49 protein-coding genes (2 of these 49 cut by a window edge) are annotated in these 57671 nt (G+C 51.6%); 25 read left to right on the top strand and 24 right to left on the bottom strand.

Annotated features, from left to right (window positions below):
* From tolQ to ACFODX_RS01720, 10 genes are all read right to left on the bottom strand, one after another.
* Positions 1–3 carry the beginning of a protein TolQ gene (tolQ, locus tag ACFODX_RS01765; protein ID WP_324258136.1) on the bottom strand. The gene continues 684 nt to the left of window position 1, outside the view, so 3 of the gene's 687 nt are visible here — the first part of the coding sequence; its start codon is at positions 1–3; its stop codon lies beyond the left edge, outside the window.
* A gap of 92 nt (positions 4–95) precedes the next feature.
* Positions 96–1121 (bottom strand): Holliday junction branch migration DNA helicase RuvB, encoded by a 1026-nt coding sequence (ruvB, locus tag ACFODX_RS01760; RefSeq protein ID WP_378115443.1) that lies wholly within the window; start codon positions 1119–1121, stop codon positions 96–98.
* A 57-nt stretch (positions 1122–1178) separates the two neighbouring features.
* Positions 1179–1793, bottom strand: a complete 615-nt coding sequence (gene ruvA, locus ACFODX_RS01755; protein ID WP_378115441.1) for a Holliday junction branch migration protein RuvA — start codon at positions 1791–1793, stop codon at positions 1179–1181.
* Positions 1794–1828: 35 nt separating this feature from the next.
* The gene (ruvC, locus tag ACFODX_RS01750) at positions 1829–2350 is read right to left on the bottom strand and encodes a crossover junction endodeoxyribonuclease RuvC (protein ID WP_378115439.1); all 522 of its coding nucleotides are present in this window, start codon (positions 2348–2350) and stop codon (positions 1829–1831) included.
* Positions 2351–2413: 63 nt separating this feature from the next.
* Positions 2414–3157, bottom strand: coding sequence for a YebC/PmpR family DNA-binding transcriptional regulator (locus tag ACFODX_RS01745; protein ID WP_378115437.1), 744 nt, complete (start codon positions 3155–3157; stop codon positions 2414–2416).
* Between the two features lie 87 nt (positions 3158–3244).
* On the bottom strand, positions 3245–5050 hold the full coding sequence (gene aspS / locus ACFODX_RS01740) for an aspartate--tRNA ligase (RefSeq protein WP_378115435.1): 1806 nt from the start codon (positions 5048–5050) through the stop codon (positions 3245–3247).
* Between the two features lie 87 nt (positions 5051–5137).
* Positions 5138–5386: an FmdB family zinc ribbon protein gene (locus ACFODX_RS01735; RefSeq protein ID WP_378115433.1), complete on the bottom strand. Its 249-nt coding sequence runs from the start codon at positions 5384–5386 to the stop codon at positions 5138–5140.
* 160 nt (positions 5387–5546) lie between these two features.
* Positions 5547–6239 (bottom strand): monofunctional biosynthetic peptidoglycan transglycosylase, encoded by a 693-nt coding sequence (gene mtgA / locus ACFODX_RS01730; protein WP_378115431.1) that lies wholly within the window; start codon positions 6237–6239, stop codon positions 5547–5549.
* A 6-nt stretch (positions 6240–6245) separates the two neighbouring features.
* A complete protein-coding gene (locus ACFODX_RS01725; protein ID WP_378115429.1) occupies positions 6246–6725 on the bottom strand; it encodes a DUF4124 domain-containing protein in 480 nt (159 codons plus the stop codon).
* 75 nt (positions 6726–6800) lie between these two features.
* Positions 6801–7115, bottom strand: coding sequence for a Rieske (2Fe-2S) protein (locus ACFODX_RS01720; protein ID WP_378115426.1), 315 nt, complete (start codon positions 7113–7115; stop codon positions 6801–6803).
* Between the two features lie 228 nt (positions 7116–7343).
* Here ACFODX_RS01720 and ACFODX_RS01715 point away from each other — a divergent pair, with 228 nt between their 5' ends.
* Positions 7344–8678 carry a flavohemoglobin expression-modulating QEGLA motif protein gene (locus ACFODX_RS01715; protein WP_378115424.1) on the top strand — a complete coding sequence of 445 codons (1335 nt, stop codon included), beginning with the start codon at positions 7344–7346 and terminating at the stop codon, positions 8676–8678.
* Between the two features lie 16 nt (positions 8679–8694).
* Entirely contained in the window at positions 8695–9087 is a 393-nt protein-coding gene (locus ACFODX_RS01710; RefSeq protein WP_378115422.1) for a hypothetical protein, read from the top strand.
* A 4-nt stretch (positions 9088–9091) separates the two neighbouring features.
* Here the strand turns inward: ACFODX_RS01710 and ACFODX_RS01705 are convergent, their stop codons facing one another.
* Entirely contained in the window at positions 9092–9469 is a 378-nt protein-coding gene (locus tag ACFODX_RS01705; RefSeq protein ID WP_378115420.1) for a hypothetical protein, read from the bottom strand.
* Between the two features lie 551 nt (positions 9470–10020).
* On the opposite strand from ACFODX_RS01705, the gene ACFODX_RS01700 reads away from it, so the two are divergent.
* Together ACFODX_RS01700 and ACFODX_RS01695 are read left to right on the top strand one after the other, a co-directional pair.
* Positions 10021–11835, top strand: a complete 1815-nt coding sequence (locus ACFODX_RS01700; protein WP_378115418.1) for a di-heme-cytochrome C peroxidase — start codon at positions 10021–10023, stop codon at positions 11833–11835.
* 266 nt (positions 11836–12101) lie between these two features.
* Positions 12102–14423, top strand: coding sequence for an FG-GAP repeat protein (locus ACFODX_RS01695; protein WP_378115416.1), 2322 nt, complete (start codon positions 12102–12104; stop codon positions 14421–14423).
* 125 nt (positions 14424–14548) lie between these two features.
* Here ACFODX_RS01695 and tilS read toward each other — a convergent pair whose 3' ends face one another.
* On the bottom strand, positions 14549–15874 hold the full coding sequence (tilS, locus tag ACFODX_RS01690; protein ID WP_378115414.1) for a tRNA lysidine(34) synthetase TilS: 1326 nt from the start codon (positions 15872–15874) through the stop codon (positions 14549–14551).
* A 226-nt stretch (positions 15875–16100) separates the two neighbouring features.
* On the opposite strand from tilS, the gene ACFODX_RS01685 reads away from it, so the two are divergent.
* From ACFODX_RS01685 to ACFODX_RS01640, 10 genes are all read left to right on the top strand, one after another.
* On the top strand, positions 16101–17981 hold the full coding sequence (locus ACFODX_RS01685; RefSeq protein WP_378115412.1) for a S9 family peptidase: 1881 nt from the start codon (positions 16101–16103) through the stop codon (positions 17979–17981).
* Between the two features lie 16 nt (positions 17982–17997).
* Positions 17998–18510, top strand: a complete 513-nt coding sequence (gene greB / locus ACFODX_RS01680; protein WP_378115409.1) for a transcription elongation factor GreB — start codon at positions 17998–18000, stop codon at positions 18508–18510.
* 114 nt (positions 18511–18624) lie between these two features.
* Positions 18625–20661 (top strand): methionine--tRNA ligase, encoded by a 2037-nt coding sequence (gene metG / locus ACFODX_RS01675; protein WP_378115407.1) that lies wholly within the window; start codon positions 18625–18627, stop codon positions 20659–20661.
* Between the two features lie 272 nt (positions 20662–20933).
* Entirely contained in the window at positions 20934–21524 is a 591-nt protein-coding gene (gene rsxA, locus ACFODX_RS01670; protein ID WP_378115405.1) for an electron transport complex subunit RsxA, read from the top strand.
* An 18-nt stretch (positions 21525–21542) separates the two neighbouring features.
* Complete coding sequence (gene rsxB / locus ACFODX_RS01665; protein ID WP_378115514.1) at positions 21543–22253, top strand: electron transport complex subunit RsxB; 711 nt, start codon at positions 21543–21545, stop codon at positions 22251–22253.
* Between the two features lie 31 nt (positions 22254–22284).
* Positions 22285–24648 (top strand): electron transport complex subunit RsxC, encoded by a 2364-nt coding sequence (gene rsxC, locus ACFODX_RS01660; RefSeq protein ID WP_378115403.1) that lies wholly within the window; start codon positions 22285–22287, stop codon positions 24646–24648.
* 37 nt (positions 24649–24685) lie between these two features.
* Positions 24686–25774: an electron transport complex subunit RsxD gene (gene rsxD, locus ACFODX_RS01655; protein ID WP_378115401.1), complete on the top strand. Its 1089-nt coding sequence runs from the start codon at positions 24686–24688 to the stop codon at positions 25772–25774.
* A complete protein-coding gene (rsxG, locus tag ACFODX_RS01650) occupies positions 25774–26427 on the top strand; it encodes an electron transport complex subunit RsxG (protein WP_378115399.1) in 654 nt (217 codons plus the stop codon). Before rsxD ends, rsxG begins: the two co-directional genes overlap by 1 nt.
* Positions 26420–27139 (top strand): electron transport complex subunit E, encoded by a 720-nt coding sequence (locus tag ACFODX_RS01645; RefSeq protein WP_378115397.1) that lies wholly within the window; start codon positions 26420–26422, stop codon positions 27137–27139. The genes rsxG and ACFODX_RS01645 overlap by 8 nt, the downstream gene beginning before the upstream one ends.
* Before the next feature lie 49 nt (positions 27140–27188).
* Positions 27189–28001 (top strand): mechanosensitive ion channel family protein, encoded by an 813-nt coding sequence (locus ACFODX_RS01640; protein ID WP_378115395.1) that lies wholly within the window; start codon positions 27189–27191, stop codon positions 27999–28001.
* A gap of 133 nt (positions 28002–28134) precedes the next feature.
* Here the strand turns inward: ACFODX_RS01640 and ACFODX_RS01635 are convergent, their stop codons facing one another.
* Positions 28135–29583: a DUF945 family protein gene (locus ACFODX_RS01635; RefSeq protein WP_378115393.1), complete on the bottom strand. Its 1449-nt coding sequence runs from the start codon at positions 29581–29583 to the stop codon at positions 28135–28137.
* Positions 29584–29822: 239 nt separating this feature from the next.
* Here ACFODX_RS01635 and ACFODX_RS01630 point away from each other — a divergent pair, with 239 nt between their 5' ends.
* From ACFODX_RS01630 to ACFODX_RS01590, 9 genes are all read left to right on the top strand, one after another.
* Positions 29823–30551 carry a peptidase gene (locus ACFODX_RS01630; protein ID WP_378115391.1) on the top strand — a complete coding sequence of 243 codons (729 nt, stop codon included), beginning with the start codon at positions 29823–29825 and terminating at the stop codon, positions 30549–30551.
* Between the two features lie 232 nt (positions 30552–30783).
* A complete protein-coding gene (locus ACFODX_RS01625) occupies positions 30784–34194 on the top strand; it encodes a transglutaminase family protein (RefSeq protein WP_378115389.1) in 3411 nt (1136 codons plus the stop codon).
* A gap of 55 nt (positions 34195–34249) precedes the next feature.
* Positions 34250–36814 carry a circularly permuted type 2 ATP-grasp protein gene (locus ACFODX_RS01620; RefSeq protein ID WP_378115387.1) on the top strand — a complete coding sequence of 855 codons (2565 nt, stop codon included), beginning with the start codon at positions 34250–34252 and terminating at the stop codon, positions 36812–36814.
* Positions 36815–36821: 7 nt separating this feature from the next.
* Positions 36822–37727 carry a transglutaminase family protein gene (locus ACFODX_RS01615; RefSeq protein WP_378115385.1) on the top strand — a complete coding sequence of 302 codons (906 nt, stop codon included), beginning with the start codon at positions 36822–36824 and terminating at the stop codon, positions 37725–37727.
* A 91-nt stretch (positions 37728–37818) separates the two neighbouring features.
* A complete protein-coding gene (locus tag ACFODX_RS01610; RefSeq protein ID WP_378115383.1) occupies positions 37819–38136 on the top strand; it encodes a helix-turn-helix domain-containing protein in 318 nt (105 codons plus the stop codon).
* Positions 38133–39368, top strand: coding sequence for a type II toxin-antitoxin system HipA family toxin (locus ACFODX_RS01605; protein WP_378115381.1), 1236 nt, complete (start codon positions 38133–38135; stop codon positions 39366–39368). Before ACFODX_RS01610 ends, ACFODX_RS01605 begins: the two co-directional genes overlap by 4 nt.
* 165 nt (positions 39369–39533) lie before the next feature.
* Positions 39534–40379 carry a hypothetical protein gene (locus ACFODX_RS01600; RefSeq protein ID WP_378115379.1) on the top strand — a complete coding sequence of 282 codons (846 nt, stop codon included), beginning with the start codon at positions 39534–39536 and terminating at the stop codon, positions 40377–40379.
* A gap of 111 nt (positions 40380–40490) precedes the next feature.
* The gene (locus ACFODX_RS01595) at positions 40491–40997 is read left to right on the top strand and encodes a DUF3087 domain-containing protein (protein WP_378115377.1); all 507 of its coding nucleotides are present in this window, start codon (positions 40491–40493) and stop codon (positions 40995–40997) included.
* Positions 40998–41107: 110 nt separating this feature from the next.
* Positions 41108–41665, top strand: a complete 558-nt coding sequence (locus tag ACFODX_RS01590) for a hypothetical protein (protein WP_378115375.1) — start codon at positions 41108–41110, stop codon at positions 41663–41665.
* 55 nt (positions 41666–41720) lie between these two features.
* On the opposite strand, the gene ACFODX_RS01585 is transcribed toward ACFODX_RS01590, so the two are convergent.
* The 6 genes from ACFODX_RS01585 to ACFODX_RS01560 all read right to left on the bottom strand — a co-directional run bounded on the left by ACFODX_RS01585 (position 41721) and on the right by ACFODX_RS01560 (position 49555).
* Positions 41721–42077, bottom strand: coding sequence for an HVO_A0114 family putative DNA-binding protein (locus ACFODX_RS01585; RefSeq protein ID WP_378115373.1), 357 nt, complete (start codon positions 42075–42077; stop codon positions 41721–41723).
* On the bottom strand, positions 42074–42202 hold the full coding sequence (locus ACFODX_RS01580; protein ID WP_378115371.1) for a hypothetical protein: 129 nt from the start codon (positions 42200–42202) through the stop codon (positions 42074–42076). The genes ACFODX_RS01585 and ACFODX_RS01580 overlap by 4 nt, the downstream gene beginning before the upstream one ends.
* 156 nt (positions 42203–42358) lie before the next feature.
* Positions 42359–45772 carry a cellulose-binding domain-containing protein gene (locus ACFODX_RS01575; RefSeq protein ID WP_378115369.1) on the bottom strand — a complete coding sequence of 1138 codons (3414 nt, stop codon included), beginning with the start codon at positions 45770–45772 and terminating at the stop codon, positions 42359–42361.
* 542 nt (positions 45773–46314) lie between these two features.
* The gene (locus tag ACFODX_RS01570; RefSeq protein ID WP_378115367.1) at positions 46315–47292 is read right to left on the bottom strand and encodes an alpha-E domain-containing protein; all 978 of its coding nucleotides are present in this window, start codon (positions 47290–47292) and stop codon (positions 46315–46317) included.
* Between the two features lie 3 nt (positions 47293–47295).
* A complete protein-coding gene (locus ACFODX_RS01565) occupies positions 47296–48741 on the bottom strand; it encodes a circularly permuted type 2 ATP-grasp protein (RefSeq protein ID WP_378115512.1) in 1446 nt (481 codons plus the stop codon).
* A gap of 178 nt (positions 48742–48919) precedes the next feature.
* On the bottom strand, positions 48920–49555 hold the full coding sequence (locus tag ACFODX_RS01560; RefSeq protein ID WP_378115365.1) for a 2OG-Fe(II) oxygenase: 636 nt from the start codon (positions 49553–49555) through the stop codon (positions 48920–48922).
* Positions 49556–49701: 146 nt separating this feature from the next.
* On the opposite strand from ACFODX_RS01560, the gene hemN reads away from it, so the two are divergent.
* Positions 49702–51105 (top strand): oxygen-independent coproporphyrinogen III oxidase, encoded by a 1404-nt coding sequence (gene hemN, locus ACFODX_RS01555; RefSeq protein ID WP_378115363.1) that lies wholly within the window; start codon positions 49702–49704, stop codon positions 51103–51105.
* A gap of 190 nt (positions 51106–51295) precedes the next feature.
* Here hemN and ACFODX_RS01550 read toward each other — a convergent pair whose 3' ends face one another.
* The 3 genes from ACFODX_RS01550 to ACFODX_RS01540 form a co-directional block, all read right to left on the bottom strand.
* Positions 51296–52222, bottom strand: coding sequence for an ROK family protein (locus ACFODX_RS01550; RefSeq protein ID WP_378115361.1), 927 nt, complete (start codon positions 52220–52222; stop codon positions 51296–51298).
* 197 nt (positions 52223–52419) lie between these two features.
* Positions 52420–53388 (bottom strand): hypothetical protein, encoded by a 969-nt coding sequence (locus ACFODX_RS01545; RefSeq protein ID WP_378115359.1) that lies wholly within the window; start codon positions 53386–53388, stop codon positions 52420–52422.
* Positions 53389–53444: 56 nt separating this feature from the next.
* Positions 53445–54662, bottom strand: a complete 1218-nt coding sequence (locus ACFODX_RS01540) for an ROK family transcriptional regulator (protein WP_378115357.1) — start codon at positions 54660–54662, stop codon at positions 53445–53447.
* A gap of 280 nt (positions 54663–54942) precedes the next feature.
* Between ACFODX_RS01540 and ACFODX_RS01535 the strand changes: the two genes are divergently transcribed.
* Complete coding sequence (locus tag ACFODX_RS01535) at positions 54943–56175, top strand: MFS transporter (RefSeq protein WP_378115355.1); 1233 nt, start codon at positions 54943–54945, stop codon at positions 56173–56175.
* Here ACFODX_RS01535 and ACFODX_RS01530 read toward each other — a convergent pair.
* Both ACFODX_RS01530 and ACFODX_RS01525 read right to left on the bottom strand, forming a co-directional pair.
* A complete protein-coding gene (locus ACFODX_RS01530) occupies positions 56172–56999 on the bottom strand; it encodes a class I SAM-dependent methyltransferase (protein WP_378115353.1) in 828 nt (275 codons plus the stop codon). The genes ACFODX_RS01535 and ACFODX_RS01530 overlap by 4 nt on opposite strands.
* Positions 57000–57080: 81 nt before the next feature.
* A protein-coding gene (locus tag ACFODX_RS01525; protein WP_378115351.1) for an energy transducer TonB crosses the window boundary here: on the bottom strand, positions 57081–57671 show its 3' portion. The gene runs 51 nt beyond the window's last position; only the last 591 of its 642 coding nucleotides appear in the window; its start codon lies off the right edge, out of view — the gene reads right to left on this strand; it ends in the stop codon at positions 57081–57083.

The following is a 57671-nucleotide window of genomic DNA, read 5'->3' as shown; positions in this document are numbered from 1 at the left end:
CATAGGTAGAGTTAACTCTCGCTGGTTGAACTAGGAAAAAGGGGCGCACATCATAGCCTAAAGTGCGCCGAAATACTCAGTGCTCTAGGAGTCTGTCACTCTGCTATATCCTGCATCCGCTTGGGAACGGGCATACCGAAATAGAGATAAGCATTAGTGGTGAGGATGCGTCCACGAGGAGTACGCGCCATAAAGCCCTGTTGAATCAGATAAGGTTCTATTACATCTTCGATAGTTCCCTTATCTTCACTGATTGCCGCGGCCAAACTCTCCACGCCGACTGGTCCGCCATCAAAATTATGCATCATCGCTGTAAGTAACCGGCGATCCATATGGTCAAAACCACGCTCATCAACATTGAGCATATTGAGCGCACTGTCTGCCATTTTTGCAGTGACCACACCATCCCCTTTTATCTCGGCAAAATCGCGAACCCGACGCAAGAGTCGATTGGCGATTCGCGGGGTGCCACGCGAACGCTTGGCCACTTCCGCTGCCCCCTCTATATCCATCGGAACACCTAGTAGCGCGGACGACCGCGCCACTATATGAGTGAGATCGACGACATTATAAAACTCCAATCGCTGAACAATACCAAAACGATCGCGCAGCGGAGAGGTTAACAAACCTGCCCGAGTAGTAGCGCCAACCAGTGTAAATTGTGGTAAATCCAGCTTAATGGAACGCGCTGCAGGCCCCTCTCCGATCATGATATCCAGCTGGAAATCCTCCATCGCCGGATAAAGGATCTCTTCAACCACCGGACTCAAACGATGAATTTCATCGATAAATAAAACATCGCCCGGCTCAAGGTTGGTGAGCAGTGCGGCCAAATCACCCGCTTTTTCCAGTACAGGTCCAGAGGTACTCTTTAGTGAGACATTCATTTCATTAGCAATGATATTGGCCAACGTGGTTTTACCTAAACCCGGCGGGCCAAACACCAAGGTATGATCCAAAGCTTCTCCACGTTTTTTAGCTGCTCCAATAAAAATCTCCATCTGCTCACGTACTGCCGGCTGCCCGACATAATCAGCGAGAGATTTGGGACGCACCGTGCGATCAAGGTGATCCTCACGCTCTTTGGCAGCAGGAGCAATCAGACGATCTGTTTCAATCATTGTTAACAAGCCTGATTAATAAATGATGACTGGTTTTCGATTCGAAGAATAATCGACTTATCCGGCGATGGCGCGCAACGCCATACGAATTAACTCTTCGCTTTTGGCATCCGGTTTTTGCTTGGCAGCCAAGGACACCATTTTGGCGGCATCTACCGGTTTATAGCCCAGCGCAATCAGTGCACTTTCTGCTTCGGCAAACACTTCGTTGTCAGTAGCGATAGTTTGGATCTCGCTGTGCGCCAGCAGATCATTTTGCGGCATATCCCAATTTTTCAGGCGATCCCGCAACTCAATCACTAAACGCTCTGCGGTTTTTTTGCCTATGCCCGGCACTTTGGTTAAGGCGGTGATATTGTCATCGCGCACGCAGCGGGCGATGTCATCCGCTTCCATGCCCGAGAGAATCGCAATCGCCAACTTGGGACCAACACCATTCACTTTAATCAAGGTGCGAAACAAGGAGCGGTCGCGCTGGTCGGCAAAGCCAAATAACTGGTGCAAATTTTCAGTAATAGATAAATGTGTATGCAACACCATTTCCTGACCTATGCCTGGCAGACGATAAAAAGTCGTCATGGGTGCCTGTACTTCATAGGCGACGCCTTGCACATCTAACAATAAATAGGGTGGTTGTTTTTCCAACAAGACACCGCGTAAACGTCCAATCATAGTCGTCTCTTTGGATAGGTTGTAGATGAAAAGGCTTAAACAATTCGGCCGCGACGGAAGCTGGAGGAGCCGGCCATGCGAATCAAATGATCACGACTATTAGCATGACAAAGCGCCACCGCCAAAGCATCGGCAGCATCCTCCTGCGGTGCAGCAGGCAAACGCAGTAAGGTTTTCACCATATGCTGCACTTGGAATTTATCGGCAGCACCATTGCCCACAACTGACTGCTTTACCTTGCGCGCTTCATATTCCGACACTGGCACATTTTGCGCTGTAGCCGCGACTATAGCCGCCCCCCGCGCCTGCCCCAACTTCAATGCTGAGGATGCATTTTTTGCCATAAACACCTGCTCGATTGCCATCTCTTGCGGGCAATATTGCTCGATGATTTGAGTCAAGGAATCAAAAATAACTTTAAGGCGAGCAGGCAAATCATCCGCATCTTTCATGCGAATCACGCCGCTGGTGACATACTCATGCTTACTGCCAATGGCATTAATAATGCCAAAACCAGTCTTGCGGGAGCCGGGGTCTATACCGAGAATAAGCGCCATAGGTTGTATCTATATACAGTGGTTATGGCGCAGTGTTGCATGACCGGCGGCGCGAGGCAAGCCTTAGCCGACTTGCTCCATAATCTCTTCACTGATGTCCGCATTGGTGTAGACGTTTTGTACATCGTCCAAATCTTCCAAAGCATCAATCAGCTCGAGGATTTTTTCGGCCGCGTCTTTATCGAGGCTCACGGTTAAGGATGGGATTAGGGCGATCTCTGCCGAGGCGGGATTGAAACCAGCGCTGGTGAGTAGATCTTTTACGCGGAAAAAATCTTCAAACGCAGTCATTACATCGGCGGAGCCATCGTCATTGATGAGCACATCATCAGCGCCCGCTTCGAGGGCGGCCTCCATCAGCGCATCTTCATTCACACCCGGTTCGAAACTGATTTGACCTTTGCGTGCAAATAAATAGGAAACGGAACCGCTGGTACCCAGGTTGCCGCCCTTTTTATCGAAGGCATGGCGCACATCGCCAGCGGTGCGGTTACGATTATCGGTCATACATTCCACGATAAACGCCACACCGTTAACACCGTAACCTTCGTAGGTTAGCTCTTCGTAAGCATCGGACTCGTTAGTGCCGGCACCACGGGCGATCGCACGCTCTACTACATCTTTTTTCAGGTTGTTGAGGTAGGCCTTATCAACCGCAGCGCGCAGGCGCGGGTTGTCAGCAGGGTTGGCTCCGCCTTTGGCGGCGACCGTTAATTCGCGAATAATTTTGGTGAAAATTTTGGTGCGCTTGGCGTCTTGTCGCGCCTTGCGGTGTTTCATGTTTGCCCATTTGGAATGTCCGGCCATTTAACAACTCCAACTGTTTTTTTAACTTCACAATATTTTGAAATAAAAAAGGTGGGCAAAAGCCCACCTTCTCAATGCTACAAAAGATTACATACCGTATTCCGGTGCATCTTCTGCAACAGCGGCTTTTTCTTTCTTGCGCAGACGGATATGCAAGTCGCGCAATTGCAATTCATCCACAGTACCCGGCGCATCGGTCATCACACAGGCCGCGCTTTGGGTTTTGGGGAAGGCGATAACGTCACGGATGGAGCTTGCGCCCACCATCAGCATAATCAAGCGATCCAAACCAAAGGCCAAACCACCGTGTGGTGGCGCGCCGTAGGCGAGTGCATCCAGCAGGAAGCCGAACTTCTCGCGCTGTTCTTCCGGTGAAATACCGAGGATTTTAAATACCGCTTGCTGCATAGCAGATGAGTGGATACGCACTGAACCACCACCCAACTCAGTACCGTTCAATACCAGGTCATACGCGCGAGACAGGGCCGCGCCGGGATTGGCAATCAATTCTTCCGGTGTGCAGCTTGGCGAGGTGAATGGGTGATGGATTGAGGTCCAGCCACCTTTGTCGTCCTCTTCAAACATCGGGAAATCCACAACCCAGAGCGGAGCCCATTGGGTAGTGTACAGCTCAAGGTCTGCACCCAATTTGCAGCGCAACGCTCCCAAAGCTTCGGTGACGATTTTGTGTTTGTCGGCGCCGAAGAAAATCAGGTCGCCGTTCTCAGCACCCACACGCTCCAAAATGGCGGCGCGCACTGGCACTGGCAGGTTTTTAACAATCGGTGATTGCAAACCTTCTTCCAGATCGGACTTGTCGTTGACTTTGATGTAGGCCAAACCTTTTGCGCCGTAGATACCAACGAACTTGGTGTAGTCGTCGATTTGTTTGCGGGTCAGCTTTTCATTTCCACCTGGGACTTTCAACGCGGTAACGCGGGATTTTGGATCGTTAGCCGGGCCAGCGAAGACTTTGAAATCCACTTCAGTAACCAGGTCTTTGATATCAACCAATTCAAGTGGGATACGCATGTCCGGTTTGTCTGAACCATATTTAGCAATCGCTTCCGAGAACGGCATGTGATTGATTTCAGCAAACTCAACACCGAGCAAATCCTTGAACAATTCGCGGAACATACCCTCGGTAATTTCCATGATTTGTTCTTGCGACATAAATGAAGTTTCTATGTCGATCTGGGTGAATTCTGGCTGACGATCAGCGCGCAGGTCTTCGTCGCGGAAGCATTTGGCGATTTGGTAATAGCGGTCGTAACCGGCCACCATTAACAGTTGTTTGAACAATTGCGGTGATTGTGGCAGTGCAAAAAATTTACCGTCGTGGGTACGTGATGGCACCAGATAATCGCGCGCACCTTCTGGCGTAGCACGGGTCAGGATGGGGGTTTCAACATCGAGGAAACCATTGCGATCCAGATAGTTGCGGATCACGCTGGTGACTTTGCTGCGGAAGCGCAGGTTTTTCTGCATTTCGGTGCGACGCAAATCCAGGAAGCGATACTTCAAGCGGGTTTCTTCGCCCACATTGGAGTAAGCATCCAAGGGGAAAGGCATGGTTTCCGCTTCGTTCAGAATGGTCAGCGCGGTACCGTAAACTTCGATCTCACCAGTCGCCATATTCGGGTTGACGGTTGATGGCGCACGCGCGCGCACTTTACCGGTCACTTGCAATACATATTCGCCGCGCACCTTGTCGGCCAACGCAAAATTCTCTTTGGCATCCGGATCAAACACCACTTGCACAATACCTTCGCGGTCGCGCAGGTCGATAAAGATCACACCACCGTGATCGCGACGACGATCCACCCATCCGCAGAGGGTGACTTCTTGATCGATAAACGAGGCATTTAAAGCGCCACAATATTGGCTGCGCATAGCGAGTTCCTGATTTGGTAGAAATTATTTATAAATGCGAAATTATGGGTAACTACGGGGGCTGGCGATTAGCCACCCCCCACGGTCTCAAGCACTGGCTGGCGTGCTGGATGAACCGGAACTACCGGCCTCGCCAGCAAGATTCTTTTTCTTGCCCGACTTGAAATCCGTTTCATACCAGCCACCACCGGACAACCGAAAACCGGCGGCTGAAATTTGTTTTTTAAGGCTGGGTTTGCCACAGGCAGGACAATCTACCAGCGGCGCATCACTTAACTTTTGCAACGCCTCTAACGCGTGACTACAGGATTCACATTGATATTCGTAAATAGGCATCTAAAGCACCTCAGTTCAACAGATTAACTACTACAGGATACTGAGACCCTAAAAGGGTCGCGATTGTAGCCTAAAAGCCATGGCGCGAGAACCACGCCGGCAGGATATGGTCATCGCTGCAAAAATTTAAAGCGATCCCGTTAAAAATCTGAGCGGCAACTCAGGGGATTTGCGAGTTGCGCATACGCGCTTGCACTCGCGAGGCATGGCGCACCACCCACGCGGGCATGGCCTTTTCGTACTGGCGCGGGTTGGGCAGCATAACTGCCATACGCGCCGCTGCTGTAGGACCTAGTTGCGCAGCTGAAACCCGATAGTAATGACGCGCAGCCGCCTCGGCCCCAAACACACCATTACCCCACTCCACTACATTCAAGTAAACCTCCAGAATGCGCTGTTTATCCCACAGAGCCTCTATCATCAATGCGATGATCGCCTCCTGGGCTTTGCGCCAGTAGGATCTTGAAGGTGAGAGAAACAGGTTTTTTGCCAGCTGCTGGGTAATGGAAGATCCACCGGCAACTGACTTGCCCCTGCGCTGGTTTTTCTGCAGGGCCTGTTCGATTCCACGCCAATCAAAGCCGTGATGCTGCATAAACCGATCATCCTCTGCAGCAACAACCGCGCGCTTCAAATGGGTAGATATTTGCGCGTAATCCACCCATTCATACTGCAATTCGATGTTGGGACTCTTCTCCCGCAACTCCGCCAAACGAATCGCCATAAAACTGGTTTCAGCAGGATTAACCCATTTCCAAACAAGCAGATGCGCTACCAACCACAGTTGATACACGAGAATCAGTAGCAGTAGCCATTTAAAGGAAAAGCGTACAACCCGCCAAAAGCGTTTCATGGTTAATCAGTAACCCTGCTCTTGCTGGGCAGCGCGCCGGTTCATTGCATCGGCAGCCGCGCGGGCTTTCTCCAGTGGCGAAGCGGTATCACCGGCTGCCGTTTCGTTTGCGCTGTGGGTGGCAGGTTGAGTGCTGGTGGGAGACAGGGTATTGCGCGTATCCACCGTGATTTGCTGCGCATTCTGCGCTTGGGGTTTATCGCTGAAATGCACACGCCCTTCAGCGTCAGTCCATTTATAAACTTTTACCTCGGGCGCTGGCTCCTCATTAGAGAGCTGGCTTGCTACTTTATGTGCTGCCTCGCGCGCATCAGAAGCAAGCTGATCCGCCGAAAACCCGGGTAAAAAATCACCTGAACTTTTACCCGCAAACTGATCGCGCATAGCCAGAAGTGGCATCTGCCCGGTTTTCAAATAAACAAGGTAGTTGCCTATACCAGCAACAAATACCAGCACCATTAATGATTTCATTATCAAACTTTTCATAAAGCTCCCTGTTTTTCCTTGTCTGGATTAAGTCTTGTTTGGATTAAACCTTGTTTCTATCAAGCCTTGGTGGATTTAAGCATTGGTGGTTTCGACGCCCAACAGGTTAGCCTCGTACACCAATGGAATAAACTGCAATCGCCCGCCACAAGCCGGATTCGCAGAGCGCCCGCTGTGTAAATCAAACTCAATTCCATGCAGCGGACAGCGAATATTATTACCACTTGCTGTGGCGTAGGTAAGCGAAGCGCCAGCGTGGGGGCAGGCATTTTTAATCAGCACTGGCCGGCCATTTTCCTGAAGCAACAGCAACGGCTGACCATCCAGCGTAAACGCCTTGCGGTAACCATCATAAAGTTGATGCAACTTTTCCAGCGCAACAAATGGCATAAACCTATTCCTCGCGAATTAACAATGCGGGCCCGTGGATTGATGCAGCCCTGCGCATTTTGGCGATTTATCTCCCAGCTCGCCAGAGGGCAAGTGTTTAGGTCCGCTCAATCACCCTAAAACAGCTGCAAATACTCGCCACAATTTTGCAGCAAAAGGCTAGAATGGCAGCCCATTCATGCTATTTGTGCCCGGCACACGCCTGCCCCATTTTGTGGCATTTCGCCTATGACCGACTCTCTCTACCTGGAACGTTTAAAGCAATTATCAACGCGCCTGGTTTCCCTGCAAAAACCCATACGTATTCTGGATGCTATTAAATGGCCTGTGGGGATTGAACAGCGCTTTCGCGCCGCACAGGGCAAAGAGCTACCTGCGCTTGATGCAGATTTTTATCAACGCCAAGCGCTGGCATTTGACCCTGACAATGTCAGCCAGTTATTAAAAGAATTGAAGAGCGATGTACGCCGGCAATTGGGGCATGATGATGCACTCGGGAAAATCCTGCAGGCCACCATCGACCAATATCAAATTGTGATTGAATTATTGCGCGCGCGTGGCACCCAGCAATTTGGTCAATACAGCAAACAACTTTACGGGTCAGCCAGCGACAATATTCGCGGCGACCGCAAGACCTTGCGTCAACTGGGCGAGCGTCTGTGCCATATTTTTTCTCTGCCCGCCGTGGAGCATTTAAACCGCCCCTATACCAATCATATTGCCGCCGAAGATGCGGTGAATATGCTGGATGCACGGATGCGCGATTATTTTGGTGCAGGCGAAGTGCGGGTACAGATTAGCGATGACATAGTTTCCGATGCCTCCGCTGGCGGCGACTGCATAAAAGTAAACCGCCGCTCTTCGTTTTCCGAGCTGGATATTCAAGTATTGGAAGTCCATGAAGGTTGGGTGCATATAGGCACTACGCTGAATGGTCGCGCACAACCCTGGGCCACCTGGTTAAGCGTTGGATCACCGCGCATTACCGCTATTCAGGAAGGCATGGCAGTACTGTTGGAAACCCTCACATTCAGTTCTTTTCCGCAGCGCGCACGGCGCATAAGCGACCGCGTAGTTGCCGTTGATCTGGCTGAACAAGGTGCTGATTTTTGCGAGGTCTACCGCTATTTTCTGGAGCGCGGTATTAGCGAGCACGACAGTTATCGCGTTACCCAACGTGTATTTCGCGGCGGCACCTTAACTGGCGGCTCGGTGTTTACCAAGGACATATCCTACGTAAAAGGTTTTGTGGAAAACGTTAATTTTATTCGCAGCGCCATTCAATCGGGAGTGCCGGAAATCATTCCTATGCTGTTTGTCGGCAAAGTGACATTGGATGATTTACCACTGCTGTATGAACGTTATTTAGACGGCGTTATTGTTGGCCCAAAACATTTGCCGCCCATGTTTAAAAACCTCAATGGCCTTTATGTCTGGTTTGGATTTTCCAGCAGTATGTCGGTAATGAATATCGCGCGCGTACAACAGCACTTCAATAAATTATTCCAGCAGCTGCCTATGGCAACACCTGAACATCAAAATACCGACGCAGAATTGGATTGAGTTAGATTAGTTGATCATGACCTACTACAAAGTTGTACTTTCCGGCGAAAATATTTTTTTTGAAAATGCGTCACGTATCGATAGCGACAGCGCTGATCCGGTAATTGGTTTTATCAGTTGCAAACCCATTAATGCAGACAACCCTTCGCTGGCATTAGCAATAGCCAAACGCGATTTGCTGGTTCATTGGAATCACAGTTTTAATGGCGACCGAAAAATGGGCATGCCCAAATTAACGCTGGAGTACATGGGCGAGCTGCGCGGTTGGTTTAAACCCAAAAGCAGTCAGGATTATTATTGGTTTACCAGTGAGACTCACAAACAAGAGCTGCTGGCGCAGCTCACTCACCCCTTGCGCCAACGCTTGTGGCGCAAGGAAACGCCTGTTGATTTAAACCCGGAAGTTTGAGCACTCAGGCGATAGCGGCAGGCGCTGGTTCAAGCATATTTAACAGCGCCGCACGCAATACCGGGGAAACAATTTCTTCACAGCGCGCCGACAGCGGCGAATTACCCACCCACTCAAAACGCCAGCGGAATAACTGGGTAGTGTCTGGCAATTCACGCACTTCAACTAATTCAAAACGTCGGGCATCCACACCAAAACGCTCGCGCAATTGAAAAGCAAAAGGCTCAGCATTTTTACCGACAAAACTGGATGCTTGCTGACTGGGCGCAGCGACTAAAAAATAATCGCGCCCTTGAAACTGGAGATGACAAACGCTGAGACTCACCGGTTGCCCAAGGCGATTGTTTAACACTAGATCAATAAAAAAAGAGTTGTTCACCATAAAAGATCCCGCTGCGTTTTTATGGTTTTCTGTCGCAATGGCCTTGACAGAAAACTGGTTGATTATTCGCCACCCGGTTCTATCAGCAGAGTCCCTCTCGCGGCGAGGCGGCAGTCTACGCACTATTTATGACAGTTCAAGCAAAAGTAGGCTGTCGCATCGCCCCGTTCACACTTGCAAAGATTTTGTTACTTTATTGCCGGATTGTGAGTAGCAAACCCAAGTAACCATGGTTACAACCTTGTGTAAGCACAGCCGCTGGGGGCACCGCCAAACACAATCTGATAAAGTTCACTACTAAGGCTGCGCCACGTCTGAATAGTTCCTTAACCGGATCGCTTTCAGCATATTTTTATTAATAATCGCCCGCCGGCCTTCCCGCCTGTCTTTTTCATATAGTCACATTAGGATTTAAAGGAATGATCACGTTGTTTGCTCCCACCTTACACAGAATTAATTGGTGCTCACGGGTTTTACTCTTGTGTGTGTTTGTTCAGGGCTGTAGTTATCTTTCACAGGGTGTTTTGGTAGATGGCGAGCGCCACGCCAGATTGAACGCTGACACAAACCAACCGGATAGTTTTGGGGATAGCGCCGGGCGTATTGTTTATCCCGAGCAAAATTGGAGCGCTGCACAGAGCCTGTGGTTTTACAATGTCACCCAGGGGTCTAACTTGATTCCCTACGATATTTTTCTGCATTTGGAAGTGGCAGACAGCGAAGAATTATTTCGCTCTGACCAGCATATGAACCGATTGCGTTACCTGACGCAAAGCCCCTCCATAGCCAACCCCGACGGACTGGCGGTGGGCTGGGTAAAAGATGAACATGGCGGTAAGGATTACGTAGGTTTTACCTGCGCCGCCTGTCACACCAGCCAGATTCATTTTCAGGGAACCGCTATCAGGATCGACGGAGGCGCGCCTCTGGCCGATATGGAAAAAATGCTGGGCAGTTTGTCAGCCGCACTCAACGCCAGCCTGGAGAATCCCGCAAAATTTGAACGCCTTGCCGCCAAGGTGTTAAAAGGAAAATATCCTGCTGAACAAGAAGCTTTTCGCGCTGAGTTAACAACCCTAGCCGCGCAAATCTCGACCTATAACAAGGTCAACGAACCGCGCCACGGTGAACAGCTGGTGGCTTATGGTTATGGGCGACTGGATGCTTTCGGGCGAATTTACAATCGCGTTCTGGCCCACCTCACCCCCAGGGAACCAAACTTTAACCCCGCCAGTGCACCCGTTAGCTACCCCTACTTGTGGGACACCCCACAACATGATTTTGTGCAATGGAATGGGGTTGGCGACAACGAATTAGCCGGGCCACTCGGGCGCAATACCGGCGAGGCACTCGGCGTGTTTGCGCAGTTTGATTTACAAAAACAACGCGGAGATATTGGTTATCGCTCATCGGTAGTGGTGCGCAACCTGACACGTATCGAGCGTCATCTGGAAAGCCTCTGGTCGCCCAGCTGGGAAGAGCTGGCAGCACAACAAGTCCTGCCCCCTATCAACCAATCACTGGCAGAACAGGGGCGCGAGGTTTTTATTAACTATCAATGCCACAGCTGTCATGAGGCGATTGACCGCACCGATCCCAAGCGCCGCATCATCGCCCAATTTGCAAGCCTGCAAACCATAGGCACAGACCCTTACATGGCAATGAATGCACTCAACTATTCAGGGAAAAGTGGCTACTTTGAAGGCACCAAAATCAAGCCACTCAATCCAGCGTCACCGCGCTACGCAGCCAACACACCGGTGCTGCCTGCACTGAGTAGCGCTGTTGAAGGCGTGTTAATAGAGCCGGATCACGACAAAACATTCATCCGCCGCTGGGCTGAAAAACTTTACGATTTGTTTGCCTCCATCGGTGACAATCCAATCAAACACACCCAGCGCCACCTGGATTTTGAAGTGGTAGATAAGGACAAGCCCGCCACACTTGCGGCTTATAAAGCGCGTCCGCTCAATGGCATCTGGGCAACTGCACCCTATTTACACAATGGATCGGTTCCCAGCCTGTACGAGCTATTTATGCCCAGCTGTAGCGATCAGGAGATTGCCTCAGGAAAAGTCTGCCGCCCCAACAAATTTACCCTTGGCAGCCGCGAATTGGATCCGATAAAAGTCGGTTTTGTTGGACGCGACCCGGCGCAGTACCCGGATCTGTTTGTGTTCGATACCAGCCTGCCCAGCAACTCTAATAAAGGGCACGAATACGCTGCCGGCGTAACACCGGTATTTGTGCTGGATGAACAGGGCCGACCACGCAAGGATTCGCAAGGTAAACCTGTAATGCGCCGGCTGGAGCCCATCAGCCATGCCCAGCGTTTGGCACTGGTGGAATACCTCAAAACCCTCTGATCAGCACCTGCCTCAACGCGGCCGCATCACATAGGGCCTTGGCTGAACCAAGGCCCTTTTTTATTGCACAATTGCTCACAACTAGCAGGGCTTAACTTCTTTAAATTAACGCCACCTAACACCACTGAACCAATTAGTGGTTTTGGCGGTCTTTATGCGACTTCCGCCGAAGTAGAGGCGCCGCCTAAATCCCGGCGATTTGATTGACACCAAGCGCCGCGACACACAGAATCACCGACCAGTTTTAACCCTCAGGAACACGCTGAATGAATATTGATCGTTTATTACCGCTACTACAGCGCACCACCCTGCTGCTATCGCTGGCAGCCGGTTCAATTTTGCTCACTGCCTGTGGCGGAGGAAGCGACAACAAATCATCAGCCAGCAGTAGCTCCGCCTTGAGCAGTTCCTCACTGCGCAGCAGTTTCAGTGCGGCCTCAGTTCCCGCCAATGGCTCAGGCGTTTGGCCAAGTGTAAAAGTGGAAGCGCAAAGCCCAAAAGTACTCAGTTTTGAGTGGAGCGCGGTTGAGGGCGCAACCCACTACAAGCTCTACAAACAAGACGGTGAAAACGGCGCGCAGCTGATTGCAGACAACCTGACCACCACCAGCGCAACCGACGAAATCGGCGTTCATGTTCACGATTGGATCAATACCCGCTATTGGGTTGATGCCTGTGTCGGCAGTGACTGTAGCCAGCGCTCCAATGCCACCTTCACCGCGACGGAGATGGTCAAAGCCATCGGCTACTTTAAAGCCTCTAACACTGGTTTTTTTGACTGGTTCGGTTGGAGCATCACCATTTCTGCCGATGGTCAAACCATGGCAGTGGGTGCACCGGCAGAAGACAGCAAAGTGACCGGTGTAAACGGCGACCAAACCAATAACGAAACCGTGAATGCCGGAGCAGTTTATGTGTTTGTAAAAGAAAACGGTTTATGGGTACAAGAGGCCTACCTGAAAGCCTCCAATACTGAACAACCCAATCTGAATAGCTCCCGCTTCCTGCCCAATGACCGCTTTGGCTACCGGGTCGCGCTGTCTGACGATGGTAATACCCTGGCAGTATCGGCCTTATTGGAAGACAGCCCATCCTGGGGCGTGAACTGTAATCAAAACAACTATGAGCAAGTAGCCAGCGCTGGAACCTCTTCAACGGGTGCCACTGGCGATCTTTTATCTGCCTTAAATTTGGATGTAGGTGTTGTTTATGTATTCACCCGCAGTGAAGGCAGCTGGACACAAGATGCGTATGTGAAGCCTATTTTCTCGACCCTTCATGCGTTTGCCCAATCGCCAGTTGCATTGCGCTTTGGCGAATCCCTGGCGCTTTCAGGTGATGGTAAAACCCTTGCTGTGGGCACCTCTGAAGACTTTATCGGTAGAAGTGGAGTGTTAAATTTCAATGCTTCCAGCAGCATGTCATCGCTTGAGTGCTGGGAGTTTTACCCCTCCAGCAGTTCATCGACCAGCAGCACCAGTAGCTCAAGCAGCAGTACCACCTCCAGCAGCTCATCGGCTGGCAGCAGCTACCGCGGTGGCTCAGCATCAGGCGCGGTATACACCTTCCGCTTGGGCGAAAATGGCTGGCAGGAAGAGTCACATGTCAAAGCCTCCAATGCCGAACAAAGCGACGCCTTTGGCGTGAGCATAGCGCTCTCTACTGATGGCAACACCATGGTAGTAGGTGCAACCGGTGAAGACAGCAACGCAACCGGTATTAACGGTGATCAAGCTAAAAACTCCTGTTACTTCTTCAACGAAGGCACCTACACCATAGATGCAGAATGTGAAAACGCCGGGCGCTACCAGGTGCGGGGCACAATCGATAATGGCGCCGCTTACGTCTTCAAGCGCTCAGGCCAAAATTGGGTTCAGGAAGCCTTCCTGAAACCTGCCAGCACCTACATGTACACCGGCTTTGGAACCAGCGTGGATGTGTCCGGCGATGGCAACACCCTGGTTGTAGGTGCCCCGGGAGATGCGGGTAAAGTGACCGGTATTAACGGTGACACAGCGCAGGACATAGAGTTTGCCAACACCGGCGCCGCTTATGTATTTACCAAGTCAGGTGAAACCTGGGCGCAAGAGGCACTTATCAAACCCAGCAGCCTGACCAAACACTCAGGCATAGCCTTGGTAGCGGTTACCAATGTCACTTATCGAATAGAGGTGACCGGTGGTGGTCAGTTTGGTAACAGCGTAAGTCTGTCTGAAAATGGCAACACCCTTGCTGTCGGCTCCTACCTTGAAGACAGCTCTGCCCTTGGAATCAACGGCGACGAAGGCGATACCAGTAAAGCTGATTCGGGCGCGGTGTTTGTATTTACGCGCAACAACAGCGTCTGGTCGCAGAAGAGTTATGTAAAAGCGCCCAACACCGATGCCAGCGACCGCTTTGGTTTGAACGTAACGCTTTCTGGTGATGGCAAAGATATGTTGGTGGGTGCACACCGTGAATCCGGTAAGGGTTATGCCTCTGTAGCGGCATCCAGCGGCGCCAGCACCAGCTCGGCGGCAAGCAGCGTCAATGGATTGGATCAGAGCGATAACAACCTTGAAGCCTCTGGTGCGGTTTACCTCTACTAACCAAATCGCCCGATAATGGTTTGCACTGACGGGATGCTTCGGCATCCCGTTTTTATTGGTGTGGGCTAAATTGGCGAGGACTGATCTGGTGCAGGTTGATCCGGTGCAAGTGAATCTAATGCCGATTAGTGATCAGCGAGCTGCCACCCTAACCTATAACCCGCCTCGCCCGGTTCTGCGGCATAACCCTCACAGACCCATAAATCGCCCACGGCGACTAACTCATCACCGCTGTAGACCAGCGGCAATTGTTCGCGCCACCAGGGTTCCAAACCATATTCCTGCAGGAGTTTTTTCAGGGTTTGCGAATGGGCGCGACCGGCGGGTTTGCAGCGCTCGCCGCCTAGGCGGGGGCGAATCTGCAAATTGCTTAGTCGGGGCGACAGCATGGGCTTATCTGCCGCAGGGCATAACTCCAGCTGCAAGGCGAGTGTCGGTAATCTCACCGGCAAGCGATACAGGCGCCCGCGAAATAAGCGCAGCGAGACATCACCCCAACTCACATTTGCCTCGCTGTCTGGCTTGGCATCCAATAACTGCTGGCGGATTTGCTGCCAATGATTCTGCTCCGGCGCACTTAGCCCCTGACTGCGCAGCCAGTAGCGCAGCAGGTTTTGCACACGTGCGGGCGATAAAGCCTTGAGCGCTTGCAGATCAATACTTTGCCCAACCCGCTCAGCACGCGGTGTGGCAGCGCGTAAATCCGCCTGCGCCAACTCCGTGAGTAAGTCCTCCTGTTCGGCGCAGAGTTCGGCAGTTTGCTGCCACTTGCGCATCAACGCCGGCCAGCGCTGCACGAGCAAAGGCAGCACCTGATTGCGTAGAAAATTGCGGTCGTAGGCATCATCCTGATTGCTCTCATCCTCCACCCAGCGCAGCTGCTGTGCCCGGGCATAGGCCTCCAGTTGCGCGCGCGAAAACCCCAGCAAAGGGCGCACCAGTAACCCATTGCCCAGCGGCCGTTGCGCCGCCATGGCCGCCAAGCCCCGTGGCCCGGTACCGCGCACGAGTCGCAGCAGCAGGGTTTCTGCCTGATCATTGGCGTGATGGGCGGTAAGCAGCAGATCGCCCGCGCCAAGGTAGCGCTCAAACACTTCATAACGCGCGGTGCGCGCCGCATCCTCCACTCCTTTACCCGTGTTGATAACTCGGACTTTTTCAGCGCTAAACGCAATGCCCAACTGAGCACAAAACGCAGCGCACTGCTGCTGCCATGCATCGGCATAGGGGGAAATTTGATGATTGATATGCAGGGCGCGCAGCCTGATCGGCAAGTGCAGCTGCGCCAGCGCATGGAGCAATACCGTGGAATCCAAACCGCCACTAAACCCCACCCAACAGCAGGCCTGCGCCGGCAGTTGGCTAAGATCCGGCAAGAGGCGTTGGAGCGCTGCCGGCGAAAATGCCGCAGGCGCCGCTGAAACAGGCAGAGGAAAACGGGAATGAGTCATGAATACACCTGATGTAGCGCGGCATTTTTGCCTGACACTAGAACGCAATAGTAAATTAGCGCGATATAAATTAGCTCGATAGCAAAGCAGCCCAGTATTAAAGTGGCACTGCACTAACCTAGCCCGGCATTAAAGCCCAGCGCTGAGTAAATAAAAACCCCGCCTTCCCCTGGGCGCGCAGCGCGGGCAAAATGCGCGGCCAGATAATCACCCAGCGGATGCCCCCATGAACCCACCAGCCTGCGGCCACTGGCCATCGCCCATCAGCGCCGAACTGCTCACCGCTCAAGGCATACGCCTGAGCGACCCGCAAGCGGTGGGCGACTGGCTGTATTGGCTGGAAACCCGCCCGCAGGAACAGGGGCGCTGCGTGTTGGTGTGTGAACAGGCAGGTGTGCGCCGCGATTTACTGCCCGCCCCCCACAGCATTCGCACCCGCATTCAGGAGTACGGCGGCACGCCCTATTTGGCGACACAGGATTTCATTTTTTATGTCTTGGATAGCGACCAGCGCATTTACGCCTATGACCTAAACCAGCACACCAGCCGCGCCCTCACCGCAGAAGGCGCTTACCGCTACGCCGATTTTTGTTTCGACGCCCAGCGCGCTCGCCTGCTCGCCGTGCGGGAAGATTGCACCCACAATGCCCAGCACCCGCGCAGTGAAATTATCGCGCTGGATCTAATCAGCGGTGCGCTCAGCGTCTTGGCGCAAGGCGCCGATTTTTATTCCAACCCGCGCCTATCCCCCAGCGGCAATCAGCTCAGTTACCTGCGTTGGAATCACCCACAAATGCCCTGGGATGGCACCGAATGTGTACTTGCCGAATTAACGCCGGCAGGCGCTGTGGCTCAAAGTGCCGTGATTGCCGGCAGCACCACCGAATCTATTTTTCAGCCGCAGTGGTCGCCCGCCGGTGAATTATTTTTTGTTTCGGATCGCAGCAACTGGTGGAATATTTACCGCTGGACGGGCAGCAGCGCTGAAGCAATCTGCGCCATGGACGCGGAATTCGCCACCCCCCAATGGGTGTTTGGCATGAGTAGCTACGGTTTTTTATCGGCGGATGAAATTTTTTGTTGTTACAGCCAAGAGGGTGTGTGGCAACTGGGGTTAATTCATATCGCACAACAAAAACTGCGGCCGATTAACTCACCGCTGCGCGATATTTCCAGTATTTTTTGCCAACACCAGCCGGAATCGCGCGCCCTGTTTCTGGGTGCAAGCGCGACCCAAGGCGCCCAACTCTGGGGCTATAGCGCAGGCAATTACGCACCGCTGCAGCATAATAAATTTGCGCTGGATGAGCGCTACTTGGCGCGCGCTGAAGCCATCAGCTTCCCCACCCGCGACGGCGAAATGGCGCACGGTTTTTACTACGCGCCCAGCCACGCCGAATATCGCACCGCCCCCGATAATCTGCCGCCACTGTTAGTCATGTGCCACGGCGGCCCCACGGGCGCCTGCGAAACCTCGCTCAATTTAAAAATCCAATTCTGGACCAGTCGCGGTTTTGCGGTGCTGGATGTGAACTATCGCGGCAGCACCGGTTACGGCAGACAGTATCGCGACCGATTAAAACACCATTGGGGCATCACCGATGTGATTGATGTGTGCAGCGGCGTGGATTATTTAATCGCACAACAAAAAATTAACCCGCAAAAAATTGCCATTCGCGGCTCCAGCGCCGGCGGCTATACCGTGCTCGCCGCGCTCACTTTTGGCGATAGTTTTAATGCGGGTGCAAGTTTATATGGCATTGGCGATTTGGAAGCCCTCGCCCGCGACACCCACAAATTTGAAGCGCACTATTTGGATTCGCTGGTGGGCGAGTACCCGGCGCAGCAACAAACCTATCGCGACCGCTCACCCATTCATCACATTGACCAATTAAATTGCCCGGTGCTTTTTTTGCAGGGGCTGCAGGATAAGGTTGTGCCACCCGCACAAGCCGAAGCCATGGTCAGCGCACTGCAGCAAAAAGGCATAATGACCGAATATCTGACCTTTGCTGAAGAGGGGCACGGCTTTCGGCAGGCGCAGAATATCCAGCGCGCCCTCAACGCCGAGCTGGCGTTTTATTTAACGGTTTTTAGCCGCAACTAATTTCTGGAGAAAGCAAATGGGACGTTGGCGACCACCCAGCGCAAAAGGTTCAACCTACATCACCGCCGCCGGTTTTAAACGCATGAAAGACGAAGTCACCCAGCTGTGGAAAATCGAGCGCCCGCAGGTGACCCAAGTGGTACATGAAGCGGCCAAAAACGGCGACCGCAGTGAAAACGGTGATTACATTTACGGCAAACGCCGCCTGCGCGAAATTGATTCGCGCGTGCGCTTTTTATCCAAACGCATGGAAGTGCTCACCGTGGTAGATCGCCTGCCGGACGACCGCAGCAAAGTTTTTTTTGGCGCTTGGGTAACCCTGGAAGATGAAGACGGCAACGAAAAAACCTATCAAATCGTCGGCCCCGACGAGTTTGATGTCGCCCGCCAAAAACTCAGCATGGATTCGCCGCTTGCCAAAGCCATGCTCGGCAAACGCCTGGATGATGAAATCGTGTTAAAAAAACCAGACGGGGAAGAATTGTTTTACATCACCGCCATTGAATACAAACCCTACGATCAGGAGTAGTTGCGCCGCAAACGCCGCGCAAAATGCAACAGCGACAGCACAAAATGCTATAGTGCCCCCATTTTTTAGCTGGCCACTCCGGCCATAGATTCTCGCTTTGACAGGTTTACACCCATGACTCAAACACCGCCCAACACTGCTGCTCGTAAAATTCTGGTAACCAGTGCCCTGCCTTATGCCAATAGCGACCTGCACCTTGGCCATATGCTGGAGCAGATTCAAACGGATATCTGGGTGCGCTTTCAAAACTTGCGCGGCAACGACTGTTTGTATTTCTGTGCAGATGACGCCCACGGTACCGCCATCATGCTCAAGGCCGAGGAAAAGGGGATTAGCCCCGAGGAACATATCGCCAATATCAAGCGCGATCACGAAGCGGTGTCGGCCGGGTTCAATATCGACTTTGCCAATTTTTACAGCACCCACTCCGAGGAAAACCGCGAGCTGTCTTACCTGATTTATGAGCGCTTGTTGGCCAATGGTCATATCGCCAGCCGCAAAATTTCCCAGGCTTACGACCCCGAAAAAAATCTATTTTTAGCGGATCGCTACATCAAAGGCAGCTGCCCCAAATGCAAGGCGGAAGATCAGTATGGCGATAACTGTGAAAAATGCGGCGCAACCTATTCGCCAATGGATTTGCTGAACGCCAAATCGACCATTTCCGGCGCTACCCCCATCGCCAAAGATTCCGAGCATTTCTTTTTTACCCTGCCGGCGTTTAGCGATTTCCTCAAAGACTGGACGCGCGCCGGTCACCTGCAGGATGAAGTCGCCAACAAAATGGCCGAGTGGTTGGATGCCGGTTTGCAGGAGTGGGATATCTCCCGCGATGCACCCTATTTTGGCTTTGAAATTCCCGGTCAGCCCGGTAAGTTTTTCTATGTATGGCTGGATGCGCCCATTGGTTATATCGCCAGCTTGAAAAACTACGCGGACAAGCAGGGCATAGACTGGATGGATTACTGGAAAGCGGATTCCACCACCGAGGTGTATCACTTTATCGGCAAGGATATTGTGAACTTCCACGCCCTGTTCTGGCCGGCGATGTTGCACTCGGCCAAGTTGCGCACCCCCACCAAAATCTGTGTGCACGGTTTTGTGACGGTAAACGGCACCAAGATGAGCAAGTCGCGCGGCACCTTTATCAATGCCAAAACCTATCTGGAGTATTTGAATCCGGAATACCTGCGCTATTACTTTGCCGCCAAACTCACCAGCAATGTGGATGACATCGACCTGAACCTGGAGGATTTTATCCAGCGGGTAAATTCCGATTTGGTGGGCAAGGTAGTGAACATTGCCAGCCGCACGGCCAAGTTCATCAATAATGCCGGCGGAGCCTTGGCAAACGAGATCGCCGATGCCGAACTCTGGCAGAAGTTTGTGGATGCCGGTGAGACCATCGCCAACTACTACGAAAGCCGCGACTACAGCAAAGCCATGCGCGAAATTATGGCGCTGGCCGATGCCGCCAACGAATACATTGCCACTCAGGAGCCTTGGAAACTGGCCAAACAAGCCGGTGCCGAGGCGCAAACCCAAGCGGTTTGTACCCTGGGCATCAATATGTTCCGCGCCATTCTCACCTACTTGAAACCGGTATTGCCGGCGCTCACTGCCGATGCCGAAGCCTTTTTGGGCGAAACCCTAAATTGGCAAGCGCCGGTCAGCTTCCGTGCGGGCACGCCCATTAACGAGTTCAAACCCCTGCTCACCCGCGTAGAGAAAGACAAGGTAGACGCTATGTTAGAAGCCACCAAAGAGGCACTGGCCGCCGCTGCTCCCAAGGCGCAAGGGCCGCTGAGCGATGACCCGATTGCGGCGGAAATCGAATTTAATGATTTTGCCAAGGTGGATTTACGTATAGCTCTGATCGCCAACGCCGAGCATGTTGAAGGCTCTGACAAACTGCTGCGCCTGACGCTGGATTTGGGCGGAGAAACCCGCAACGTTTTCTCCGGCATCAAAAGCGCTTACGACCCCAAAGACCTGATTGGCAAGCTCACCGTGGTGGTTGCCAACCTTAAACCGCGCAAAATGAAGTTTGGCATGAGTGAAGGCATGGTGCTGGCGGCAGGCCCGGGCGATAAAGACATTTATCTGCTGGAGCCACACACAGGCGCCAAACCTGGGCAACGGGTGATGTGATTTTGTTTTAAAACATCGCCTTTCAACCCCACCCCAGCCCTCCCCTTCACAAGGGGAGGGAGCAAAAGCAGAACGCCTCACACTCTCTTAAAAATGGGAGTCAACTCCTCCCCCTTGAAAAGGGGGAGGCTGGGAGGGGGTTCTGGGGTTAAGGTCATAAGGATATAAATAAACAAGCTAAACCTTTAGCGCTTTATTTATTGAGAATGCCTCTCTACTTGCCGATAATACGCAGCCCCTGCGTCCACAGCCCAGATCACCGGAAAAACACCATGAGTTTCAGCGAATTAGCAATCATTCTGCTCAGTACCGTGTTGGTGAACAACTTTGTATTGGCACAATTCCTCGGCCTTTGCCCGTTTATGGGAGTCTCCAACAAACTGGAAAGTGCCATCGGTATGGCGGGCGCCACTACCTTTGTGATGACACTCGCCTCCATCTGTACCTATTTAGTGAATACCTGGCTGCTGGAACCCTTAGGGCTAGGTTATTTGCGCACCATCGCCTTCATTTTGGTGATTGCCGCCGTGGTGCAGTTCGTAAAAATGTTTATGGAAAAGACCAGCCCCCTGCTTTATCGCGTTTTGGGCGTATTTTTGCCGCTCATTACGGTGAACTGTGCGGTGCTGGGTGTCGCGTTACTCAATACCCAAAAAGCACACAGCTTTTTTGAATCCACTATCTACGGGTTTGGTGGTGCGGTAGGTTTTGCGATGGTGTTGATTTTGTTTTCTGCTATGCGCGAACGCTTGGCGGTAGCCGATGTACCTACACCATTCAAGGGTGCCGCAATAGGCATGGTTACTGCCGGTTTGATGGCGCTCGCCTTTATGGGCTTTGGTGGGCTGGTAAGCCTGCAATAACTGATGAGTCTGATATCCATGATCGAATTCATTTTACAAAACCCGATTATCAGCGCCCTGCTAGCTCTGGGTAGCCTGTCGGCACTCTTTGGTGCCATTTTGGGTTTTGCGGCGGTTAAATTCAAAGTGGAGGGCGACCCGATTGTTGAACAAATCGATGCGCTCCTGCCCCAAACCCAATGCGGCCAGTGTGGTCACCCTGGCTGTCGCCCCTATGCCCAAGCTATCGCTAATGGCGAGGCTATTAACAAATGTCCACCCGGCGGCCAAGCCACCATCAACGCCCTGGCGGACTTATTGGATGTGGAAGCGCCGAGTCTGGACGCTGAACATGGCGAACATTTGGATGTAAAACGTGTCGCGTTTATCCGCGAAGAAGAATGTATAGGTTGCACCAAGTGTATTCAGGCCTGCCCTATGGATGCGATTTTGGGTGCCGCCAAGCATATGCACACAGTCATTGCCGATGAATGTACCGGCTGCGATCTTTGTGTTGAGCCTTGCCCGGTGGATTGTATTGACATGATCCCGGTGCAAACCGATTTGACCACCTGGAAGTGGGATCTGCCGGCAACCAACCAGAAACCGGTATTCCATGTGATCGCCCAGGAAGTCGCGGTAATGCCCCTGGATGTGAATCTGATTGCCTCTGACCTTGGCCGCGGAAGTGTGTTTGATGGCGCCAAGCCCGACACCACCGCCAATACAGATGGCGAAAAAGCTGCCTGAGCGCCGCACTGACGACGAGAAATCTGCATAGATGACTAGCTTGATTAAAGTCTGGGAATTACCGGGCGGCATACACCCGCCCCAGCACAAAGCCCAATCGCTGCAACTGCCGCTGGGCGATATGCCGCTGCCACCTGTTTTGGTTATTCCGCTCAATCAGCACATGGGCACACCGGCACAACCGGTCGTTCAACCGGGCGAAAGGGTTCTGGCTGGTCAGCTCATTGGTGCTGCCGATGGCACTTTCAGCGTCAATACCCATGCCTCCACCTCAGGCACTGTTATCGCCATAGAGTCCAGACCCGTTCCTCACCCTTCGGGAATGGCAAGCTTATCGGTTGTTATTGAGCCCGATGGTAAAGATGAATGGGTGACTTTGACGCCCTGTGAAAACTACTTGCAACTGGATCGGCTGGTATTGCTGGATAAAATCCGCGCTGCCGGAATTGCCGGTTTAGGTGGCGCGGGTTTTCCTACCGCGGTTAAGCTCGCACCAAAATCCACACAGGTGATCGATACCCTGATCCTCAATGGCGCTGAGTGTGAACCCTATATCACCGCCGACGATATGCTGATGCAAACCCACGCCCAGGAGCTGGTTGCCGGCACCCTGCTGCTGAGCCATATATTGCATCACCCCAAACAGTTATTGATTGGCATTGAAGACAACAAACCCAAGGCGATTGCTGCGGTAAAAGCAGCGGTTGCGGGCGCCAAAGCACTGCAACCAGAGGCCGAACATATTCAGGTGGTGGTTATCCCCACCAAATACCCCTCAGGTGGCGCCAAGCAGCTGACCCAAATATTAACCGGACGGGAAATTCCCAGTGGCCATCACTCGGCCGATGTCGGGGTCATTTGCGTTAACGTTGCTACAGCCGTTGCCGCCTGGCGCGCTGTACGTTTTGGCGAGCCGCTGGTATCGCGTATTACTACCCTGGTGGGTGAAGCCTTAACTACCCAACGCAATGTCAATGTATTGCTCGGGACACCGATTGACTTTGTGTTGCAACAGCACGGATTTAATGTGCAGAACGCCACCCGCGTGGTGATGGGTGGCCCAATGATGGGCTTTACCCTACTGGATTTGACCGCGCCGGTGATTAAAACCACTAACTGTATTCTGGCGCCTAGCACCAAAGAACTACCCGACCCTCAACCGGCACAAGCTTGTATTCGCTGTGGCATGTGTGCCGAAGTTTGTCCGGCAAGCCTGTTGCCCCAACAGTTATTCTGGTATGCCCAGGCAGAAGACTTTGAGCGACTGGAATCGCACAATCTTTTTGATTGCATCGAGTGCGGCGCCTGCTCCTACGTATGCCCCAGTACCATTCCTCTGGTGCAGTACTACCGTGCCGCCAAAGGCAGTATTCGCTTGCACGAAATAGAAAAGGAAAAGTCTGACCGCTCACGTCAACGCTTTGAGTTCCGCCAGCAGCGCATCGCCAAAGAGGAAGCAGAAAAAGAAGCCAAACGTTTGGCACGCCAAAAAGCTGCAGAGGAAGCCAAGAAAAAACTGGCGGAAAAAGCAGCCGAAGCGGCCAATAACCCAGCGGCTGCAGGGGATGTCATCACCGCTGCGGTAGCAAAAGCCGGCGCCACACAACCTTCAGGTGAGGAACAAAAAGCCAAGCTGGAGCGCCTGCTGGCTGCGGCTAAAAATGGCCTTGAGTTTGCCCAAAAGCCCCTGGTGCCCAATGAAGCCAACAAACCCATCACTGAAGAGCAGTTGGTTAAGCAGCAGGCCCGTATCAAACAAGCTGAATTGAAAGTGGCGGAAGCCGAGAAAAAGCTCGCTGAATTCCTCGCCGGAGAGGCTGCCAGTGTGGCGCCTGCTGCTTCACCAGCAGTGGCGGTTGATGCCAATGACCCGGTGGCCGCCGCTATTGCGCGCGCGCAAGCCAAGTTGACCATGTCCCCAGAGGACAAGGCGCGCGCCAATCTGGAATCCTTGCGCTCACGCTTGGCCAAGGCCGAAGAGAAAGTCGCCACAGCCAAAACCGAGGGCAGCGCCAATCTGGATGCACTTGAACAAGGCGCGAGCAAACTGCGCGACAAAATTAGCGAGGCACTCGCCGAGCTGGCCGCGCTAGGTATAAGTGATGTGGCTACTCCCGCTGCCGCACCTGAACCAACTGCACCTGCACCAGCAGAAACTGCAACCGCCGAACAAAATGCGGCGCAGGCGGCGATAGAAAAAGCCAAAGCCAAAGCAGCCGCTATGGCAAACATGAGTGATGAAGAGAAGCGCGCCGAACAAATCCAATCGCTGCAGACCCGCTTGGCCAAGGCGCGCGAACGCTTGGCCAAGGCAGAAGCCGAGAATGATGCAAACATAGATGCCTTCCGCGCCGGTGTGACCAAGCTGGAAGAGAAGCTGCAAGAGCTGGCTTAAGCCAGCCTTCAGGCACGCACTTTAACGAGACAAACCAATGGCGCTTTTAAATATCACCTCTCCCCATACCCATGGGAACAATCGCACCGGGCGAGTCATGCGCCTGGTGGTCTATGCAACCTTTCCGGGTATCGCAGCACTTACCCATTTTTTTGGCGTAGGTGTGCTGATCAATCTGGTTTTGGCGAGCCTGAGCTGTATCGCGTTTGAGGCCTTGGTGATGAAACTGCGCCAGCGCCCGGTCATGTTTTACCTGCGCGACTGCAGTGCTCTGGTAACCGGTGTGTTGATTGGGGTATCGCTGCCACCCTACTGCCCCTGGTGGTTGGTGATCAGCGCCAGCTTTGTGGCGATTGTGCTGGCCAAACAACTTTATGGCGGCATGGGTTTCAACCCCTTTAACCCGGCGATGGTGGCCTATGTGCTGCTGCTGATTTCCTTTCCGGTACAGATGACCCAGTGGGCAACTCCCCTGCCCATGCTGGCCGATGGTCAAACCACACCTGGTTTGATCGCCGCATTGGACAAGGTATTTTTTGACACCGAGTTCCCCAACCTGGTCGATGGTTATACCTCGGCGACGGTGCTGGACATCATGAAACAAAATTCCGGCCTGACGCTGGATGCCCTCTACCAACAGCAGCCTGTATTCACCGAGGGACGTTGGGCCGGTGCTGGCTGGGAGTGGGTGAATATCGCCTTTTTGATTGGCGGCATTTACTTGCTTTACAAAAAAGTCTTCACCTGGCACGCACCGATTTCCATGCTGGTGGCGCTAGCGCTGATGGCGGCGTTGTTTTATGACGCAGGCAGCTCCAACTCAGGCGGTTCACCTGTTTTCCACCTGCTTTCCGGCGCCACTATGCTGGGAGCGTTTTTTATAGTTACCGATCCGGTCAGCTCAGCAGTCAGTACCCGCGGCCGGATTATTTATGGCGCCTTGATTGGTGTTTTGATTTATGTAATCCGCACCTGGGGCAGTAGCTATCCGGACGGTGTTGGTTTTGCAGTGTTACTGCTTAACTTCGCCGCCCCGTTTATCGATTACTACACCACACCGCGCACCTACGGCCACAAAAAACCGCGCCGTGCCACCGATACCAGCAAACAGGATGGAGGTCACTAATGCTTGGCCAATCCATAAGTAAAAACAGCTTATTGCTCGCCGCCTTTGCCTTGGCTACGGCGGGCACTCTGGCGCTCACCAATCTGGGCACCAAAGGGCGTATCGCCGAGGCTGAACGCGCCGCCCAACAGCGCGCTTTATTTGAAATAATTCCAGTAGAGAATCACGACAACGATTTGCTCCAGGACACCATCCCCGTTCCTGCAGAGGCCTGGGCACAATTGGGCAGCGATAGCACCAGCAAGATCTACCGTGCGCGGCAGCAAGGTGAGATCAAGGCGCTTATCATTCCCGCCACCGCCCATGACGGTTACTCGGGCGATATCAGCATGATTGTTGGTGTCAACGCCGACCAAACCATCGCCGGGGTACGTGTATTGCTGCACAAGGAAACCCCCGGCCTGGGCGATAAAATCGAACTGAAAAAACACCAGTGGATTTTGAGCTTCAACGGTAAAAGCCTGACCGTCCCGGTTGCCGAAGAATGGAAGGTGAAAAAAGACGGTGGCGAGTTTGATCAGTTTGCCGGCGCGACTATCACTCCCCGCGCCGTTGTTGGGCAAGTGAAACGGGTATTGGAGTTTGTCAGCGCCAATCACCAGACTTTGTTTGAACAGGATAAACAACCCCTCGCAGGTGGCATCCATGAGTAACAGTACAAACTACGCAGACATCACCCGCAAAGGGCTGTGGGACAACAATGCGGCCCTGGTGCAGTTATTGGGCTTGTGCCCCTTGTTAGCCGTCAGCTCAAGTGTGGTAAATGCCCTGGGGCTGGGGCTTGCCACCCTTCTGGTGCTCACCACCACTAACACGGTGGTATCGTTAATTCGCAACTATGTGGGTGATGCTGTACGGCTGCCCGCGTTTGTAATGATTATCGCCTCGGCAGTAACCTGCATTGAATTACTGATGAAAGCTTACACCTACGAGCTTTATCAAATTCTCGGGCTTTTCATCCCCCTCATAGTGACTAACTGCGCAGTGCTTGGCCGTGCCGATGCTTTTGCCAGCAAAAATAACCTGCTCCCCTCTGCGATTGACGGTTTTATGATGGGCATGGGCTTCCTGCTGGTGCTGGTATTAGTGGGTGCGGTACGTGAGCTTCTGGGCACCGGGCATTTGTTTGCCGACATGCAATTACTTTTTGGTGAAAGCGCCCGCAGCTGGCAGATTAATGTCTTCGGCGCTGATTTTCCCAACGTGATTTTTGCCCTGCTACCACCGGGGGCCTTTATCGTTGTGGGCTTTTTGATCGCCGCCAAGAATGCGATTGATGCGCAACTTAAAAAACGCGCTGACGCACGCAAATCGCAAACCGTGAAAGGCAGTAAACGTGTGCGCACTACTGGCAATGTAGCCTAAGCAGCCGCTTCAATTTCACTCACCACCAATCATCGACGAGGATTACGCCATGTTGGACCAAGAGCAAATGATGAAGTTAGTCGATCTTTACGTGATGCCCTGGAGCATCAAAATTCTGCTGGCGCTGGTGATTTTCCTGATTGGCCAGCTGATCGCCAAAATCGTGAGCAGTATGGTCGGCAAGCTGTTGAGCCACACCAAACTGGATACCATTCTGGTGGAGTTTATCCAGTCGCTGCTGCGCGCGCTGTTGATGGTGGTGGTGATTATCGCCGCGCTGGATCAACTGGGTGTGAACACCAATTCAGTGATTGCCATTTTGGGCGCCGCTGGTCTCGCGATTGGTTTGGCGCTGCAGGGTTCACTGCAAAATTTCGCCGCCGGTTTTATGTTGCTGATTTTCCGCCCTTTCAAAGCCGGCGATTTTGTTGAGGCAGCAGGGGTGGCAGGCATTATCGACAAGATCGGCATCTTCTCTACCCTGATGCACACTGGCGATAACAAGCAGGTCGTCATTCCCAATGGCACCATTTACAGCAGCAATATCATCAACTATTCCGCGCACTCAACCCGCCGCATCGATATGATTTTCAGCATTGGCTACAGCGACGACATTCGTCTGGCGCGCGATGTGATTGCCAAGGTGATTAGCGCCGATGAGCGTGTCCTAAAAGACCCGGAACCACTCATTGCCGTGGGTGAACTGGCAGCGCACAGCGTGAATTTTTTTGTGCGCCCCTGGGTAAAAACGGAAGATTTCTGGGATGTACGTTTTGATTTGACTGAAAAAATCAAACTGGCCTTTGATGAACATGGCATTACCATCCCTTTTCCACAAATGGATTTGCACATGCACAAATAGCGTTTTGCCGCTAATAACTGCACCCGGAACAAAACCGACACCCACAAAAAAGCCCCGCTAACGGGGCTTTTTTGTGGGCTTTTACAAAGAGCGCGCGGCTGTTATACACAGCGCACGACTCATTCAGCGGCGGTTACTCAGTGGCGGCTTCGGCATCCGCCTCGGTAGCTTCAGCTTCGGCATCTGCACCTTCATAGGCGTTAGCATCTGCATAGGCGTCCGTATCTGAATAGGCATCCGCTTCACCGGCCGCCGGTGCTTGTCCGGCCTGCGCCATGGCTGACATACCCGCTAAAGCAGTCATCCACTGCTCAGGTGGCACAGTGGTATTGCCTATGACCAGCTCACCCGCTTTGAAACTGGCTTTGAGCAGGTAATTACCATTGTCCTCCTGCAGATAAGTACCCACCATAGTGCTTGCCGGGGTCGCTTGCAGTAAGCCAGCCGGCGCCTTCACCGACAAATCGCTGTCCACTAATTGCAAATATTCCTCAAGCCCCTGCAGCTGGGTAAGGGTTTTGCCATCAGCAGGCGGTACATAACGGGTATTCCATACCGCTTCCGATTTACCCCCCATAAACTCAGCGCCCAGTGATAGCTGCGCCGACAAACCTTCTTGCAACAACAGTGGCAGCGCTTCGGTAAACACCTGCAAATACACCATCTGCAGTGCCTCAGGGTCGGTTACACCAGCGGCGCGGCTCATGGACTCATTAATGGCCTTAAGTGCAGCCTTGTCTACCTGATTGAAGCTGATGTGATAGTAGGCCTTTTCCACCACCACAGGCCCAACCAGTTTGACCATATCCAATTTAACCTGGGTGTCGATCTTGTTGTTGTTCAACGTCTGCAGCTGCGCCAGGCTCAAGCCCTCCAGTGAGAAAGCGACACCCTGCCCGTTAGCACCTTTCACTTCGGGCATGGTCAAGGTCATATTGGTGAGATTAACGCCAGGTTCCAGATTCTCTACCTGCACACTGCCGCTAATCTCAGCCACATCGATGTGGGAGCCATCGGCCAACTTGGCGTTGATCGCACCAATCTTGATTTGCGCCTCGCCACTCAATGAATCCAGGCGACCACTGAAATTGACTTGCGATGGCTGCATACTCAGACTGGTGCCATCTTCCTCTTTTGCCAGCGCGTCCAACCCCCAGGAGCCGTCATAGCTCGCATCAAAGTAAACACGGCTGTGAATATCCCCCAGCTTGTCACCCAGGGCAGCTTGTAAATCCTTATTCATTTGCTCATCGCGCAATTGCAACTGGAAACGGCTGGTCATGTCATACAACCCAAAACCGAGACCATCGCCAAACAACACCGGGCCATGTTGCGCACGGCTGGTCAGCCTAACCAGCTCCAGTGGCAACTCGCTCAGCGGCTTGATTACCAGCTCCACCTGACTGGTGAAAATACCGCGCTCATATTTCACCAAATCCAACTGCATACCCACGCTGGCAGGCTGCTGTTTGGTCAGTTCCAACTGCTCACGGAATTTTTGCTCACCAACATAACCCGTGTACCAAGCGGCGCCGGTGTAAGCGATAGCCACGCCCAAGGTGGCAAAGAGGGGCTTTTTCATAAGTCATCCTTATTTTGACATTTATCTAGCGGCCGAACCCGGCCCGGCATCCCGACACATAAGGTTGCAACAACCATGCGGCGCGGTTGGGCTTTATACCTTGTTTCCTGCCAGCAAGCGAACGCAAAAAGAAGATTCAAATGCCAGCACAACCTGCGGCTATTGGGCTATTTTTACCTTGACGCTTGGGGGGGCTACTTTTAACCTAGGCGACCTTTTTCCTTGAGCCGGTTGTTGTTATGACCTACTGCGTTGCAATCAAAGTGGATGCGGGTCTGATTTTTTGTTCAGATTCACGCACCAATGCCGGTGTTGATCAGGTCAGCACCTACAGCAAGATGTACCACTTTGGTATCACCGGCGACCGGCAACTGGTGATTAATTCCGCCGGCAACTTGGCGACCACCCAATCGGTGATTGCCAAAATCCGCAAGGATATTAAAGACGGCGCCGACGTCAGCCTGGCCACTGTAGAAAGCATCCATGATGCCGCTGATTATGTCGGTGAAATCAGCATCGCCATTCAGGAAAAACATGCCCAGCACAACACCAACGTCAGTTTTGAAGCGAGTTTTTTACTAGGTGGTCAAATCGGCACTGAGCCGCCAGCCGTTATGTTGATCTACCCACAGGGCAATCACATTACCTCGTCCGACCAAACGCCCTACTTACAGATTGGTGAGAGCAAATACGGCAAACCCATTCTGGATCGCATTTTAAAACCGGACACAGGTCTGGATACCGCCTCACTCTGTGCACTGGTGTCCATGGACTCAACCATGAAATCCAACCTCACCGTTGGCCCGCCCATCGAACTTATGACCTACGCCACCAACAGTGGTGTCACCCAGCACAGCATTTTTGAAGCCGACAACCAATACCTGCGGGAACTCACCAAATCCTGGGACAGGTTGATTGTTGAGGCGTTTTTGCAGCTGCCGCCGGTGGGATTTATCCCCAGCACCTAGAACCTCCTGCGGCTACAGCACCAGACCTGCACCTGCTCCGCGCTTATGGTGCGGATATTGCGTAGCCCCTTATCAGTCACTGATGACGCCCGCAGCTACCGCCCAGTACAAAGGTAATACTTGCGTGGCATGATCAGCCATGGCCCATTTCCATGAGCTGTGCACCCTTTCGTGCACCATCATGGTTCTTATTCAATGGCTCTTACGATTGATATGCAGGAAGGACGACTTTATGGCTATTCGCGTTGCCATTCACCATAAAACCCACTACCAGTTTGACCGCTTAACCACACTCTTCCCGCACGTGTTGCGCCTGCGCCCGGCACCCCATAGCCGCACCAAAATTCACAGCTACTCACTCAAAATCACCCCGGAAAAACATTTCCTCAACTGGCAGCAAGACCCTTTTGGCAATTTTCAGGCGCGTTTGGTGTTCCCCGAACAGACCAAGGAATTGGCGATAGAGGTGGAAGTCATCGCCGATATGACCTCCATCAACCCTTTTGATTTTTTTGTGGAGGACTACGCCCAGCACATCCCCTTCCACTACGACGAACAGTTGCAGCGCGAGCTGATTCCCTATTTGGAAGTGACCGAAGCCGGGCCGCTGTTGAATGTGCGGGTAGCGGCGATCAAGGCCGAAATCGCCCAGCGCAAAAAGCAACACAAGCCTTGGCATGTGAACGATTTTTTGGTGAGCGTAAACCAGCAATTACAGCAGGACATAGCCTACGGCGTGCGCCTGGAGCCGGGCATTCAAAGCTGCGAGGAAACCCTCACCCTCGCCAAAGGTTCCTGCCGCGACAGCGCCTGGCTGTTGGTACAAATTTTCCGTCACCTGGGTTATGCCGCGCGTTTTGCCTCGGGGTATTTGGTGCAACTCACCGCCGATATCAAAGCACTGGATGGCCCGAGCGGCCCCGAAAATGATTTCACCGACCTGCACGCCTGGACCGAAGTGTTTATCCCCGGCGCCGGCTGGATTGGCCTTGACCCCACCTCTGGCCTGCTCGCCACCGAAGGCCATATTCCGCTCGCCTGCACGCCCGACCCCATTTCCGCCGCACCCATCACCGGCGCCACCAGTAAATGTGAAGTGGAGTTTTCCTACAGCAATGAAGTGTTTCGCATACTGGAAGACCCGCGTGTCACCAAACCCTATACCGAGGAGCAGTGGGCGACCATTAACGCGCTGGGCGCCGCCGTGGATAAGGACCTGCAAGAACAGGATGTGCGCCTGACCACCGGCGGTGAACCGACGTTTGTATCCATCGACGATATGGAATCCGAGCAGTGGAATACCGGCGCCTTGGGTGCCGACAAACTGCGCCTCGCCAAAGATTTATTACTGCGCATGCGCAACACCTTTGCGCCCAATGGCCTGCTGCATTACGGCCAGGGCAAATGGTATCCCGGTGAAGAAGTGCCACGCTGGGCACTGGGCTGTTTTTGGCGCACCGATGGTGAAGCCCTGTGGAGCAACCCCGACCTGCTTGCGCGCGCCGATAAAAACTACGGCCTCACCCACCTGGATGCCAAAAAATTTGCGCAGGTTTTGTGTGAAAAAATTCGCGTGAATAGCGCGCATTTAATTCCCGCCTATGAAGACGTGCTCTACTACCTCTGGGCGGAACAACAATTGCCCAACAATATAGATCCGCTCAGCGCCGATCTAACGGATGACCTGGAACGCCGCCGCATCGCCAAATTGTTAACACGCGGGCTAAATACCGAGAGCGGTTATGTACTGCCCATCGAATGGAATTACACCCACCAGCGCTGGCTCACTGGCCGCTGGAAATTGCGTAACGAGCATTTATTTTTAGTGCCGGGCGATTCACCACTCGGGTTGCGCCTGCCATTAAATTCTTTGGAATTCCCGCAGCGGGACTACGAGCGCTACCAACCCGAGAGCGACCCACATGCGGCAGTAGCACCACTCGCCGCCAGCGGTGCGCAATTAGCGGCGCTGCAAGGTGCTGGCAGCACACTCAAGCAGGCTATTCACCAAAAAATTATTGAACAAAAAACCGCGCTGGGTATTCAACCCGCGAAGGATTTTTTAGAAGCCGGTTATGTGATTCGCACCGCCATGTGTTTTGAAGCGCGCGATGGCCGCCTGCATTTATTTTTGCCGCCGCTCACTTACCTTGAGCATTACGTTGCGTTAATTGAAGCGATTGAAGATACCGCCGCTACCCTGAATATGCCTGTAGTTTTGGAAGGTTATGAACCGCCCAAAGATTATCGCCTGAAAAAGTTTTTAATCACTCCCGACCCCGGCGTGATTGAAGTGAATATTCACCCGGTGGGGACCTGGGACGAATTAGTGCACAACACCGAAGCACTTTATGAAGATGCGCGCCAATGCCGTTTGGGCACGGAAAAATTTATGCTGGATGGCCGTCACTCAGGCACCGGCGGCGGCAACCACATTACCTTTGGCGGCTCCACGCCCGCTAACAGTCCGTTTTTGCGCCGACCGGATTTGCTGCGCAGTCTGGTGACTTTTTGGCAACATCACCCCGGCCTTTCCTATTTATTTTCCGGTTTATTTATCGGGCCGACCAGTCAATCGCCGCGCGTGGATGAAGGCCGCGCTGAAATGCTGTACGAATTGGAAATCGCCTTCCAACAAATGCCCGATGGTTTGGTGGAGCAGCCTTGGTTGGTGGATAGATTGCTGCGCAATTTATTAATTGATGTCACTGGCAATACCCACCGCGCCGAATTTTGTATCGACAAACTTTATGCACCGGGTTCAGCCAGCGGTCGCCAGGGCATTTTGGAATTTCGCGGTTTTGAAATGCCGCCCCACGCGCGCATGGCGCTGGTGCAAAATTTATTGCTGCGCTGTTTAATCAGCCGCTTCTGGAAAACGCCGTACAAAAAACCACTGGTGCGCTGGGGCACCGCGCTGCACGACAAATTTATGCTGCCCCATTATGTGTGGGAAGACCTGCGCGATGTAGTGAAAGATTTAAACGAACATGGCTACCCCTTCCAACTGGAATGGCTTGCACCTTTTGAAGAATTTCGCTTCCCGCATTATGGCCGCGTGCAGTTGGATGATATTCAAATTGAATTGCGCTGGGCGATTGAACCCTGGCATGTGCTGGGTGAAGAAATCAGCAGTTTTGGCACCTCGCGCTATGTGGATTCTTCACTGGAGCGACTGCAAGTCAAAGTCAGCGGCTTAACACCGGGGCGTTATATTCTCGCGTGTAATGGTCGCCGCGTGTGTTTGAACCCCACCGGTAAACACGGCGAATTTGTCGGCGGCGTGCGCTATCGCGCCTGGCAACCGCCCTCGGCCTTACACCCCACTATTGGCATTCACGCGCCCTTGGTATTTGATTTAATCGACAGCTGGAATGGCAAAAGTATCGGCGGCTGCAGCTATCACGTCAGTCACCCCGGCGGGCGCAGTTACGAGCGCTTTCCGGTCAATGCCAACGAAGCAGAATCGCGCCGGGGCAATCGCTTTTTTGATATCAACTACACCCCCGGTGCACTGCCAATTACCCCCGCCGGAAAAATATTGCGCGAGTTTTTTGCACACCAGCATCCACCGCGCCCCATGGCACCACCGCCAGAAGAGCCAGCGGATGAATACCCACACACCTTGGATTTACGCAAGTAATGCAGGCCCAATCTGTTTACAATCCCAATAAGGCGATAAAAAAATTCGCGATTGTGTGAAAACATTGTGTGTGACAACTATGGAAAACCCGAGCAATCAACATCCGCTGCCGCAGGATTTGCATTATCCATCCCCCAAGGCGGGGGTGGATGAAGCCTACGACAGCGAGGGCGGCATTCGCCCGCACTGGCGCTACCTGTTGCACAGTTTGCAAACACTGGGCGCAGAGGCGATTGAAGAGCGGCAAAAAAAAGCGCGCCGCATTTTGCGCGACGATGGCGCCACCTACAAAATTTACGACGAGCCCAATGCAAACCAGAATTGGCAACTCAACCCCATACCGCTGTTAATCCACAGCGATGAATGGAACCGCATTGAAACTGCGTTAGTAGAGCGCGCGGAATTATTTAATTTACTGCTGCAAGATATTTACGGCGAACGCAGCTTGGTGCGACGCGGTGTTATTCCACCGGAATTATTATTTTCCCATCGCGGATTTTTGCGCCCCTGTCATCAGGTCAAATTACCCGGCAACCAACAATTAATTTTGCACGGCGTCGATTTGGTGCGCGCACAGGACGGCCAAATGCGCGTAATGGCCGACCGCACCCAAGCGCCCTCCGGCGCCGGTTATGCGCTGGAAAACCGCACGGTAATGAACCGCGTTTTCCCCAGTTTATTTCGCGACAGCCAAGTGCATCGCCTGTCATTATTTTTTGCACGCCTGCGCCAACAGTTGCAGGATCTAAACCCCAACGGCGGCACCGCGCGCATTGTGGTGCTCACACCGGGTATTTATAACGAAGCCTATTTTGAACACGCCTACCTCGCCAACTATTTGGGTTTTCAATTAGTGCAAGGCGGCGATTTAAGTGTGCGCAACGGCTATGTGTGGATGAAAGCGCTGGACGGTTTAAAACGCGTGGATGTAATTTTGCGCCGCGTGGATGATGTCTATTGCGATCCGGTGGAATTAAAAGGCGATTCGCGCTTGGGTGTACCCGGCTTGTTGGAAGTAGCGCGCCTTGGCCATGTTGCTATCGCCAATCCACTTGGTTCCAGCGTGTTGGAAAACCCGGCGCTGCTGCGTTATTTGCCGGCGATTTCGCAAGCTTTGCTAGGGCGCGATTTGCAAATGCCCTCGGTAAAAACCTGGTGGTGTGGCAATAGCGATGACCTGGAATACGTGTGCAGCAATTTAAAACAGTTATTAATTAAACCCACCTATCGCCGCCCCGGTTTATACGAAGTTTACGGTGCAGAGCTGGACGATAAAAAATTACAGGCCTGGCAGAACCGCATTCGTAAAAACCCGCTGCAGTTTGCCGCGCAAGAATATATCGAAGGCGCACACACACCAACTTGGCACCAAGGGCAAATTCACGCGCGCCCTGCGGTGTTGCGCACCTTTGCCGTGGCCAGTGAAAATTCCTACACGGTAATGTCCGGTGGGCTAACGCGGGTGAATCTGGATGCGGATAAAAAAATTATTTCCAACCAACAGGGTTCTATTTCCAAAGACACCTGGGTGCTCGCCTCAGAACCGGAAAAACAAATCAGTCTGCGCCGCTCCGACATCACCGCCGCCAGCGAACACAGCAGTGCACTGCCCAGCCGCGTCGTAGAAAATTTATTTTGGATGGGGCGCTACGCCGAACGCGCGGAATCGGCACTGCGTTTATTGCGCACCGTTTTTATCCAATTAAATAAAACCGAAGCCCTGCCCGATTCAGTCACCCGCACCCTGCTCGCCGCGCTCACCCATGTCACTATGACTTACCCCGGTTTTACCGCATGGCATGAAGCCTTATTTAAACAGCCGGAGCCAGAACTTATCGCCATCATTGGCGACCCGCAGCGCTTGGGCAGTTTGGCCAATAATCTGGTGGCGATGATGCAAGCCGCTGAACAAGTTAAAGAACAACTCTCCAGCGATACGCAGCGAGTCATTAACGATATTGGCGATGAATTGGAGCAATTAAAACATGCACTGCAACCCGGTGCGCTCTCGGCACCGGAGGAAGCGCTCGCACCACTCATTACCACCCTGCTCGCCTTTGCCGGATTAATTCACGAAAGCATGACACGCGGCAATGGTTGGCACTTTATGGAAATGGGGCGGCGCTTGGAGCGCGCGCTGCAAATTATCGCCACGCTGCGCGCACTGCTGGTGAGTGAGTATGATGAAGCCGAACAGGAAACGCTGATTGAATCCAGTTTGTTGTGCAGCGAAGCGCTTATCCCCTATCGCCGCCGCTACCAAAATGGCATTCAACTACAACAAGCGCTGGAGATGCTGATGCTCAATCGCAACAATCCCCGCTCGTTACTTTATCAACTGGAAGAATTGGAACAACATTTTGCCGATTTACCGGACGACAGCGACCAGTTAAGCAGTGAGCGAAAATTATTATTGGAAGCCACCACCAGTTTAAAACTGAGCGATGTGAATTTGCTGGTGGCAAGCCAACATAATTTGCGCGGCGGTTTGGATAAATTACTGGCGCGCTTGCACCATTTAATGAGCCAGGTTGCCAAAGCCATCAGCCAACGCTATTTCGATCACACCGAAGGGCCGCAGCTGTTGGTAAAAAATACCGAATGGCAGGAGCAGTTGTAGGAATCCCATGAACTATCGCATTCGTCACAGCACCCGCTACCACTACGCACTGCCCGTGAGCCACTGCTACAACTTGGCTTACGTATTGCCGCGCAATACCGAGCGTCAACAAGTGCAGGGCGTGGACATTCACATATCGCCCGGCGCCACCACCCACACACGCCACAGCGATTATTTTGGCAATCAGTTTTTGCAATTCTCTATTGAAAAAGCGCACAGCGAATTGGAAGTGTGTATTACCAGCAACATCATCATGCAAGACATGAGCGGCAGTATTAATCTGGATTTTGGCAACCCCTGCAGCTACGTAAAATATTTGCTGCAACACAGTAAAGATTGGGAAACCCTGTGCGCGCGCGAATTTATGTTGGACTCACCCATGGTGCAACAACACGCCGACCTCGCCGATTATGCGGCAAGTTCGTTTAGCGACGAGCGCCCGTTTTTATCGGCCGTGTTGGATTTAACCAAGCGCATTTTTGCGGATTTTAGTTACGACCCGGAATTTTCCGACATAGCCACACCACTGGCCGATGTGTTCAAACACAAACGCGGCGTCTGTCAGGATTTCGCCCACCTCGCCATTGGCTGCCTGCGTTCACTCGGCTACCCCGCGCGTTACGTGAGCGGCTATTTGGAAACACAACCCGCCCCCGGCCAACAAAAACTCATCGGCGCCGACGCCACCCACGCCTGGTTCGCCGTTTATTCCCCCGGCGAAGGCTGGTACGAATTCGACCCCACCAACAACCAACTCACCACCCCCCAACACATCACCACCGCCTGGGGCCGCGACTATTCCGACGTAACCCCACTCAAAGGCGTCATCTTCGGCGGCGGCGTTTCACCACAGTTATTGGTGTCGGTGGATGTGCAGCGCATAGCCGATGTCTTTGACCCTGCAGCGGGGTGATGCCCTCCCCCCTGCTAGCCGCTAGAAATTCCCTTTGCACACCACAAAATGGTCACTATAATTACCAAAAATATACATTATGGTAACTATAGTGACCACAGAAATCAGCAATCAAAAACGTAGCGCAGTTGTCTTCCCCAAACAGCAAAAGGTCTTGGCAGAGCTGGGGGAGAACATCAAACTCGCCCGCCTGCGCCGCCACTACACCCAACAACTCATCGCCGAGCGCACAGGGCTGAGCCGCCTCACCATCCGCAAGATCGAAGCCGGGGATAGCACTGTATCCTTGGGTCACTACGTCTCTGTGCTGGGCGTATTGGGGTTGGTGGAAGATTTTGCCAAGGTCGCCCGCGACGATGAACTCGGCCGCAAACTGCAAGATATTGCCTTAATAGGAAAGCAAAAATGAAAACGGAAACTTTTGTATTTGCCGATTGGGACGATTTTTCCACGCCCGAACTGGTAGGAACCCTGCGTTCGACAGTGAATAAAAATAAAGAGCACTTCAGCTTTAGCTACGATGCTACTTGGCTGCAATCACCTAATGCGCAAAAAATTGATCCCGACCTGGAACTTTATTCGGGCGAGCAACACGCAAGCGATGCCAATAATTTCCGCGCTTTTTTAGACTCCTGCCCGGATCGCTGGGGGCGCGTATTAATGAAACGTCGCGAAGCCATCATTGCGCGCCAGGAAGAACGCCGCCCGCGAGTGTTAAATGAAATTGACTATCTGCTTGGCGTGCATGACTTTTATCGCCAAGGCGCACTGCGCTTTAAACGCGATTTACACGGCGCCTTTCTGGACGACGACCAACGTTTGGCCGCACCACCGCTCTCCTCACTTCGCGAACTTGAATACGCCGTCCAACAAATCGAACAGAGCGACAGCGACGATCCCGAATACCTGAAGTGGCTCTATATGCTGATGTCCCCCGGCTCATCACTGGGTGGTGCAAGACCAAAAGCGTCAGTCATAGATGAAGGCAATAATTTATGGATTGCAAAATTTCCCAGCCAAAACGATGACCATGATATAGCCGCCTGGGAGTACCTCACCTATCAGCTGGCCACCCATGCAGGCATTCACATGTCGCCCTGCCGCATAGAAAAATTTAACAGCCACCACCATACCTTTCTAACTAAACGCTTTGACCGCACCGCCACCAGCCGTTTGCACTTCACCTCTGCCATGACACAACTGGGTTACTACGATGGCGATTATGACGCGAGCTATTTAGAGCTGGCGCAATTCCTCACTGAACATGGCGCCAACACCAAACAAGATTTAGCGCAGCTATGGCGCCGCATTATTTTTAATATCGCCGTCTCCAACACCGACGACCATTTACGAAACCACGGGTTTATCTACAAAAAAAATGGCTGGATTCTATCGCCTGCCTACGACTTGAATCCCACAACACCTGCGAGCGGTCTGCATTTAAATATCACCGATACCGACAACCGTTTGGACTATGACTTGGCCATGGATGTAATTGATTTTTTTCAATTAAATAAAACCACAGCAACCACTATTAAAACCCAAGTGCTGGAAAGTGTTAGCCAATGGAAAACCATCGCCGAACAAATCGGTATTTCTCGCAGCGAGCAGCAATTAATGGCAAGTGCATTTAATGTGTGATTGACCTTTCATACGAAGCGGATTAGTGTTCAGTAAAAGCGCATTATCGCAAAGGGCACGATCATTTTTAGGGCGTGCTTTTGCTATTCCGCTTCGTTTTTTCTGGCAAAAGGGCAATGTAAAAGTTAGCGTTTATATCGACATTAGGTTTTATTAGGGGTGTATGTGAGCCAACCGACAGAAGAACAAATAATCGCCGCCCTTGAGAAATCGGGGTATCTTTTTGAACAAGATGTGGCAACGATCCTTGAGAATCTAGAATTTCATGTCGAAACAAACTATGCCTATACAGACTTGGATGAAGATAAATCAAGAGAAATAGACGTAAGAGCCATTAAACAGATTTATCGAGATGAAACTAAAAAGGTTCAAGTATTTATCGAACTGCTTGTTGAATGCAAAGACTTTGGCTCCCCATTGGTTTTTCTGGAGCGAGTCAAAAATGCTAGGGAAAAGAATAACCCACAACCACAAGAATATATATTTCCTAAAGCAAACTACAAAGAGCATATTGATGAAAAAAGCTATAGAGAAAAACATCCATTCCAACACTTTAATTTGAGCGAACATCATTATTATTTCAAGGAGGATAATAAGGCTACACAGTTTTCAAAAATATACAGGAAGAGCAGCGATTGGTTTGCCAATCATGAAGGCATTTATGACTCTCTAATTTTGCCGCAAGCTAAGCTCTTAGAGTACAGAAAAAAGGATGCGGTATCTTATTGTCGTGGTAATACATGGAAGGCAATTTGGCTGTTTTTCCCTATGGTTGTTTTAAGGGATCATTTATTTACATATGACCTATCGGGGCCAAAAAGGAAGCTAAAAGAAAAGTCCCGAGTAAGTTTCGTTCGGCAGCTAGATTCATCTAATTTAAAGGGGTCTTATCTAACTGATTTTGTGACTTACAACTATCTAACGGATTATGTATGCATTGATATTGCACGTTTTTCGAGCTCAATTTTAGAGCTATTAAACAATAATTTGGATGAGGTTGTTGGTGCTTAAATATAGATCTAAGAAACAGCCAAGGTCGCTTGAACCAATATTCGCTTCTGGCCATTATCCAAAGCATTGCTCTAAATCATCAAACATCAACAACTCTTTATTCGAGACTCCATGCAACTCATTGATATAGATAAGACGCGCTATCGCAAGCATTTAAAAATAGTTTTTATTGGCTGCGCCATTAGTTTAGCCGTGGGTAGTTTGGCTTTGTCGCAAACACTGATTGCTTTATTTCCCGATGAAAGTGGCAGTCATTTTCATTGGAACTTATTAGGTGTAGTCGTTAGTGCCGCTACTGTTGGCTGGCTACTCAATAAATATCGCCGGCACGACTTCATGCGTGAGGTTACTTACGTTTGGGAATTGAAGCAGCTGCTCAATAAAATCACCCGGAAAATGCCGAAGCTGGAAGCGGCAGCACGTGAGGGGAATAGAAATGCGATGTTGGCGATGCAATACAGTTATGCCGGTTCGCGTTTTGTGTGGCAGCTAGACGACAATACGCTCACGCTGGATGCATTGGCGATTAAGCAACATGAGCTTGATCACCTTGCAGAAAAATTCAACCTAACCTTATCAGTAACTGATTTTGACGAGCAAATGTTAGCGGCGTTTTAATTATACCTGCTGCAAACTTCCTTTTTTTGTTGGAAGAAAAATTTCGGCGGCTTGCTTCGCGAAGCCGCCCTACTTCAACTTAATGCGTAATTAATTATTCAAGGAAAACAATGAAACGTTTATTGCCCATTTTATTACTTAGCCTAACGCCATACCTCAGCCATGCGCAGGATGATTTACCTATGGTGGTGCAATTTAAGTTTGCTCCCTGGGGGACGATAATTGCGGATGAGGATGAGTTTGAATATGGCGAGTATGACAAATACGAAATGGATTTTGAGCGCAGTTTGGGCGTTAAGCTGATATTACCGCGCATACCGGTTTACCTTGCTGCAAACCACAATGTGACCCAGCTAGAGCAAGACATACCGGATGTAAAAGTGGAAACCTATTCGGTAGGGTTTGGTGGCATTAATTATGACCCCTACGCCTACGATTCCGGGTTGTATTTGCTTGGCAGTGTGGGGGCAGGCATTGGTAAATTTAAATTCAAAGACCCGAATTTAAATGATTGGGAAGCCATGTTTGAAGCCAACGGCGAAGTAGGTTTGCGTATTCAGGAAAATTTTCTGCTTGGTGTAGGTGTGGATTACCAGTTATTTGGTGAACCGGGAGATACCAAGGCGCATTATTGGAATTTATATGTGAGTACGGGAATTACGTTTTAATTCTGCAGAGGCAAAAAAAGGCGCAAAAATTGCGCCTTTTTCTTAATAGAATTTACTACACAATCGCATATTGAATATCAAACGTTGTTGCTTTGGCGATAGGCTGCAGGGTTTTGTCTTTTCTTTTTAACTCCACCAAGCCGTAGCGCTCTAATGTTTTTAAGGTGCGACTCAGGTTACTAGGCTGGCGCCCGCTGAGTAACGCAAGGTCATTTAGGGTTTCGGGGTTATGCTGCTCCATCAACTTTAACAACCGCACATTATTTTCACTTAACACTTGGCTTAAAGATTTTAACGAGCTAAACCAAATTTTCGGCTCATTGCGCGCTGGCACTATTTTACCGGCGGCAATATCCAAGGTTCTGCGCTGAAACTGATCGCGGGGCATGATTCCAATTTTCAATTTACTCATTTTTCATCACCCTCCATTCGTTTATTCACTTCATTAAAAAAATCACTCAGCAGTTGCTGCGCACTTGAAAACTCATAGAGCACACCTGTATCGGTTGCTGTTCTATGTTTGTGGTCATATGCCACAACCCTGCTCCTTACTTATCAGCAGATGATAACCAACAAGAATCACCTTGGCAAACCTATAACCTTATGCGGAAAACTAAAAACCCCCAGCTTGTGGCCGAGGGTTTAGGGAAGACCCGGAGGGATAACACCGGGTTTTATTTTTTGGGCTAGGTTTTATTTTGGATCTAACCCCATTGCTCTTAATACTTTTACGAAGTTGTCTTTGCGGCCAGACAAGCCGTCCACAGCGCCGCTGATGGGGCAGGTTTTGTCGGGGCAGCCGCGGTTGACTATGCCGGACACGTCATCAATAAATTTAGAGCCGACCATACCGCCATCCACATAGGCTTTTAATTGCTCGTAGTAATTCCAGGATGCGTAAGCGCCGCCAACATCGTTGTAGCCTTGCACTTCGTTCATCCAGAAGAACAGGCCGGCGATCCATTTAATTTCACCGTGTTGCTGGGTGCTGCACACCAGTTGCGGGTTGGAGCACAAATCCAAATCGGCGTAGAGCGGTTGGGCTGGCGGTGCGGCAACGGCAACACCATCAACGACTTTGCCAACATTTTCCGGATCAACATGACTGCGACCGAGGAAGTGGTTGAGCTTGCCGAAGTTCAAGCGACCGGTAGTTTGAATCACACCGCGCCCCCACCAGCCGCAACCTTCCACCGATTTTTGCGCGCTGCCGTCCCATACAAATTTACCGGCGGATTGCCCTTCATATACCTTACAGGTTGGGCGCAAGTAGGCTTGTTTAGCCAGGTCCACCGGGTCGGAGGTTTGCTGACACCACTCGCTGTAATCCCAGCGGCCTACCGAACCATTTTTTAACAAACCGGCTTTGGCGAGCACTGAATCCGGTGCGGTAAACAATGGGCCGGGCGCACCGTACCAACGCGCGTGAGTGTTGGCGGTAAGTTCCATTTTGGGGTTGCGTGGGCAAGAGTATGGGTTGTCGCGACCGGTGATAGGATCTTGCCCGTAGGAAGCGTAATCCTGTTGCAACTGACCACAGGAAGCCGACATGGGGTAGTTCACCGGATCACCGGTATTGATCGACCAGTTGTTTTCATCGCAAGCATCGTACTGAATAGTTTCTTTCATACTTTGTGCGAGGAATGCAGCAATCGCGACCTTGGCGTATTTGATGTTTTGCTCATCCGATGCGTTAGGGTCAATCAACCAATACTTCACATTTTCCACACCCACGTTGTGCATGGCGTTGAGTGCTTGCAGGAAATCGCCCCACTTATAAATGCTGGATGGCACCCAGGCATTAGACGGTGTTTGATACAAGAACACGTTGTTGTTCATGTGGCTTTCTACCGCGAGCAAATCATTATTTAATTGCGGAATGCTGGTTAATTGCGACAGGGATGCCGCTTGGCCAGCAAAATACAACGGCAGCGCACCGGCATTTTTGTAGGCGATAATTTTATTTTTGAGCCAGCTATTGTCGTCACCGTTATTGGCCATAGGCACAACACCCGTGCCGGCATTGCTGCCCCACAAAATTGCAAACACGTTGCTGTAGGCCGCGCGGCGTAATTGTGCGATACCCCAATCGTGATCGGGTGTTTGTTGCAACAAATTGCGCACGCTGGTGGCACCGCCGTACACCGAACCATTCAAGGCAATATTCAATACTTCACTGCGAATATTGTTGATGGATTTACCGATGGTTTTATCGCCCATGAAATAACTGCCTGCGCTACCTGCATCGCTCAACAGATCATAACTGCCGGTGCTTTCACCAACGCTGGGCATATGGCCGCCGGGAATTTGCCAGAGCATGGCCGGGGTAGAAAGCGAATCAGTTACCTGACGCACATAGTTCAAATAGTTTTCCCAGGCTTTGGCATCAAACGCGAAATTGCTGCGCGCAGCAGGCGAGAAACTGTCGTCAGCGGATTTATCAAAGGCGAGGAAATCCGGGCGATAGTTATTAGTCGTATAAGCACCAATGCTGTTGAGGAAATTGGCGGTGCTAAATGAAGCGGTATCCCACACATCTTGCAAGCCAGCAAAATTGCTGTGCACCCAATTTAGGTTACCGGGATTGGCAACACCGGCGACCCAACCAAAACTCGCATCGGGACTCAGGCGTTTCACCAGCAAATTGTGCGCTTGCACCCAGCCGGTAATGTTGTTTTGCAGTGCAGAATCCACTTCGGTTTTAAGCGCGTTCAAATTATAAATCGCCGCGAGTGATTGACTGCCAAGCAAATAATTGGCTTCGTTATCCAGCGCGGTTTTTACCGCTTGTTTAACATCAATCGCCACCCAGGCACCGCTGCTACCAAACGCAGTTTTAAAACTGCCGTTGAGGTTGGCTTGCCATTGCGCCAGCAACCCGCTGTTTAATACCAGCGTGCCGCTGCTCACACGCGCTGCATCTTTATTAGTCTGTAAGGTTGCGGCGACGCGAATCAAATTTTGGAAATGTTTTACTGCATTGGCGTTATCCAAAATATCGTCCGCACCGATTCCCGTTGCATCGGCCGTGGCCACACCAATCACCGGCAATACCGATGCATCGCTGGTTTGCTCAACCGCGCGTGCTTGCTGAATGGTTTGCAGCGTGGTGTTAGGTGTAATCACCTGCCCGCGATTACCGCGACCATCGCCTTCGGTCGCAAAAATAGAATCTATTTTTGCGCTGGCAAGCGCCGGGGTTTTGCTGCCGTTGTTATCGGTATAAGTACCCATCGCCAAAGTGCTTGGCCAACCTTTTACCCGCAGGCTCACCGGGTCAGCGCGATTAGGCACATTGCCCGTCACTTGTACACTCACACTGCTGCTGGCGACTGATTGCACGGAAGAGGAAGCAACAATCATCGCGCTGGATGAACTGCGGGAAGAACTGCTGGGCGATGTTAACGCTGAAGAACTTGGCGTACTGCTGGCCACTGAAATCGCACTGGATGAAACTGCGCTGCTGCTCACCGCTCCACTGCAGTTGCTCACAAACGTCCAGGAGCCATCGCTACCGGGAATGCTCTGCGTCCACCAGTTGGCGCGATAGGCCTTGCCCTGGTGCTGCATTTGATCGCCACCCGCCGCGTGGGATGGATTGCCCGCCCAATCTTTTTGCGTCCAATTCGGGTAGACATTAATGCCCGGGCAAGTGCCACTGACCGCACTGGAATTTACCGATGATGCTGCACTGGAAGGCGCGACGCTTGATGGTGCAACACTCGATAAAGAAACACTGGATAGCGAAACACTTGATAGAGAAACGCTGGATGGCGCTGCGCTTGAAGGTGCGCTGCTGGATGGCACCGAGCTGGCAATTATCACACTACTGGCAACAGAGCTTGACGTATTGGTCGCATCGCAGGCGCCTAAATCAGTCCAGGCATTGGCTGCCGCCCAACCCACACCCGGCTCGTAGGGGCCGCCCACACTACACCAGCCCGCCACATCGCAGCGGAAGGCTTTATTCACATTTTTTACCAAGGCACCCGCAGTGTAAGTGCCGGGCACATACTGGGTTAAGGGCGCACAGTTATAGGCCTGCGCATGGGCACTGGCCCACAGGCCTGCCGATGACAAAAGCATCAGCATGGATTTATTTTTCATTATTTTCCCCTTGATGGTTGATAGGTATTTTTTTCAGGCAAAAGGGTGCCAGCTCCCTTGAGGGAGATTTTTTACAACACACAGAAAAACGCACACAAACAAGAACCGCAGTGACACCAGCAGCACAACCTCTGGGCCTGCATTACGGAAGTGGGTTATAACAATACCGCAGCGGGCGTAATGAATAGTTTTTTAGGGCAACACAAAACCGTTTCGAGCGAGCAGCTCAAATTTATTATTCATCAGCGGACTATTCAGCGATTAACCCCTAATTCGTCAGATTTTTATTATTCCGTTGTGACTACAACTGTTACTGCAAATACAACTAAAAAACCTGCACTAACTATTTCCAACAAACGAGACAAACACCTGGGAACAGCACCCGAACGGGATGCCGGCAAGCCTAAACTTACGCCCAATGGACAACGTTGTCAACACATGTCAAAAAAAAGACCCCGCAGGGTCTTGTCCGATGGGCGGACTATACGCAATACAATAAATACTTTTCCCGCAAGCACGTCACTGCCAATCACTGAGCAGTGCTAGGCCGATTTTTGCTCCTGGCTTTGCGCAACAGCAACCGGTAAAAACCAGGTGTCGGCAATACTGAAATGCAAGTTACCTATGGCGAGTTGCAATTCATCGATGTAATCGTGCAAACCGGATTGTAAGAGCTTGTCAAAATCGGCCTCATCCAACTTGTGTTGAATAGTCACAATAGAGGCAAGCACTTTTTCGCTATTGGGGAGCGCCCACAAACACTGCTCCAATTGTTTTAAACAGTGGGCAACGGCGCGCGGAAAATCCTCGTTTTGCAATAAAAACTTCACCACCGCATTGGCGTTTACACGGTCGCGTACTTGTTGGCGATACATTTGGTAGGCGCTGAGTGAGCGCAATACACTCATCCATAAAATGTTGTCGTAGGGTTCCAACACTTCGGTGCCACCAATAGACAAGTGCGGCAATAAATTCACCAAACCGGCATCCACAATACGCGTGGTCATATCGGCGCGCTCCAGGTTGCGGCCAATGCGAATTAAATCATAAGCGTTGTTGTGACTCATACAACCGGCAAGCAAACCGGTGAATTGCTGCACACTGCTAATCACATGCAACAAAATAATATTGCGGTCGCGGCGCGAGGTCACCTTGTCGGCGCGCTCGCGAATATAGTGATACAAATCATTAATGAGTTCCCATGCTTCCATGGGCATAATTTCGCGGGTAATGCGCGCATTTTCCCGCGCAAAGCTGAGCGAGTTAATTAGTGCAGCAGGATTTTTTTTGTCCGCGAGCATAAATTGCACCACGGTTTTTTCATCGGCGAGCTGGGTATCGCCGCGTTCAAAATAACTACCGGTGCCGCTGATATCAATTAACGACCCCCAACCCACACGCACACCGGAGGGTAAATCCAACAGCAAATTGGAATTCACATTCACCAGGCGCGCCGTATTTTCGCTGCGCTCCATGTAGCGGCCCAACCAATAAATACGCTCTGCAACACGTGACAACATGGTTTAGTCCTCCACCACAATCCAGGTATCTTTACTGCCGCCACCTTGCGATGAATTCACCACATAGGAACCCTTGCGCATGGCCACCCGCGTTAAACCACCGGGTGTGACATGGTGCTCTCGCCCTTGCAAAACAAAGGGGCGCAAATCGATATGGCGCGGCTCGGCATTGCCGTTAGTGAGAATGGGGGCGGTGGACAATGAAATTAATGGCTGCGCCATATAATTGCGCGGGTTGGCTTTGATGCGCTCGGCAAATTCCGCGAGTTCTTTTTTACTCGCTTGCGGGCCGATAATCATGCCGTAGCCACCGGATTCGTTAGCGGGCTTCACCACTAATTTATCCAAATTGGCGAGCACATAATCGCACTGTTTTTTATCCACACATAGATAACTGGGCACGTTGGATAAAATGGGCTCTTCACCCAAATAATATTTAATCATCTCCGGCACAAAGGTGTAGATGACTTTGTCATCTGCCACGCCGGCACCTGGTGCATTGGCCAGTGCGACATTGCCTTTTAACCAGGCGCGCATTAAACCGCGCACGCCTAATACCGAATCGGGGTTGAACATCTCCGGGTCTAAAAATAAATCGTCAATGCGGCGATAAATCACATCCACCCGTTTTAAGCCGTCGATGCTGCGCATATACACACAGTCGTCACTGTCCACCACCAAATCGCTGCCCTCCACCAACTCCACACCCATTTGTTGCGCGAGATAGGAGTGCTCAAAATAGGCGGAGTTATAAATGCCCGGTGTCAGCACCACAATTTCCGGGCGCTCGGATTGCCGTGGTGATAGCGATGCGAGTGTGTCGAATAATTGATTGGGGTATTCGGTGACCGGCACAATATTGTGGTTTTCAAACAGTTCGGGAAAAACCCGTTTGGTCACCTTGCGATTCTCCAACATATAGGAAACGCCCGAGGGCACACGCAGGTTGTCCTCCAGCACTAAAAACTCACCTTTGTCATCGCGAATTAAATCGCTGCCGCAAATATGCGACCAGACACCATAGGCGGGTTTCATGCCGATACATTCTTTGCGGAAATTGACCGAATCTTCAAACAGGTAAGCAGGCACTACACGATCTTTAATAATTTTTTGATCGTTATAAATATCGTTGATAAAACAATTCAGTGCGGTTAAACGCTGGATTAATCCGCGCTCGGTTTTTTGCCATTCACGTTGCGGAATAATGCGCGGGATAATATCGAAGGGCCATTCGCGGTCGATGTTGCCGGCATCGCTGTAAACCGTGAACGAAATGCCCATGGTTTTAATGGCGAGTTCAGCGGAGAGTTTGCGCTCTTGCAACTCGGCGCCGCTAAGCGAGGCGAGATACTGCGCGAGGTGTCGGGTTTCCGGGCGAGCCTCACCGGGGGCGCGAATCAATTCGTCATAGAAATGGCCAGAGTGGTAATCCTGCCAATCTATTTTCATTTCACTCATAGTGACTTCCTTCAACATCGCGGCCTCGCTCTGCATGCGTTTTTGTTATTGCGCCCGCCGAAGCCTCCTCCCTGTGTCCATTTCTCCTTTCCCCGGAGAATTTCAGCAGGCTACATGCTGCTGTTGCAATAAAGCTGCCAACCCACAGGCCGCGCCACCAAAGTAACGGCTAAAGCGGTTTAATACGAAACCAACCCGCAATACTCTGGCGCCGCACCTTGGCGGGCAGCACTTCGTGAGGGAAATCCTCACTTAAAAACAACACCAGCCTGCCATATTCTGGTGCAACGCGAAACAATTCCAAATCGCCTGCCTCATCGTAGAGCACCAACTCACCACCATTATGCTTGTCCCAGTCCGGGTTTAAATACAACACGCTGGATAACTTGCGCCCCGGTTTGCCGCGAAAAGCATCGCGGTGTTTTTGATAAAAGGCGCCCGGTTCATACACGGCGTAGTGGCTTTCGTAATCAAACAGCCCCAAGTACAACCGCTGGTTCATGGCTTCACGCAGTTTATCCATAACAGATAAAAATTCCGTGACAGCGGGATCGCCCGGTTCCAACCACTGGATACTGTCGCCGCGAATCTGCTCATTGCGCTGGTAATCGCCCTGCCTACCCACGCCGGCCGGATTCAATGAAGCCTGTTGCTGTTGCAAATTCGCCAGCAAACCATCCAGCAGCGGTTGGGGCAGCGGTTTATCCAACACCAGGTAACCGGTATCCGCCAAGGCATCGGCGATCTGATCAAAGAGTTGTTCGCTGAAAAAGGTGGTATCAAAAAGGGAAGCAGGTTCAGTCATGGCTCTGGCAACTACAAAATGAGGTGATGCAACAATACGCTGGCGCGCGATTATTACGCGCGCAGGCATTATAGGCTTGATCCACATCAAGTCACTCCAAAGCGCAGGTTTTACCATGACCCATAAATTATTTGGAGAGCATTGCCATGTCACTTTTTACCCAGCCGCTGGATTGGGATCAGCAACTTTTGCAGCGTTATGATCTGGCCGGCCCGCGCTACACTTCCTACCCCACTGCGCCACAATTTACCGAAGCCTTTAGCGAAACCGCACTGCGCAATGCCATTACCCGCAGTAACCACGCCGGGCGCCCGCTGTCGCTGTATTTCCACATCCCCTTTTGCGAGAGCCTGTGTTACTACTGCGGCTGCAATAAAATTGTGACCAACAATAAAAGCCGCGCCCTACCTTACCTGCAGCGCATGATCCAGGAATTGGCGCTTTACGCGGATTTATTTGATACCCAAAAACTCGTCAAACAATTGCATTGGGGCGGCGGCACACCCACTTACATTAGCGATGAGGAAATGTCATTACTGATGAAAGCAACACGCCGCTTGTTCCGTTTGGCGGATGAAAACCAGGGCGAATTTTCCGTAGAGATTCACCCAGGTCGCGTGAGCGCAAGTACCATGAAACATTTGCGCAATTTGGGGTTTAATCGCGTGAGCATGGGCGTGCAGGATTTTGATGAGCGTGTGCAGCAGGCAGTGAATCGCTACAACACTTTAGCGCAGGTACGCGACTTGACCCGCGAGTTGCGCGCACAGGATTATCAATCCATTAGTATGGATTTAATTTACGGTTTGCCACTGCAAACACTCAATAGTTTGCGCGACACCTTAGAGAAAGTGATCGATTTAAATCCGGATCGTTTATCCATTTTTAATTACGCCCACATGCCGCATTTATTCAAGAGCCAGCAATTAATTAACGAGCAGGATTTACCCTCGCCGGCAGCAAAATTGGACATGCTACACTTTGCCATTCACACCCTGGAGCAAGCGGGCTACCGCTATATTGGCATGGATCATTTTGCCAAGCCGGAGGATGATTTGGCGCGCGCACAAGACGCCAAAAAATTGCAGCGCAACTTTCAGGGCTACTCTACCCACGGCGATTGCGATTTGCTGGCACTGGGCGTTTCCTCCATCAGTATGATCGACAACGTGTATGTGCAAAACGCCAAGGAACTCAACGCCTATCAACAAAAGATGGATATGGGATTATTGCCAATCCACAAAGGTTTTACCTTGAATGACGAAGACAAACTGCGCCGTTTCATAATCAACCGCCTGATTTGTCACTGCGAATTGGATTTCGCTGAAGTCACGCAATTATTTGACATAGAGCCGGAGAGTTATTTCGCTCGCGAACTCGCGCAACTCGCACCTATGGAGGAAGACGGCTTGCTTGGCATTGATAAAGAAGGAATTAAGGTGCACAACAAAGGCCGCCTGCTTATCCGCCGTGTGTGCATGGTGTTTGACGAATACTTACAAAAAGCCAGGCAGGATTCACAACAGATTCGTTACTCAAAAATTATTTAACACATTGAAAATTTTTTTGGCAGATTGCAATAAAAAAGCCCGGCAGGAAAACCTACCGGGCGCAAAAGGCAGACGAGTCTGCCACGACAAGCTGGACGAGCAAAAAAAACAAGCGGACAAACAACAAGCAATCGAACAACTAAAAAACATTACATAAAAAAATCAATAAACCGCTAACAAATAAAACTCATCACCCGCGCTGCAATTCCTGCTGCGCCAGTGCAATTGCCCCCACAATACCGGCTTGGCCGGCAAGCCCGGTGGGAACAATAAACTGATCCACCCGCGCGAGAATTGATTCAGGCGCATAGCCGTTAATCAATTGCAGAAATTTGTTGCGAATTAATGGGAAGAGCAATTTTTTATCCATCACGCCACCACCCAAAATAATTTTTTGCGGAGCAAAACACTGGGTTAAGTTCACGCACATAGTTGCCAGGTAATGCGCCTCGTAATCCCAAGCAGCGTGGTCATCGGGCAAGTCTTTGCCGTTAATACCCCAGCGTTTATTAATCGCCGTGCCGGAGGCCAAACCTTCCAGGCAGCCGGTGTGAAACGGACAGCAGCCTTGGTAATCGTCTTGCAGTGAAGCGCGCGGCATAAGCATGTGCCCCACTTCCGGATGAGTGACGCCCTGCAGCAACTTGCCATTCACCACTATGCCGGCACCTATGCCAGTCCCCACAGTGACGTAAATAAAATTGCTGCAGTCGCGCGCGGCACCGGCCACTAACTCGCCCCAAGCCGCGCCGTTCACATCGGTTTCAAAAGCGATGGGCACGCCGAACGCGGCGCGGAAATAGCCACAGACATCCGTATTCGACCAACCCGCCTTGGGCGTTTTGGTGATAAAGCCGTATTGGGGCGCACTGCGGTTTAACTCAACCGGCCCAAAACTCGCTATGCCGATGGCCGCCAGTGTTGCTTGGTGCGCCTGCAGGTTAGCGGTAAAAAAATCGCGCACGGCCGCCAGGGTCACTTCCGGCGTGAGGGTTGGGAAGGCGGCTTGCGCCAACACCTTGCCCTGAGCATCCGCCAACGCACAATTAAATTTGGTTCCACCGGCTTCAATAGCACCAATCAAACCTGCATCAACTGCTTGAACCTCTCGCGACATATCTGTTCCTGTGGATTCCCGTGTCATTCGACTTGCATTCTCAATGCAACTTATTAAAGCACTGTGATTTAATAAAAACAAGTTGCAGGCTCAGCTTTTTGCTGGGAAAAGTTAAAAAGCATCTGCAATAAAAAATGCCCGCCAGCGAGACGCCAAGCGGGCATTGAGGAAGACTCCAGGATTGGAATGAAAGCCGATTAATCGTGCAACGATAATATGCCGTCCGCGCCTACCAGAACTTTAATCGGGTCAATGATATTGCCGATAAACTGGCCATTGGCATCGTTGCCCATAAATGCCATCAAGTACCAATCGCCATCCGGCCCGTTAATCAACCGGCCGGAATAGAGGCCATCCTGTTTTGGCCCGGTGAGGAAGCCATTGCCCAGGGTGGTGTAATGCCCCAGCAGTGAGTCGGCGACAAAATACTTCACCCCGGTTTGCGGCTCGCAGCCAGGTTCAGCCTTGTGGCTGGCGGAGTGGAAACGGGTGGATACCGAGCAAAACAAGTAGTAGCGGCCGCCAATTTGTTCAATTTGCGGCACTTCCATTTCACCAAACCAACCGGGGGCGAGGAAGGCATCGCCCACTGTCCAGTCCAGCAAATTGGTGGATGAGGCATAACCTATGGCGCCGCGGCCATCCGGCTCGCCACGGTTGACACGACAGGTCACCAGCATGTGGTAAAGATCCTGTTGCGGGTCTTTAAATACCCAAGGGTCGCGCCAGGAGGCATCGTGCCAGTACTCCAATTTCAAACCGTCATACCAGCGCTCATCCAGCTCGACCACCGGGTTTTGTTCGTGTTTGGCCCAGTGAATCAAATCAGGGGATTTAGCCAGACACACCCGCTGCACCAGGCCTTTTTCCGCGCGTTTGGTGCCGGTGTAATACATTAACCATTCATTGCCCGACTTGATGACACAGCCGGTCCAGGTGGTGAAAGAATCTGGCGCCGTATCGTCGCCTTGGGTGGGTGCTATGGCATCGGGCAGGACTGTCCAATCGCGCAGGTTGGGCGAAACCGCATGGCCTACGGACACGTTCCAATGGCGCAAATCCGGATTTTGCAATGCCTTATCGGCCTGCAAATAAAACATATGGTAGTCGGTGCCATCGACTGCAAACCAGAAATCCCACACCCACTTATCTTTCAGCTGCAACACAGTCATTCCCCTTAAACGACAATAAAAATTCAGGTCACAGCCGGGAGCAGGGTGATTTACCGCTGCTCGCCACCGCCCTGGTTGGTTAACATCACCGTGGTGTCCGGTGAAAAATTGGCATAAAACGGCAGTATGGCGCCGCCAATCGCACGGGCGTCCACGCCGATAATCCCACAAAAAACATCGGGCAAATAAACCCCCGCCGGGGTCAGCTCGGCCATCATCACCCGCAGGCGCTCAACCAGTTTTAGCACTATGACGCGCGGCAGGTTGCCATCCAGCACTATGGCCTCAAAATCCAGTACACCGGTGGCTGAGAAAATCGCAAAGGTCAGCGCCTGGGCGCAGTCTTCAATCCACTCATCCACAGCGGCCTGGGCCGCCGGCAACACATTGGGCAGTTCGGAGATGTTGTTAATGGCAAAACCGCGCGCCTTCAGGTGCCGGCGCAATACATAAATGGACGCGCGATTCGCCAATACCTCAAATGGCCCCTTGGCTGGCGGGCAGGAATCCAGTGTGGAGGGTGATACCGGCATAGAGGCCAAGGCCCCGGAATTGCCATGTACACCGCTCTCCAAATTGCCTTGCAACACCACGCCGCCGCCGACGAAGGTGCCGATAAATACATACAAAAAGTTTTTAACCTGATTACCTAAACCGAACTGTAATTCGGCGATAGCGGCAGCCGAGCAATCATTTTCAATAAAAATCGGCAAGCTAATCCGGGTCGCCAATGCCTGATCAAACTTGAGTGAATTCCAGCGCGCCGCCAAGGCATCGCTCATATTCAGCTCCTGCTGCCAACCGCCCATAAACCAGGGCATCGCCAGCCCCACACCCACCAATCGCGCCTGTTCTGCGGGGCTTAGCAGCGCCTGCAACTGCATCACTGCCTCAGCCACTTTATCGAGCAGAAAATCCGGGTCTGGCAGGCTGAACTCGTGGGCAATCTTGCTAATAACATTGCCGCCAAAGTCCATCAGCAATATCTGGATATCGTTGCGGCCCGCATTCACACCAATGGAAAAAGCGCCCTTGGGGTCGATGCTGTACATGGTGGACGGCTGCCCCAAACCACGCTGCAACTTGCCGCGCTGGGCAACCAGGCCGGCAGCTTCAAGGTCGTCAATAATGCGAGTAACCGCTTGGGGAGTCAGGTTGGACAGCCGCGCCAGTTCAAATTTAGAAGCCATGCCCAAGCTGCGCAGGGCGCTAATCAGCACGCGCTCGTTGTAGCGGCGCAGCCCACTCGAATTACTACCCTTGCTCATAGCGACCCCTATTACCTTTAGAGAATATAAAAATTATTTCTTATGATGTAATCGAGTTGACTTAATTAAACCACTGTGAATAAATAAGTCAACCATTTTCCCAATCATACGCTTTTGGGTGCCTAACTCAAATGCTGTACTAGGATTAATCCAACAAGGCTTGTTGACAGGGACTATACCTACAAGAACAACGCCTGACAGGAATCGCGGCAAGCAAGACCCGCTCCTTCCCAGAGCCTAATAATTCACAATAAGTTATCTCTTTGCACAGGGCTTACCCATGACTTCTGCACACCAAGAGCACAATTTGGTTCTTATCCGCTGGCTCACCTTCCTGATGTTTACCATGTTCGCCATGACCACCGACGCCGTGGGAGTGATCATTCCAGAGATTATCAAGGAATTTGACCTCAACCTGACCCAGGCGAGCGCCTTCCATTACGCGCCCATGATTGCTATAGCGTTCAGCGGTATCGCGTTTGGTTTTCTGGCAGATCGCATCGGACGCAAATACACCATATTGATCGGGCTGGGGCTGTTTGCGGTTTCCTGTTTTTTATTTGCACTCGGCAGTTATTTTGAATTTTTTGTGGGTCTACTGCTGATATCCGGTTGTGCAATCGGCATTTTCAAAACTGGCGCGCTGGCGTTGATAGGCGATATATCCACATCCAGCCAAGAGCACACCCGCACCATGAATACGGTGGAAGGTTTTTTTGGTGTAGGTGCCATTATTGGCCCAGCAATTGTTGCCTACCTGTTAGCAGCCAAAGTGTCCTGGATTTATCTTTATGTTTTTGCCGGCTTTGTTTGTTTGGCACTTATCCTGATAGCGGCGCGCGTCAATTATCCCAAACATAAACCTGCCAGTGTGCAAGAAAAAATTGATGTGAAACGCACCCTCAAAATGATTGGCAACCCCTACGCGGCAGGCTTCTCCGGCGCCATTGCGCTCTATGTTGCGACTGAAGTGGCCATCTATGTATGGATGCCAACATTTTTAAAAGATTATTCCGGCAATGCGGTTTGGTTTGCGACCTACGCCCTCACGATATTTTTTGTATTGCGCGCCGGCGGCCGTTTTTTGGGCGCCTGGATTCTTACCAAATTCCGTTGGACATCGGTCATGGCGCTGTTTAGCAGCTGCATTTTCCTGTGCTTCTTGGGCAGTATGTTGGGTGGGGTAAATTACGCGGTCTATTTACTGCCCTTGTCGGGCTTATTTATGTCGATGATTTATCCAACACTAAACTCCAAAGGCATCAGCTGTTTTAATAAAAGTGAACACGGCACCGTCGCCGGCGTGATTTTATTTTTTACCGCTGTAGCCGCGGCGCTTGGCCCTTTGTTGATGGGTGCAGTGGGAGATTTATTTGGCCATGTGAAATACGGTTTTTACTTGGCAACCGGTTTTGCCGGGCTATTGTGTATTGCCATGATTTTCAACTGGATTAAAAACCCTGCCGATAAACACTTGGCACAATTGGAAAGCAGCCAATACGGTGGGCATTAATAATCACTCGTAGTATTTAGTCGCTCCGGCAATTTTTTTAAGGTGTAAATATCGTAGCGACTGGATTTTCCCTCCAACTGATAAGAAGGCGCCTGGTTATTTAACAACGGCGCCTTGCGCGGCCGCTTCACCACCACACGATAATTAGCATGGGCCAACGCCAGTGGCAGTAGCGCATCTGCATCCTCATCTTTTCCTACCAGCGAATGAAATGCTGCCATTTCTTTTTTTACATCCGCCGTTTTATTGCGTTCTGGGAACATAGGATCAAGATAAATAACATCGGGATAATTATCTGCAGTCAGGGATTGTAGATAGGCCAAACTATCTTGCTTCACCAATTGCATACGCGCCAGCACCGCGCCTAATTCTGCATCCTCCAAGGCAAAATCCCGGGCGCGCTCCAGTCCATTATTTAGCAGGCAGTGCACTATGGGTGAACGCTCAATCATCGTCACCGAACAACCCAGAGTTGCCAGCACAAAACTGTCTTTACCCAAGCCTGCCGTTGCATCTAATACCCTAGGGTAAACGCCCGCTTTTATACCCACCGCTTTGGCAATCATCTGCCCTTTGCCGCCACCAAATTTACGGCGATGATCAACCGCACCTTCGGTAAAATCCGCACGAATTGGCCCCGGCGCCTTGCGCCCGGTCTGTTGCAATTCAATGCCATGGGCTGCAATCACAACAACAAAATCCGCTTCATCAATCTCACTGACATCGCGCTCACGCAACAAGGGTAAGGAGAATTGCCCGGCAAATAATTCGGCCTGCGCCAAAATTTCAGGAGCATTACACAAGATCGCTATTTTGATAGACATAGGAGATGAAAACTTTTCAAGAAAATAATTGCGGCATTATCGGTACAGCGATCAACTGCCGCAATCATTTATTCAACCTTCTTATTTTTCTATATTAAAACGAACCCGATCCTTCACGTTGGGAGTTGCCACTGGAACTCCATCAACAACATTTGGTTTATAGCGCCATGCCTTCACTGCTTTAATTACACTGCGATTAAATACATTGGAGGGAACGGCCTCCATAATACGAATATTCTCCGTAGTGCCCAATGCAGTCACATCAAACATCACATCCACATACCCTTCAAGCCCACGCGTAACAGCGGCCTGGGGATATTGGGGAGCAATGCGAATAATAGGTACCATCTGCCCTGCAAATCCAAAACCTGGATCAACGGGTGGTTTTACCGCAACAGGCGGTTCACCAAAATTAAGCCCAGGGTTTATTTGCACTTCTACAGGCTCAGTAATATTAATAACAGGAGGTGGCACTTGCTCTACAGGGCGCACAGGCGGCTCATCGATGATTGTGGGAATATCACGAGGAATATCCAGTATCACTTCGGGTATCGGTGGTATGGGTTTGGGCAGCTGCAGCGGATACTCATTGTTAACCAAAGAATGCATCGCATACAAAAGACAAAAAGTAGCCAGCAGTGCCGCCGGAAAAATTTTTAGTATCCACATCAA

It is taken from the genome of Cellvibrio fontiphilus (genome assembly GCF_042646205.1).
Taxonomy (GTDB): Bacteria; Pseudomonadota; Gammaproteobacteria; order Pseudomonadales; family Cellvibrionaceae; genus Cellvibrio; species Cellvibrio fontiphilus_A.
Note: the sequence above shows the minus strand (reverse complement) of the source record. Positions and strands in the feature narration are given on the sequence as shown.

Excerpts from the sequence above, each read along its gene's own strand:
- ruvA (WP_378115441.1), bottom strand. The coding sequence starts at position 1,793 with ATGATTGGACGTTTACGCGGTGTCTTGTTGGAAAAACAACCACCCTAT.
- ACFODX_RS01565 (WP_378115512.1), bottom strand. The coding sequence starts at position 48,741 with ATGAAAATAGATTGGCAGGATTACCACTCTGGCCATTTCTATGACGAA.
- ACFODX_RS01605 (WP_378115381.1), top strand. The coding sequence starts at position 38,133 with ATGAAAACGGAAACTTTTGTATTTGCCGATTGGGACGATTTTTCCACG.
- ACFODX_RS01535 (WP_378115355.1), top strand. The coding sequence starts at position 54,943 with ATGACTTCTGCACACCAAGAGCACAATTTGGTTCTTATCCGCTGGCTC.
- ACFODX_RS01625 (WP_378115389.1), top strand. The coding sequence starts at position 30,784 with ATGGCTATTCGCGTTGCCATTCACCATAAAACCCACTACCAGTTTGAC.
- ACFODX_RS01615 (WP_378115385.1), top strand. The coding sequence starts at position 36,822 with ATGAACTATCGCATTCGTCACAGCACCCGCTACCACTACGCACTGCCC.
- ACFODX_RS01640 (WP_378115395.1), top strand. The coding sequence starts at position 27,189 with ATGTTGGACCAAGAGCAAATGATGAAGTTAGTCGATCTTTACGTGATG.
- ACFODX_RS01705 (WP_378115420.1), bottom strand. The coding sequence starts at position 9,469 with ATGGTGAACAACTCTTTTTTTATTGATCTAGTGTTAAACAATCGCCTT.
- ACFODX_RS01540 (WP_378115357.1), bottom strand. The coding sequence starts at position 54,662 with ATGAGCAAGGGTAGTAATTCGAGTGGGCTGCGCCGCTACAACGAGCGC.
- ACFODX_RS01585 (WP_378115373.1), bottom strand. The coding sequence starts at position 42,077 with ATGAGTAAATTGAAAATTGGAATCATGCCCCGCGATCAGTTTCAGCGC.
- rsxA (WP_378115405.1), top strand. The coding sequence starts at position 20,934 with ATGAGTTTCAGCGAATTAGCAATCATTCTGCTCAGTACCGTGTTGGTG.
- ACFODX_RS01575 (WP_378115369.1), bottom strand. The coding sequence starts at position 45,772 with ATGAAAAATAAATCCATGCTGATGCTTTTGTCATCGGCAGGCCTGTGG.
- tilS (WP_378115414.1), bottom strand. The coding sequence starts at position 15,874 with ATGACTCATTCCCGTTTTCCTCTGCCTGTTTCAGCGGCGCCTGCGGCA.
- mtgA (WP_378115431.1), bottom strand. The coding sequence starts at position 6,239 with ATGAAACGCTTTTGGCGGGTTGTACGCTTTTCCTTTAAATGGCTACTG.
- ACFODX_RS01745 (WP_378115437.1), bottom strand. The coding sequence starts at position 3,157 with ATGGCCGGACATTCCAAATGGGCAAACATGAAACACCGCAAGGCGCGA.
- rsxG (WP_378115399.1), top strand. The coding sequence starts at position 25,774 with ATGCTTGGCCAATCCATAAGTAAAAACAGCTTATTGCTCGCCGCCTTT.
- ACFODX_RS01635 (WP_378115393.1), bottom strand. The coding sequence starts at position 29,583 with ATGAAAAAGCCCCTCTTTGCCACCTTGGGCGTGGCTATCGCTTACACC.
- ACFODX_RS01720 (WP_378115426.1), bottom strand. The coding sequence starts at position 7,115 with ATGCCATTTGTTGCGCTGGAAAAGTTGCATCAACTTTATGATGGTTAC.
- ruvC (WP_378115439.1), bottom strand. The coding sequence starts at position 2,350 with ATGGCGCTTATTCTCGGTATAGACCCCGGCTCCCGCAAGACTGGTTTT.
- rsxB (WP_378115514.1), top strand. The coding sequence starts at position 21,543 with ATGATCGAATTCATTTTACAAAACCCGATTATCAGCGCCCTGCTAGCT.
- ACFODX_RS01710 (WP_378115422.1), top strand. The coding sequence starts at position 8,695 with ATGACCTACTACAAAGTTGTACTTTCCGGCGAAAATATTTTTTTTGAA.
- ACFODX_RS01645 (WP_378115397.1), top strand. The coding sequence starts at position 26,420 with ATGAGTAACAGTACAAACTACGCAGACATCACCCGCAAAGGGCTGTGG.
- ACFODX_RS01570 (WP_378115367.1), bottom strand. The coding sequence starts at position 47,292 with ATGTTGTCACGTGTTGCAGAGCGTATTTATTGGTTGGGCCGCTACATG.
- rsxD (WP_378115401.1), top strand. The coding sequence starts at position 24,686 with ATGGCGCTTTTAAATATCACCTCTCCCCATACCCATGGGAACAATCGC.
- ACFODX_RS01530 (WP_378115353.1), bottom strand. The coding sequence starts at position 56,999 with ATGTCTATCAAAATAGCGATCTTGTGTAATGCTCCTGAAATTTTGGCG.
- ruvB (WP_378115443.1), bottom strand. The coding sequence starts at position 1,121 with ATGATTGAAACAGATCGTCTGATTGCTCCTGCTGCCAAAGAGCGTGAG.
- hemN (WP_378115363.1), top strand. The coding sequence starts at position 49,702 with ATGTCACTTTTTACCCAGCCGCTGGATTGGGATCAGCAACTTTTGCAG.
- aspS (WP_378115435.1), bottom strand. The coding sequence starts at position 5,050 with ATGCGCAGCCAATATTGTGGCGCTTTAAATGCCTCGTTTATCGATCAA.
- ACFODX_RS01695 (WP_378115416.1), top strand. The coding sequence starts at position 12,102 with ATGAATATTGATCGTTTATTACCGCTACTACAGCGCACCACCCTGCTG.
- metG (WP_378115407.1), top strand. The coding sequence starts at position 18,625 with ATGACTCAAACACCGCCCAACACTGCTGCTCGTAAAATTCTGGTAACC.
- ACFODX_RS01735 (WP_378115433.1), bottom strand. The coding sequence starts at position 5,386 with ATGCCTATTTACGAATATCAATGTGAATCCTGTAGTCACGCGTTAGAG.
- rsxC (WP_378115403.1), top strand. The coding sequence starts at position 22,285 with ATGACTAGCTTGATTAAAGTCTGGGAATTACCGGGCGGCATACACCCG.
- ACFODX_RS01590 (WP_378115375.1), top strand. The coding sequence starts at position 41,108 with ATGAAACGTTTATTGCCCATTTTATTACTTAGCCTAACGCCATACCTC.
- ACFODX_RS01715 (WP_378115424.1), top strand. The coding sequence starts at position 7,344 with ATGACCGACTCTCTCTACCTGGAACGTTTAAAGCAATTATCAACGCGC.
- greB (WP_378115409.1), top strand. The coding sequence starts at position 17,998 with ATGGGACGTTGGCGACCACCCAGCGCAAAAGGTTCAACCTACATCACC.
- ACFODX_RS01630 (WP_378115391.1), top strand. The coding sequence starts at position 29,823 with ATGACCTACTGCGTTGCAATCAAAGTGGATGCGGGTCTGATTTTTTGT.
- ACFODX_RS01560 (WP_378115365.1), bottom strand. The coding sequence starts at position 49,555 with ATGACTGAACCTGCTTCCCTTTTTGATACCACCTTTTTCAGCGAACAA.
- ACFODX_RS01550 (WP_378115361.1), bottom strand. The coding sequence starts at position 52,222 with ATGTCGCGAGAGGTTCAAGCAGTTGATGCAGGTTTGATTGGTGCTATT.
- ACFODX_RS01725 (WP_378115429.1), bottom strand. The coding sequence starts at position 6,725 with ATGAAAAGTTTGATAATGAAATCATTAATGGTGCTGGTATTTGTTGCT.
- ACFODX_RS01685 (WP_378115412.1), top strand. The coding sequence starts at position 16,101 with ATGAACCCACCAGCCTGCGGCCACTGGCCATCGCCCATCAGCGCCGAA.
- ACFODX_RS01595 (WP_378115377.1), top strand. The coding sequence starts at position 40,491 with ATGCAACTCATTGATATAGATAAGACGCGCTATCGCAAGCATTTAAAA.